Raw genomic sequence first — 50570 nt, forward strand, 5'->3', positions numbered from 1 at the left:
CTCTCGCCAAGGCATCGGCTGGTCCTCCCAGCCGACAGAGAACTGTCACCCATCCATCCGGTCTACTGTGTTACCTCTCTATCCGGTCTGGACACAGTGCACCCTCTCCCCTTGCGGGAGAGGGTGGCTTCGCGAATGCGAAGCCGGGTGAGGGGTCTCTCTCCGCGTGTCTATTTGCCTAGAGATGAGTTCGCCGAAGCGACCCCTCATCCGGCGCTTCGCGCCACCTTCTCCCGCAGGGGGAGAAGGAAGAAGAGAGACTACCCCCTCCTCACGCTCGCCCCGCCATCCACCGGCAGCGTCACACCCGTGACGAAGTTCGCCTCATCCGACGCCAGGAACAGCGCGGCGTTGGCGACGTCCCAGCCGGTGCCCATCTTCCTGCGCAGCGGCACCTTGCTGTCGCGCTCGGCTTCGACCTCGGCGCGGGTCTTGTGCCATTCGCGGGCGCGGGTATCGACCGCCATCGGTGTGTTCATCAGGCCGGGCAGGATGACGTTGGCGCGGATGCCGTATTCGGCGTTCTGGTAGGCGAGCTGCTCGGTGAAGGCGATCATCGCCGATTTCGTCGCCTTGTAGGCGACGTAAGGATACGTCGTGATCGCCGCCATCGAGGAGATGTTGATGATGGCGCCGCTCTTTTGCGCGCGCATGATCGGAATCACCTCCTTCGCCGCCAGGATGCAGCTCTTCAGATTGATGGCGACGACGCGGTCGAACGCCTCCTCGGTCAGTTGCAGCAATTCGGCATCGCCGCCGGCGAGACTCACGCCGACATTGTTGTGCAGCACGTCGATCCGGCCCCAGCGCGTTTGCGCGTCCTTGACCATCGCCTTGATGTCGGCGGACTTCGTCACGTCGGCCTTGAAGGCTGCGGCGGTGCCGCCTTTCGCGGTGATCATCGCCACCGTTTCCTGCGCCGACTCCAGATGATGGTCGACGCACAGCACCTTCGCGCCTTCGCGCGCGAAGGTCAGCGCGGTGGCGCGGCCGTTGCCCATGCCTTCGCCGGGGCTTTGCCCGGCCCCGACCACGATGGCGACCTTGTCATTCAAGCGCATGTCAGTTCACTCCCGGGATCGGATCGTTCTCATTGTTTTCGTGCAGATTAGCAATCGCCCCGGCCGGAGAGAAGGCGCGGGCCCTGCGTTCATGTCATTGACATCACATGGAATTGCATGTTGCGGCCGACTGATTGCGCATGGCTGGCCCATGCGGTTCAGGAACCGTTTTCAGTCGATCGCGTTTGTTGCGGAGCCTTTCCCGCGCTAGGCTCTGTCCCGGGGCTTCCCAACCGCCAGTGGCTTGCCGATGAATCTGCTCGACCCACAAGGGCCCGTGGCTGCGGCCAACAGCACCATCCTGGTCGATTCCGTCTTCATCATGCTCGTGATCGTGGTCCCGACCATTTTCGCGATTCTGGCCTTTGCGTTCTGGTTTCGCGCCTCGAATCCGAAAGCGCGTTACCAGCCTGACTTCGTCTACTCCGGCCGCGTCGAAATGGTGGTTTGGTCGATTCCGGCGCTCACCGTGATCTTGCTCGGCGGCGTCGCCTGGATCGGCTCGCATCAGCTCGATCCTGCCGCGCCGGTGCCCGGCACCGGCAGCTCGATGCGAATTCAGGCCGTCTCGCTCGACTGGAAGTGGCTGTTCATCTATCCGGACCAGCGCATCGCCACCGTCAACACGCTGACGGTGCCGGCCGGCGCCGAGCTGAATTTCCAGCTGACCTCGTCGAGCGTGATGAACACGTTCTTCATCCCGCAGCTCGGCAGCATGATCTACACCATGAACGGCATGGTGACGCGGCTGAACCTGCGCGCGGACAACGAGGGCAAGCTGCAGGGGATCTCGGCGCATTTCTCCGGCGACGGCTTTCCCGACATGATGTTCGACGTCAATGTGATCTCGGCGCTGGCGTTTCCCGACTGGGTGGCGAGCACGGCGAAGTCCGATGTCGTGCTGAACGAGGACAGCTACAAGAAGCTGATGCAGCAGGGTATCGAGCGGGGCCGGCCGACCTACCGCCTCGAAGACCCGCGCCTGTTCGACCTGATCGCGACCCAGCACATTCCGCCAGGGCCCGGCCCCGAGCTGATGTCGGATGCCGGCCGGCCGCACAGTGGAGGCCACGATGCTCGGTAAGCTCGACTGGTCGGCCATTCCGTTCGATCAGCCCATTCCGCTCGTCGCGGGCGCGGTGGTGCTGGTGGCGATCCTCGCCGTGCTGATCTGGGTCGTGGTGAAGGGGCATCTGCCCTATCTCTGGCATGAATGGATCACCAGCGTCGATCACAAGCGCATCGGCGTCATGTACATCCTGCTGGCCTCGGTGATGCTGCTGCGCGGCGGCAGCGATGCCATCATGATGCGGATCCAGCAGGCGGTCGCCTACCAGTCGCAAGGCTATCTACCGCCGGAGCACTACAACCAGATATTCTCGGCGCACGGCACCATCATGATCTTCTTCGTGGCGATGCCGTTCGTGATCGGGCTGATGAATCTCGTCGTGCCGCTCCAGCTCGGCGTCCGCGACGTCGCGTTTCCGACGCTCAATTCGGTCGGCTTCTGGCTGACCGCGACCGGCGCGCTGCTGGTCAACATCTCGCTGGTGGTCGGCGAGTTCGCGCGCACCGGCTGGCTCGCCTTTCCGCCACTCTCGGGACTGTCCTATTCACCCGGCGTCGGCGTCGACTATTACGCCTGGTCGCTGCAAATCTCCGGCGTCGGCACGCTGGTCGCCGGCATCAATCTCGTCACCACCGTGCTGAAGCTGCGCACCAGGGGCATGAACTATCTGCGTATGCCGATGTTCTGCTGGACCACGCTGGCTTCGAATCTCCTCATCGTCGCGGCCTTCCCGATCCTCACCGCGACGCTCGCGATGCTGTTGCTTGACCGCTATCTCGGCTTCCACTTCTTTACGAATGAGGCCGGCGGCAACGTCATGATGTTCATGAACCTGATCTGGGCCTGGGGTCATCCGGAGGTCTATATCCTCGTGCTGCCGGCCTTCGGCATTTTCTCCGAAGTCGTGTCGACCTTCTCGGGCAAGGCGCTGTTCGGCTACCGCTCGATGGTGCTTGCGACCATGGCGATCTGCGTCGTCTCCTTCATGGTCTGGCTGCACCATTTCTTCACCATGGGCGCAGGGCCGGACGTCAATGCCATCTTCGGCATCGCCAGCATGATCATCGCGATACCGACCGGCGTGAAGATCTACAACTGGCTGTTCACGATGTATGGCGGCCGCATCCGCTTCGCGACGCCGATGCTGTGGTCGGTCGGCTTCATGGTCACCTTCATCATCGGCGGCCTGACGGGCGTGCTGGTCGCGGTGCCGCCGGCGGACTTCATGCTCCACAACAGCATGTTCCTGGTCGCCCACTTCCACAACGTCATCATCGGCGGCGTGCTGTTCGGGGCCTTCGCCGGGTTCGAATACTGGTTTCCGAAGGCGTTCGGCTTCCGTCTCGACGAGCGCTGGGGCAAGGCGGCGTTCTGGTTCACCTTCACAGGCTTCTACGTCACCTTCATGCCGCTCTATATCGCCGGCATGCTCGGCATGACCAGACGCTTGCAGCACTACGACGTCGCGGCCTGGCGGCCCTGGATGATCGTTGCGGCGGTCGGCATGGCGGTGCTGACGATCGGGGTGATCTGCCAGATCATGCAGCTCGTGGTCAGCATCCGCAATCGCGAGGCATTGCGCGACCGCACCGGCGATCCCTGGGACGGCCGCTCACTGGAATGGGCGACGTCCTCGCCGCCGCCAGTGTTCAACTTCGCTTTCAATCCCGACGTGCGCGGCGAGGACGCCTATTGGGACATGAAGATCCATGCCCGGCAGCAATCGTTCGAGCATGAAGAGCCCGAATATCAGGATATCGAGATGCCCCGGAACTCGCCGACCGGGTTCGTCTGCGCGTTCTTTGCCTCGATCATGGGCTTTGCGCTGATCTGGCACATCTGGTGGATGGTGATCCTGGGCGGTATCGGCGCGTTCGCGACCTTCGTCGTGTTCGCCTGGCGCGACCATGACGAATACGTCATTCCAGCCGCGGAGGTCGCCCACATCGATCGCGTCAATCTCGAGGAGCGGCGCAGCCTCGTCAGCATGGCGGGAGCGGTCTGATGTCGATGACGGCAACCGTCGGCCATGCCCACGCCGATCCCCATCACATCGGCGTCGTCATCGAGCATCCCGGGCCGGCGTCGAAGCGGATCGTCACCGCTTACGGTTTCTGGGTCTTCCTGCTCTCCGACATCGTGATGTTCTCCTGCTTCTTTGCGGCCTATGCGGTGCTATCCGGCCAGACCGCGGATGGCCCGAAGGGCTCGGAGATCTTCGAGCAGCGAAATGTTGCCATCGAGACGGTCTGCCTGCTACTGTCGAGCTTCACCTGCGGAATGGCCAGCATTGCCGCCGACGTACGCAACCGGCTCTGGTTCTACCTCGGCATGGCCGTGACCTGCGTGCTCGGCCTGATTTTCCTGACCATCGAGTTCCGCGAGTTTGCCGATCTCGTCGCACGCGGCTATGGCCCGTCGCGCAGCGCGTTCCTGACCTCGTTCTTCTCGCTGGTCGGCTGCCACGGCCTGCACGTCTCCGCCGGCGTGCTCTGGCTGCTCACCATGATGGCCCAGGTCTTTGCGAAAGGCTTTCGCGCCGACGTGTTGCGGCGGATGATGTGCTTTGCGCTGTTCTGGCATGCGCTCGACATCATCTGGGTCGGGGTGTTCTCGGTGGTCTACCTGCTTGGGGGTGCCCCATGAGCGATCAGACGCATATTCCGGCCGGGCACGATCTTGCGCCGGGCGAGGAAGAGCAGCATAGCGTCGGTGAGCGGATCCTGGGTTACGTCGTCGGTCTTGTTCTGGCGCTGTTGCTCACGGCGACGTCGTTCTTCATCGCCGGCACCGATCTGGTCTGGCAGCCTTCGATCCCGGTCGCGCTGATCGTGCTGGCGATCGCGCAAATGGGCGTGCACCTGGTGTTCTTCCTGCACATCACCACGGGCCCTGATAACACCAACAACGTGCTGGCGCTGGCCTTCGGACTGCTGGTCGTGTTCCTGGTGGTCGGCGGCACCGTCTGGATCATGTCGCATCTGAACGGGAACATGCCGCCGATGGACCAGATCATGCGGATGCGGACGTAGAGACCCAAAAAAGAAGAGCCGCTTGTGGATGACAAGCGGCCCAAGTCTAGGGAGGAAACGCCCGAGCAAAGCCAATCCGATGAGGATCGTCTGCCAAGGAAGCGCTCGCGCAAAGCGCGTGCGCACTTTGATAAGTGCAGCAACTCCCGACGAAGTTCAATTCCGGATCAATACGGTCTCGGACTACCACTCACGCGTGCGCGAAGGAATTTTTCACTTTGGCGGGCGGCAATTATAGGCCTTGCGGAAGCCGGCGGCCTGGGCGTCGTCCTCGGAGCAGAACCAGCGGTCCGGCTTGGTGGTTGCCGGATAGCTCGGGCATCCCCGCAGATGATAGATGCCGATATTGCCGGTGACGCGGGCACGCACCGCGAGCTTGCCCTTGATGCTGCAACTCGGCGGCATCGTCAGCTCATCCGGGAACAGCACGGCACGGATCTCCTTGTCGCGATCGGAGCGGCAGGCGGCCCCCAGCAGCGCACCGTCCTTCTTGCCGCTGCGAAATTCTTGCGGCGCAACAAAGCAGCCCTTCCAGATCCCGGCCGCGGCCGTCTTCGCCTCGGACGCCGCCGGCTTGACGTTCGCCTTGATCGGCTCGCGAGCGATGGCATAGCCGAGCTTGACCAGTTGCTCGTTCAAGGTCGCCTTGTCGCCCTCGGCCGTGCAGATGGCGCGGTGGCGCTTGCCGAAGCTCTTTTCCGGCCCGACATCGTCGCAGCGCACGGAGCGCTTGTTGATCAGCTTCGTCAGCTGATCGCGGGCCTCGATGCCGCAGGTCCAGGGATCGGCGTGATCGTCGATGCAGACCTGGTCCAGCTCGGGCGCGTCGACGCCGTCGAGCCGGTAGGTGACGTCGCCGAGCTGGATGGAGTTGCCGTCGCGGGCCGTCGCGGCAGCGGTCAGCGCGGAGGCCGGCTCGGAAGAGACCAGAAATCCGGACAAGACGAAAAATAAAACGAGCGCAAAAGCGCGGGCGGCGGCAAAGAAATTTCGGAAGGACATGCGGTCTCGCTATCGATGGCTCGTGCGCCCTGTTCCTAGCATCCGGACGTGTCGATACCAATGGTCTGCGCCCTGCGAAGTGCGACATTCCGGCCTCACGGCTTTACTCGGCTGCGGCTCTGCCCCTATCGTTTGCCGGCCTCGCGGAGCGCGAAAGGCCGAATCGCCCGGTAAGCGGCGAGGGGGAGGACAAGGTTGCGATGAAAGATCCCGTGGACGTCCTGATCATCGGTGCCGGCGCTTCGGGCGCTGCGGTGGCGTGGTCGCTGGCCGAGACCAAGATGCACATTCTTTGCCTGGAGCAGGGCGGCTGGATGAACCCGGCGGAATATCCCAGCACGGGCCGGGATTGGGAAGCCAAGTTCTACGGCGAGTGGTCGTCGAGCCCCAACGTCCGCGGCCGGCCCGAGGACTATCCGATCAACGACGACAATTCGCCGATCAAGGTCGTCAACTACAATGCGGTCGGCGGCTCCACTGTGATGTACACTGCGCACTGGCCGCGGCTGCACCCTTCCGATTTCAAGGTGAAGACGCTCGACGGCGTCGCCGACGACTGGCCGATCGACTACGACGCGCTGACCCCGTTCTTCGAAGAGAACGATCGCATGATGGGCACGTCGGGGCTATCTGGCGATCCGCTCTCGCCGCTGACGCATCCGCCGATGCCGCAGCAGCCGATGGGATTGTCCGGCGCCATCATCGGCAAGGCTATGAACAAGCTCGGCTGGCACTGGTGGCCGTCGGACACCACGGTCGCGACCATGGACTATGAGGGCCGCGCGCGCTGCATCAATCTCGGCCATTGCACGCCGGCCTGCGCGCAGGGCGCGAAGTCCTCCACCGACATCACTTATTGGCCGCACGCGGTCCGCGCCGGCGTCGAGTTGCGCACCCATTGCCGGGTGCGCGAAATCACGACCGACGAGAACGGCATGGCCTCGGGCGTGGTCTATTACGACAAGGACGGCGTCGAGCAGTTTCAGCCCGCGCATGTCGTCATCATCGCCTGCAACGGCGTCGGCACGCCGCGGCTGCTCCTCAACTCGGCGTCCGGCCGCTTCCCGAACGGCCTTGCCAATTCGTCCGGCCTCGTCGGCAAGAACCTGATGTTCCACCCCTATGCGCAGATCTACGGCTATGTGAAGGAGCCGACCGACTCTAACCGCGCGCCGCCGACCTGCCTATGGAGCAAGGAGTGGTACGACACCGACCTGTCGCGCGGCTTCGTGCGCGGCTACGGCGTTCAGTTCGTGCGCGGGGCGGGGCCGGTGTTCGAGGCCGTCGTCAGCGAGCAGAAGGGCATCTTGCCCTGGGGCGAGGATCATCATCGCGTCTTCCGCAAACTCAACGGCCACCGCTTGGGTTTCTCCGCGATCTGCGAGGACCTGCCGGAGGAGCACAATCAGGTCACGCTCGATCCTGTCCTGAAGGACAGCCACGGCATTCCCGCGCCGAAGATCGACTACACGATCAGCGAGAACAGCCGGAAGATGATGGAGCATGCACTCGCCCGCGGCCGGGAGTTTCTCGAGACCGCAGGGGCGACCGATATCTGCGTCAACTCGCCGATCCCCTGGGGCGGCTGGCATCTGCTCGGCACGGCGCGGATGGGCACCGATCCCGAGCGCTCCGTCGTTAACGAATGGGGCCGCTCGCACGACGTCAAGAACCTCTTCATCGTCGACGGCAGCATCTTCGTCACCTCCGGCGGGGTAAATCCGACCTCCACCATCCAGGCCCTCGCGCTCTACATCGCCAACCAGATGAAGCAGCGCCTCGCCAATTTATTCGACTAGAGGACCGACATGTCCGGGCAGATGACCCTCACGCCGCGGCAGCGCCAGGACTTGCGCATCATTGCCGGGATGATCATTCCACCGAGCGAGGAATATCGCGTCCCCGGCGCCGATGACGAGATCATCCAGGCCGACATCCTTGCAACCCTCGGCCGGGACACCAGGCCGGTCGCGGCGGCGCTCGACCACCTGGCGCGGCTCGCGGGGATGCCGCTCGCCGACCTCGCGCCCGACACGCGCGACGGCGTTGCCCAGCAGTTCCGGTCGACCGGTGGCGTCGCTGCGGCAACCCTCGTTCGCGTCGTGTTGCAATGCTACTACCGCGACGACCGCGTGCTGCGTTCGCTCGGGCTGGAGCTGCGTGCGCCGTTCCCGAAGGGCCATGTGCTCCCGGATGGGGACTGGTCGCTGCTCGATCCGGTCAAGGCGAGGGCAGGCACGCTGCGGCGGGCGCCCTAGCCACCTGGCCAGTCCAGCCCCGCGCCCTGGTCGGGTCCCTTGCGCCGGAGGGAACAGGCCACCATCTGTGTGAGCCTCAAGGACTCTTGCCATGCTGGATTTCACATCAGATGTCGCCGATGCCGCCCCGTCATCGCGAACGACGGCGGCTGCCCCGGTCAACGACCGGGCGCTGCTGGACGCTTATTCCAACGCCGTGATCGACGTCACCGATCGCGTCGGCCCTGCGGTCGTGCGCGTCGAGACCGGTCCAAGAGTGCCGAACGGCCGCGAGCGCGGCGGGCTCGGCTCGGGCATCGTGATCTCGCCGGACGGACTCGTCCTCACCAACAGCCACGTGGTCGGCACGTCGAAGGAGATCCGGCTGCGCGACGTCGAGGGCCATGTCGGCGAGGCCCAGGTGCTCGGGGTCGACCCCGACACCGACCTTGCGCTGCTGCGCGCCAATGGCGTGCGGCACTTGCCCTATGCCGCGCTCGGCAACTCCAAGAGCCTGCGGCGTGGCCAGCTCGTGATCGCGATCGGCAACCCGCTCGGCTTCGAGTCGACCGTGACGGCGGGCGTGGTCTCGGCGCTCGGCCGCTCGATCCGCTCGGTGAGCGGGCGCACCATCGAGGACGTGATCCAGACCGATGCCGCGCTCAATCCCGGCAATTCCGGCGGGCCGCTGGTATCGTCCAACGCCGAGGTGATCGGCATCAACACCGCCATCATCAACGGCGCGCAGGGCATCTGCTTTGCGGTCGCCAGCAATACCGCGCAATTCGTGCTGTCGGAGATCATCCGCCACGGCTATGTCCGCCGCGCCTATATCGGCGTCGCCGGGCAGACCGCGCCGGTCCCGCGGCGGCACGCGGTTGTGGCCGGTGTCGAGAACAAGATGGGCGCTTTGCTTGCGCAGATCGAGCCGGACGGGCCGGCGGCGAAGGCGGGCCTGCTGCCCGGCGACGTCGTCATCAGGCTCGACGGCGTCGAGATCAACGGCGTCGACGATCTGATCCGCGTGCTCGACCGCGACCGGATCGGCCGGCGGCTTGCCATGGACGTGCTGCGGCTCGGCCGCCTGCGGGCAATCGACATCGACCCGATCGAGCGCAAGCCGCAGCGCTAGCGCGCGGACGCCCGGGCGGGGTATGACGGTGTCATGCCTCGCTTCCGGAAACCCGCCGCATGATGCCGGCGCATGAGACCTACGACGTCGTCGTCATCGGTGCCGGCGCCGGTGGCATGACGGCGGCGGCTGTCGCTGCCGCCGAAGGCCTGCGTGTGCTGGTGATCGAGAAGACCGCCTTCGTCGGTGGTACCACCGCCTGGTCCGGCGGCGTGGTCTGGATCCCCGCCAATGCCAAAATGAAAGAGGCGGGGCTTTCCGACAGCATCACCGATGCCGTCCAATATTTGTCGAGTACGGTGCCCGAGCCCGCCAATGCCGGCCTGCGCGCGGCCTTCCTTGCGCGCGGGCCGGAGGCGGTCGCCTGGCTCGAAGCCAACACCGAGGTGCGGCTCCAGCCCGTGAAGGTCTGTCCGGATTATTATCCGGAGCGGCTGGGCGCAACGTCAGGCGGTCGCGTGCTGGAGCCGGTGGCTTTCGATGGCACGCGCCTTGGCCGGGCTCTCGCGCGACTGCGGCCGCCGCTGCCGGAGTTCACGCTCTTCGGCGGGATGATGGTCAACCGGCTCGACATTCCGCATCTGCGCCGGATTGGCAAATCACTGCGGTCGACCTTGCGTGCGGCGCGGCTGGTTTCCGAATACGCGTTACAGCGGCTCCGCTCGCCGCGCGGTACGACACTGCATCTCGGCAACGCGCTCGCCGCGCGGCTATACGCGTCGCTGCTGGCGCGGCAGGTCGAGATTCTCTTCAGCGCGGATGTCGAGGATCTGTCGATGCAAGGCGATCGCGTCGCCGGCGTGGCGATCCGCCATGGCGCCCGTGATCGCCTGATCGCCGCACGCCGCGGCGTGGTGCTTGCAACCGGTGGCTTCTCGCACGACGCGACTTTGCGCAAACGCTTCTTCCCTGCAGCAGCGGGGTTTATCTCGGCGACCAACACAGCAGGCACCGGCGATGGGCTGCGGCTCGCGGTCACGGCCGGCGCCGCATTCAACACGGAGGCGACCAGCCCGGCCTATTGGGTGCCGGCCTCGCTGTTCCGCCGCGCCGACGGCAGCCGCGGCGTGTTCCCGCACACGGTGACCGACCGTGCCAAGCCCGGTGTGATCGCCGTCAACGCCGCGGGCCGCCGCTTCGTCAACGAGGCGCTGTCCTACCACGAGTTCGTGCTCGCCATGCTGCGCGATGGCAATGGCGAGCCGGACCGGCCGTTCTACCTGATCTGCGATCGTGCGTTCCTGTGGGCTTACGGCCTTGGCCGCATCAAGCCGTTCACGCGCAGTCTCCGTCGCTACCTGACGAGCGGCGAGTTGGTCGATGCCCCTGACGTCGCGCAACTGGCGGCGAAGCTCGGCATCAAACCATCCACACTCGCGGCGACGGTCGCGGCCTATAACGCGGACGCGAAGGAGGGCCGCGATCCCGAATTCGGCCGCGGCAGCACCATCTATCAGCGCCATCTCGGCGACGCCGTCCACAAGCCGAATCCCTGCGTCGCGCCGATCGTCCGCGCGCCGTTCTTCGCGATGCGGATCTATCCCGCCGACCTCGGCACCGCCATTGGCATGAAGGTCGATGCGCAGGCCCGCGTGCTGCGCGAGGACGACACGCCGATTGCGGGTCTTTACGCCTGCGGCAACGACATGGGCTCGATCATGAACGGCAATTATCCGGGGCCGGGCATCACGCTGGGACCGGCGCTGACGTTCGGGTATATCGCGGGACGGCATCTGGCGGAGGGAGGGGCGTTCGCTGCGGGCAAGGCTGCAGCCTCAGCCCACATCTAGCCACCTCCACCGCTGTCATGCCCCGCGAAGGCGGGGCATCCAGTACGCCGCGGCCTATCCGTATTTCACTGCCGTCTCGGAGTACTGGATCGCGCGGTCAAGCCGGGCGATGACAGCGAGTATGAGGCTCGCGCCCGCCTCCTCATCGTCACTGCGAGCGAAGCGAAGCAATCCAGCATCCCTCCGCGGAAAGACTCTGGATTGCTTTGTCGCAAGGGCTCCTTGCAATGACGGGGGAGAGCTTCGCGCCTGATTGCTACTCCGCCGCCGCCGCAAAGCGGCTGTTCTCCAGCTCCGCCTCAAGCCGCGCCGTCTCGGCAGCCGCCAGCTTGATGTTGGCTTCCTTGACGTGGCCGAAGCCGCGGATCGTTTCGGGCACGCGCGCCAGCCGTGCCAGCAGCGGAATCTGCTCCGCCCTCAGGCCGGCAGTCCGCTGATCGATCATGCCAAGATAATCCTCGATCAGCTTCCGCTCGGTCCGCCTCTCCCCGGTGCGGCCGAACGGGTCGAACGCGCCGCCGCGCAGGAACTTCAGTTTTGCGAGCACGCGGAAGGCGTGGATCATCCAGCTGCCGAACTCCTGCTTCTGGAGATGGCCCGTCGTTTTGTCGCGCTTTGCGAAGATCGGCGGTGCCAGATGGTATTTCAGCGTGAAGTCGCCATCGAATTTTTCCGAGACCTTCTTCGCAAAGCTCCCGTCGGTATAGAGGCGTGCGACCTCGTACTCGTCCTTGTACGACATCAGCTTGAACAGGTTCTTCGCGACCGCCTCGGTCAGCTCTGTGGAGGCGGGCGAGGCGGCCGTCTCCGCCTTGCGCACCTTGGCGACGGCCGCGAGGTAGCGCTCGGCATAGGCGCGGTCCTGATAGCCGCTGAGGAACTCGGCGCGCGTTGCAATGATGTCGTCCAGCGATTTCGCCGGCGCGGACGCCCGGGTCTTGAACTGCAGCACGCTGCGGACCCGCGACATGTCGTGGGCGGCGAGGCGCCCCCAGGTGAAGGCGAGCTTGTTCATCTCGATCGCGGCGCCGTTGATTTCGATGGCGCGAAGCAGGGCCTCCAGCGACAGCGGGATCGCGCCCTTCTGGAAGGCGAAGCCGAGCATGAAGGGATTGGTCGCGATGCTGTCGCCCATCAGCGCGGCGGCAATGCCTGTGGCGTCTATGATGTCGAGGTTCTTGTCGCCGACGGCGTCGCGCAGCACGGTCTGCATCGTTCCCATCTCGAAATCGAGATCTGGGTTTTGCACAAAGCTCGCGGTCGGCTGCAGATCGGCGTTGATGTAGGCTTTGGTCACGTCGCGCTCGGCGCGGCTCAGCGCAGTGGGACCGGCCGAGACGATCATGTCGCAGCCGAGGATGACGTCGGCGCCGCCGGTGGTGATGCGGACCGCCGAAATGTCTTCCGGCTTCGGCGCGATGCGCACATGGCTCATCACCGCGCCGTTCTTCTGCGACAGGCCGGTGAAGTCCAGCGCCGAGCAGCCGCGGCCGTCGACATGGGCAGCCATGCCGAGCAGTGCGCCGATGGTGATGACGCCGGTGCCGCCGATGCCGGTGACGAGGATATTGTAGGGGCCGTCCAGCTCACGCGCCGGCGGCAGCGGCAGATCGGCGAACAGCTGCCCGGAATCCACCGCCGAGGTCTTCATGCGCTTCGGCGAACCGCCATGCACGGTCACAAAACTCGGGCAAAAACCCTCGACGCAGGAAAAGTCCTTGTTGCAGTTCGACTGGTCGATCTGTCGCTTGCGGCCGAACTCGGTCTCCAGCGGCTGCACCGAGACGCAGTTCGAGGCCTGCGAGCAGTCACCGCAGCCTTCGCAGACGAGCTCATTGATGAAGGCGCGCTTGGCGGGATCGGGATAGAGCCCGCGCTTGCGGCGGCGGCGCTTTTCCGCGGCGCAGGTCTGGTCGTAGATGACGACGGTGAGCCCCTTGATGTCGCGCAGCTCGCGCTGCACGGCATCGAGCTCGCGGCGATGATGGATAGTCGCGCCTTGCGGGAAGTAGTTGCCTTGCGGGTACTTGCCGGGATCGTCCGAGACGATCGCGAGCCGCTTCACGCCTTCCGCCCAGACCTGATGCGCGATCTGCGCCACATTGAAGGCGCCTTCGGCCGGCTGGCCGCCCGTCATGGCGACGGCGTCGTTGTAGAGGATCTTGTAGGTGATGTTGATGCCGGCGGCGGACGCGGCGCGCAGGGCGAGAAGCCCGGAATGGGTGTAGGTGCCGTCGCCGAGATTCTGGAAAATGTGCTTCTCGGTGGTGAAGGGCGACTGGCCGATCCAGTTCACGCCCTCGGCGCCCATATGTGAGATCAGATCGGTGCGGCGGGTCGGCATGCTCAGGGCCATGCCGTGGCAGCCGATGCCCGCCATGGCGCGGCTTCCTTCGGGCACGCGCGTCGAGGAATTGTGCGGGCAGCCCGAGCAGAAGAACGGCGTGCGCGCCAGCTTGATTGGCGTGCTCGCAGTGACGGGATTGTCGAAGGCCTCGAGCCGCGCCAGGCGCTGCTCCAGCACCGGGCTGTGATGGCCGAGCTTGCGCAGCCGTGCGACGAGGGCGGAGGCAACGATCGTCGGCGTCAGCTCGCCCTCGCTCGGCAACAGCGGTGCGCCGCGCTCGTCGCGTTTGCCCGTGACGGTCGGGCGCCTGGAGGCATCGACATTGTAGAGGATGCGCATCAGCTGGTCTTCGATGAAGCCGCGCTTCTCCTCGACCACGAGCACGTCTTGAAGGCCTTCGGCGAAGCGCTTGGCGCCGCTTTCCTCCAGCGGCCAGGTCAGCGCGACCTTGTAGATGCGCAAGCCCAGCTCCTGCGCGTCCTTGTCGGTGATGCCGAGGTCGGCGAGCGCCTGGCGCAGATCGAGATAGGCCTTGCCGGTCGCGACGATACCGAGCCGCGCGGGCTTGGAATCCAGCACGATGCGGTCGAGCTGGTTGGCGCGGGCGAAGGCCTGCACCGCGACCATCTTGGGCCCGAACAGGCGCTTCTCCGCCTCCAGCGGCGGATCGGGCCAGCGGATGTTGAGGCCGCCGGGCGGCATCTCGAAATCATCGGGCAGCACTATCTTGATGCGTTCGGGGTCGCTGTCAATCGACGCCGAGCTTTCCACGGTCTCGCTGATCGCCTTGAAGCCGACCCAGCAGCCGGAGAAGCGCGACAGCGCGAAACCGTAGAGGCCGAGATCGAGATAGTCCTGGAGCGTCGCCGGGTTGATCACGGGGATCAGCGCCGCAGCGAACACCTGCTCGCTTTGATGGGCCAGGGTCGAGGACTGGCAGCCATGGTCGTCGCCGGCAAGCGCGAGCACGCCGCCATTGAGCGAGGTGCCGGCGGCGTTGGCGTGCTTGAGCGCATCGACCGAGCGATCGACGCCGGGCCCCTTGCCGTACCAGATGCCGAACACGCCATCGACCTTGGCGCCGGGAAACAGGCCGACTTGCTGGCTGCCCCAGACCGCGGTCGCAGCGAGGTCCTCGTTCAGTCCGGGGACGAAGGCGATGTCGTGCTGCTGAAGATACGACTTCGCGCGCCACAGCGCGTGGTCATACATGCCGAGCGGGGAACCGCGATAGCCCGAGATGAAGCCGCCGGTGTTGAGACCCTGGAGCCGGTCGCGTTCGCGCTGCAACATGGGCAGGCGGACCAGCGCCTGCGTGCCGGACAGGAAGATCCGCTTCGATTCGAGCCGGTATTTATCGTCCAGCTCGACCTGCATCAGCGTCATTTCAGGAGTCCTTGTCGTCGTGGCTCGGCGGGGATTTTGCGCCGCGGAAAAAGCTGCGGCTTGCGAAGCGGGAGTTGCCAGTCAAAAGCATGGACCACCGAAGTCAATATCGCTGGCCGCATCCGTGGCGGGCCTGTTAGTCATGGCTCCCTGTGGAGAAAAGCCATGACTGCAAACGCATTCGAGACCGAGATCACCGAGACCGCCGAGGTGCTGATTGGCCCCTGGCGTCAGCCGCGCCAGATGCTCCATGCGCAAACTTACGATGCGCACGCCTCCATCCATGACGATGCCACCGCGCAAAAGCTCGGCTTCAAGGGCGGCACCATCGAAGGCCCGACGCATTTCAGCCAGTTCGCTCCGCTCGGTGCGCGGCTCTGGGGGCAGGCCTGGTTCGAGAGCGGCTGTCTGTCCGCGCATTACCGCAGCGTCTGCTACGAGGGCGAGGAGGTGCAGGTGATCCTGTCGAAGCCGCTGCCCGGGACGAGCCAGTGCCAAATTCAGATGGTGAAGCGCGACGGCACGGAGGTGCTGCGCGGAACGGCCTCCGTCGGCGAGCCTCACGCAGCGACCGCGCTCGAGACCCGCCTGACCGAGCTCAAGCCGCTGGCCGATCCCGTGATCCTGCGCGATGTCAAAGTGGCGAAGACGAGCAAGCGGCAGACCGTGCGGATGGCGTTCGACCGGAACATGGGCGACCTGTATCCGTTCTCGCTCAGGCAGAAGCTCGCCGTCATCACCGAGAGCTCGCCGTACTATTCGGGCGCGGACAATCCGTGGGGAAGGCCGATCATTCCGATGGAGATGCTGAGCGTGCTGTTCCAGTACCGCTCCAAGGACGATCCGCTGCCGGCCAAGGGACCCGCCGTCGGCCTGTTTGCCGACCAGGAGATCAGGCTGGTGAAGGGCCCGCTTTTCGTCGACGAGGAGTACGAGGTCGAGCGCGAAGTGGTCGCGCTCTCCGGCAGCCGTCGCACCGAGAGCGCCTGGGTGAAGACACGCGTGTTCGACAAGGCGGGCACGATGGTTGCGACCATGCTGCTGAACATGGCGACGCTGAAGGACTCTTATGCGCCGTATGAGGAGGAGTATCGGCGGCTGTACGGGGCGGGGCGGTAGTCTCTGCTCGTCATTCCGGGGCGCGCGTAGCGCGAGCCCGGAATCCATTTCACTTCGCGTATTGCCGCCCGATGGATTCCGGGCTCGCGACTTCGTCGCGCCCCGGAATGACGGTGGAGGGCGCTCATCCTTTAAGCAAATGCACGTCGCTAAGACGTCGCACAGGGAATAAGCAGGCGATGATCGCCGACGTAACCATCTGACTAAACAGCAAATTCGTTCGACGCCCACGCTCCCCCGCAATTGTACACAATGGCACGGCGCTTGCAGAACTCCTGGCGAAGAGAGTTCTCGCGGGGGCCTGCGTCATGTTGAACTCAGCCAAGCCGACACCGGGCGTCATCAGCGCCGAGCCCGAGCCAATCAAGCTCGACTGGCCCGCCACCGCGCTTCTCATCATCGACATGCAGCGCGACTTCATGGAGCCCGGCGGCTTCGGCGAGACGCTCGGCAACGACGTCAGCCAGCTCGCGCGCGCGGTGAATCCGATCGGCGCGGTGCTGAAGGCGGCGCGCGACACCGGCATGCTGGTGATCCACACCCGCGAGGGCCATCTGCCAGACCTTTCCGATGCGCCGCCGGCAAAGGTCGAGCGCGGCGCGCCGAGCCTTCGCATCGGCGATCCTGGCCCGATGGGGCGCATCCTTATTCGCGGCGAAGCCGGCCACGACATCATCCCCGAGCTCTATCCACTCGACAGCGAGGTCGTCATCGACAAGCCCGGCAAGGGCGCGTTCTACGCCACCGAGCTCACCGACGTGCTGGAGAAATACGGCATCGAGAATTTGCTGGTGTGCGGCGTCACCACCGAGGTCTGCGTCAACACCACGGTGCGCGAGGCCAATGACCGCGGCTATCGCTGCGTCGTCATCTCGGACGGCTGCGCATCCTACTTCCCCGAGTTTCACGAGATGGGCCTGAAGATGATCAAGGCCCAGGGCGGCATCTTCGGCTGGGTCGCGGATTCAGCCGCAGTTCTGGAGGCAATGAAGGTTTCGACCACATAGGGGTATTATCATGAGCACATTGACGGGGACGGCCGGCAGTTCTGATCTGAACAAGTCCGCTTTCAAGCCGGCACTATGGACATCGGGCGACTGGAACGCGTTTTTCGGCTTCGGCACCAACATCCTCGTCAACATGCTGGTGCTCACGGGCCTGTTGCGCTTCGTCTTGAAGATGCCTGACAGCCTCGTGTTCGGCCGCATCCTGCCCGCGCTCGGGCTGATGATGTGCCTCTCCACATTCTATTATGCGTATCTCGCCTACCGCCTCGCGCAGAAGACCGGCCGCGACGACGTCTGCGCGCTGCCGTCGGGCGTCAGCGTGCCGCACATGTTCATCGTCACCTTCGTGATCATGCTGCCGATCACGCTCAAGACCGGCGATCCGCTCAAGGGCTGGTCGGCCGGCCTCGTCTGGGTGTTCTTCCAGAGTTTTATTCTGATGATTGGCGGCTTCATCGCACCTTTCATTCGAAAAATCACGCCGCGTGCGGCGCTGCTCGGCACGCTCGCCGGCGTCTCCGTCACCTTCATCTCGATGCGGCCGGCGTTGGAGATGTACATGACGCCGCAGATCGGTCTGGTCTGCTTCGCGATCATCCTGGTGAGCTGGTTTGGCGGCGTGAAATACTGGCGCGGCATTCCCGCCGGCCTCGTCGCCATCGCGGCCGGCATGATCATCGCCTGGGGCTCCAACCTGTTCGGGCTTGGCCTCGGTGGATTGAGCATTGCGGGCGTCGGCGCTGCCTTCGCAAACTTCGGCTTCTCGGTGCCGATCCCGGCCGTCGGCTACGTCTTCTCCGGTTTCGAGTTCCTCGGCATCATCCTAGTCACCGCCATTCCGTTCGGGATCTATGACCTCGTCGAGGCCATGGACAATGTCGAGAGCGCGGAAGCCGCCGGCGACGAATATCCGACCACGCGTGTCTTGACCGCCGACGGCGTCGTCAGCCTGATCGGCTGCCTGATGGGCAATCCCTTCATCAACGCCGTCTATATCGGCCACCCCGGCTGGAAGGCGATGGGCGGCCGGATCGGCTACTCGGCGGCGACCGGCATCATGGTGGTGGTGCTGGCCTGGTTTGGCATCATCTCGGTGCTGCTGGCGCTGGTGCCTGTCGTCGCGATCTCGCCGATCCTGCTCTATATCGGCATGCTGATCGGCGCGCAGGCGTTCCAGACCACGCCGGTCAAACACGCGCCGGCGATCGTGCTGGCGTTGACGCCGCATCTGGCCGCCTGGGCCAAGCTCCAGATCGACACCATGCTGGCCTCGACCATGACAGCGGCGGCAACCGTCGGCGGCATGGCGGCCGACAAGGCCGACGCGGTCAAGACGGCTGCGGTGGCCGCGCTGCCGCAGCAGGGCGTGTTCTATCACGGCCTTGAGGTGATGGGCGGCGGCTCCATCCTCGGTGGTCTCGTCCTCGGTGCGATCGGCGTCTTCATCATCGAGCGCGACTTCGAGAAGGCATCAAGCTTTGCTCTGGTCGGTGCGGTGCTCACCTACTTCGGCTTCATGCATGGCGAAGCCGTCGGCATCGGCGGCGGGTTCGGCGTCACGCCTGCGGTCGCGTTCGCTTACGCCGTGATGGCCGCGGGCCTGTTCGCGGCGAGCAGGCTCGGCGCCAGCGAGCACTATGCTGCGCATCCGGAGATGCATGCCGCGCCGGCCGAGTAGGGAAGCGAGACATCGATTGCGGCCGGGCGGCGAGGAGTTGCCCGGCCGTTTCCTTTTGGTCCTGCACGCTTCGGCGACTCAGCCGAGCCGGCCAATCCACTCCCGGGACAGCCTGCGCCGGCACGAGTCCGGGCTTTTCCGGCAAAGCCGCATCTTTGGAACCTAACGCGGCACCAGACGTTCCTTTCTGTGAATGAGCAGCGCCGTCGCCCGGCGCAGCAAGCGCTGAGGCGAGGCGCAAGGCTGTGCTGCTGGGAGGGATGTTCATGAAACTCACTCTTTCGGTCATTAAGGCTGACGTTGGCTCTGTCGGCGGGCATACGAAACCGTCCGCGCCGATGATGGCGACTGTCATGGGCGAAGCCGCGAAGGCGGTCGACAAGGGTCTCCTGATCGACAGTTTCGTCTGCCACACCGGCGACGACATAGCGATCATCATGACGCATACAAAGGGCGAAGGGAGCTCCGAGGTCCATCAATTTGCGTGGAAGGCGTTCCTCGCGGCCACTTCGGTCGCGAAAACCTCCGGGCTCTATGGCGCCGGCCAGGATCTTCTCGCCGACGCACCGTCCGGAAACGTCCGCGGCGCCGGCCCGGGCGTCGCCGAGCTCAGCTTCGACCACAGCCTCTTGGGCGCGAGGCCCGCGGAGTCCTTCATGGTGTTTGCCGCCGACAAATGCGGCCCCGGCGCCTACAACCTGCCGCTCTACCTCGCCTTCGCCGATCCCATGTATTGCGCGGGGCTGATGCTGCCCCCGATGATCAAGGGTTTCCGTTTCCATGTCATCGACATGGACCACACGGCCGGCGACAGCGTGATCGAACTCGACGCACCCGCGGATGGCTACCACATTGCCGCGCTGCTCCGCGACAACGAGCGTTTTGGCATCGATCGCATCGTGTCCCGGACCCATGGCGAGGTCGCCGTCGCTGTTTCGGCGCAGCGTCTTCACTCGATCGCAGGCAAGTACACCGGTAAGGACGATCCGGTCGCGATCGTCAGGAACCAGGGGATTTTCCCGGCGCCCGAAGAAATCGTCTCGCCGTTCGCCAAGGCGCACTTCGTAGGCGGCGATGCGCGGGGCTCGCACGTGATGCCGCTCATGCCGGTGCCACTTAACACACCGGTGACAGGCATGTACTGCCTGCCGATCGTCTCCTGCGCCGGGTTTTCGATCGACAAGGACGGCCGCTTTTCCGACGCCTTCACCGATTTCTTCGACAACCCGGCGTGGGACGAAGTCCGCCGGCGAGCCCAGAGCAAGGCAATCGAGATGCGCAGCCAGGGCTGGTCTGGCGCTGCGATGCTGCCTTATTCCGAGCTGGAGTATGGTGGCTTCCGCGACACCGTGTCTGCACTGCAGAAGCGTTTTCGGCTGCGCGAGGAACGAAAGCCGGAAGCGGCGGAGTAAGGAACGCCACGCTGTGCGACACAGCTAACGCTGGGAGGTCGGCTTGGCAAGAAAACGTATCGGCATTCTCACGGGCGGCGGCGACGTCTCCGGCCTCAACGCGGTCATCAAGAGCGTGACTTATCGCGCGAGTGAGAACGACATCGAGGTTATCGGTCTCCGCCGAGGTTGGGAGGCTCTCACGCACCTGAACCTCGAGGATACGGCCAGCAGGTCCCACTATCTCATGCCGCTGAATCGTGAAAACACGCGCACCATCGATCGACGCGGCGGCACAGTGCTGCACACGAGCCGCACCAATCCGTCCAAAATACAAAAGCTGCCCGATCATCTCGTCGGCAGCGACCTTCCGGCTTCCATGAGTGCCAAGGGCGGCGTTGCGACCAAGACGTGGGACCTCACCGGCCAGGTGCTGGCGAACCTCTCGGGGCTCGGCATCGAACACCTGATCGCCATTGGCGGCGATGACACGCTCAGTTATGCGGCCAAGCTCAACGAGCGCGGCGTCAAGATCATCGCCATTCCGAAGACGATGGACAACGACGTCCGCAACACCGAGTACTGCGTCGGCTTCTCGACCGCGATCACCCGCGCCAGCGATGCCATCCAGCGGCAGCGCACCACCGTCGGGTCGCACGAGCGAATTGGCATTTTTCGCGTCTTTGGCCGCGATGCCGGATTTACCGCGCTCTACACCGCGTACGCGACCTCGATACGTTGCGTCATCCCGGAGTACAAGATCAATCTCGACAAACTGATCGAGTTGCTGATCGAGGAGAAGCGTGCCAACCCAAGCAATTACGCGCTTATCGTGCTCAGCGAGGGCGCCGAGTGGGAGGGCTACAAGCCGCAGGAATATGGCGAGCCTGACCCCTACGGTCATCGCAAGAAGGCCAACGTGGCTGATGCGCTTGCCGATGAGATCAAGCAGCGAGCCGGCGAGCAGACGATGACCTCTGACCTCACCTACGACCTGCGGTCGGGCGATCCGGACTTCATCGATAAGCTTGTTGCCCTGACTTTCGGTAACATGGCGTTCGATGCCGTCCTGGAAGGCAAGACCGGCCTCATGTCGGCGCTGGTGGAAGGCCGCTACGACCTCGTGCCCATCCCTGACGTCAGCCTCGGGCCGCGCAAATTGGACGTCGCCAGCACGTACAACACTGAGCGCTACCGTCCCATCTATGCCAACAAGCGGGGTCTGCCGATCTTTCTCAACCACGCGTCTTAGGGTTCAGGATGAGAGGCCGAGGGCGGGCGATCACCCGCCCTTCACCGCCCCCGCCGTCAGGCCGGCGACGATCTGCCGCTGCGCCAGCACCGTTAGCAGCAGCACGGGGAACGTCACGATCAGCGCGGCGGCGGCGAGCGGTCCCCAGCTCAACTGGTCGAACGAGATCATGTTGTAGACCGCAACGGGCAGGGTGCGGGTCTCGCGCCCCGCCAGAACGATGCCGAACACAAAATTGTTCCAGGAGAAGATCACGGCGAGGATGAAGGCGACTGCGATGCCGGGCCTTGCGATCGGCAGCGCGACGTGGCGGAAGACCTGCCAGCGGCCGGCACCGTCGATGAGGGCGGCTTCCTCCAGCTCCATCGGCGTGGTCTCGAAATAGCCGATCATGATCCAGATCACGATCGGCACCGTCACGACGAGATGGATAATGATCTGCGGTACCAGCGTGCCGAGCAGACCGAGCCACTGGAACAGCAGGAACAGCGGGATCAGGTAGGACAGGCCCGGCGTGATGCGGGCGATCAGGATCACGATCGCGGATTTATGCGCGGCCATGCGCGCGATGCCGTAGCCGGCGGGAACGCCGACGATGAGCGCCAGAAACGTCGCGCTGCCGGTGACGATCAGGCTGTTGACGAAATAGGTCAGGAAGCGGTTGGAGGCGAGCACGTCGGCATAGTTCTTCCAGGCGATGCGATCCGGGATGAACACCGGCGGGTAGGCGGCATTGTCGACCTCGAACTTGAGCGACAGCGAGGCCATCCAGAGGAAGAACAGGATCGCCGGCGAGACGATGACGAACACGGAGACCCACAGGCCGATCTTGCCGATGATCTGACGGGGTGTCATGCGCCCCTCGCGATTTCGGTCCACAGCATGCGCTGGCGGGCGTAGAGCATCACCGCCGCAAGCAGGACGATCAGCAGGAAGAACACGACCGCGATGGCCGAGCCGTAGCCGAGGTCGTAATAGGTGAAGGCTACACTGTAGAGATAGATGTTGATCGTCTCCGATGCTGAACCCGGTCCGCCTTGCGTGATCGCGAAGATGATGTCGAAGCTCTTGACCGCGTCGATCATGCGGATCATGCCGGCGATGAACAGGAACGGCATGATCAGCGGCAGCGTGATGAAGCGGAATACTTGCCAGAAGCTGGCGCCGTCGATCTGCGCGCTCTCGTAAGGCTCGGTGGGGATCGCGGCGAGGCCGCCGAGCACGATCAGCATCACGAGCGGCGTCCATTGCCAGGTCTCGACCAGCACCAGCGAGGGAATGACGGTTGCGGGGTGAAAGACCCAGAGCTGCGCCGGGATACCGACCAGCGACAACAGGTAGTTCAGCACACCGAGTTGCGGGTGGAACATCATGGTCCACACCAGCGCGATCGCAACGGGCGTCGCCATCATCGGCATGATGAAGACGCCGCGCAAAAATCCGCGGCCGGCGAAGTTCTGGTGGAACACCACGGCTGAGAGCGTGCCGAGGATCAGCGGCAGCACCACCGACAGCACGGTGTAGACCAGCGTGTGGCCGACCGCCTCGAGAAATCGCGGATCGCTCGTGAGCCGGAGATAGTTGGCGAACCCGACGAAGGTGGTCGGCGAACCGACCTTCCATTCGTTCAGGCTCATCCAGATCGTGAAGACCCACGGGAAGATGATGATTGCGAGCACGACGACCAGCGCCGGCACTACGAAGGGCCAGTAGGATGGCGGCCGCAGCTCCTTCTCCGGCGCGGCATCGGACCGTGCCGCGGCCGGAGTCGATTGTGTCAACGCACTCACGCCTTTTCGCTGCGCTCCAGGATCGGCCGGAACTGATCGTGAGCCTTCTTCAACTCGGCTGCGGGATCGGCACCTGACAGTGTCGAGGTGAGCGCGGCGCCGACGAGATCGCGGAATTCGGCGACCGGAATCACGACGGGCAGGCCGAGCTTGCTGATCTTGGCGGAATCGATCACCGATTGCAGCCACTCCTTGGGCATCTTCACGCCGCTCTGGATTTCGGGATCGTTCAGGATCGAGTTGCGGAACGGCACACCGCCGCCGGCCTGCAGCAGCCGCGCGCCCTGCTTCTTCGAGACCACCCATTGGCAGAGCAGATAGGCGGCTTCCTTGTTCTTGCTCGCCGCAGCAATGCCGATACCGTCGCCGTAGGTGGCCGAATATTGCCCCTTCGGCCCGGCCGGCACAACGGTGTAGCCGACCTTGCCGACCACGCGCGAGGCCGCAGGATCCTCCAGCGGCGGCGCCCAGCCGACGCCGTCGATCCACATGGCCGAACGTCCTTGCGTGAACGAGGCCATCGACTCCATCCAGTTGAAGCCGGCGACGCCGGGCGGGGCGACCTTGGTCAGCAGCGCCTGATAGAGCTTTGTCGCCGCGATCGCTTCGGGGCCATCGGTCAGGATGTTGCCCTTGGCGTCGAGGAATTCGCCGCCATAGTTGAGGAAGAAGTTGGTCCACAACGTCATGTTGGCGTTGCGCAGGCCGCGCCCGACGAAGCCGTAGGTGCCGTCCTTGGGGTCGGTGAGCTTTTCGGCGGCCGCGACCATCTCGTCGAAGGTCTTGGGGACCGCGACACCCTTCTTCTGAAACAGCTCCTTGTTGTAGTAGAGGATGAAATAGTCCACCGACCACGGCAGTGACAGCATCTGTCCCTTGTCGTTCTTGGCGTATTGCAGGCCGGCGGCCGAGAAATCGCTCTCGACGAGATCCGGCGCGGTCAGCGTCGGATCCTTCATGAAGGGCGTCATGTCGGCGAGCCAGCCGGCTTTCTCGAACTGCCGCTTCTGCACGTGATAGCTGAGATGCACCACATCGAAGCTCGGCCGTCCCGAGGTGAGCTCGATCACGACCTTCTGGCGCTGTTGCTGCTCGGGGATCTGCTCGGACTCGACCTGGATGCCGGTGAGCTCCGTGAATTCCTTGATGTTCTTTTGCAGGTTGTCGCCGCGCGGACCCTTGGCGAGGATCACCTCCAGCTTGGTCCCGGCGTATTTCTTCCAGTTGACCTCGGCGCGGGCGGGCAGTCCGGTCAGGCTGAGCGCGCCGGCCGCTGCGGTGCCCTTAAGCAGCATGCGGCGCGAGATGTTGTGGTTGGCCAATTTAGGTCCCTCCCTTTGATTCATTTTCTTTGGGAGGGATACTAGCGGCCGTGCCACGCCTGCCTAGCCCTAATCTACCGTCAGGGACGCACGGCCGGCGTCTCCATCGGAAGGCCACGCGCCCGCGACATCAGGTAAAGTTCGAGCGCGACCAGCTCGGGTGAGCCGTAATCATAGGCCTGGGCGCGGACCCCGCTCATGCAGCTGCGCAACCGGCGCTCGATCGACCCCAGCGTCTGCCACTCCAGGCGGTAGAGCGGATAGCCCGTCGGCTGCGCTTGCGTGATCGGCGCGCCGGCGAGGCGCTTGTCGAAATTGTCGTCGTGGCAATTGGTGCAGGCAAGGTTGAGCTGGCCTTCGCGCTGCATGAAGAGGTCGCGGCCCTGGTCGACGAACGGCTTGAGTTGCGGATCGTCGCCGGCCGCGATCGAAATGCCGCGCGACTGGTGCGCGACGTAGGCGGACAGCGCCAGCAGGTCGCGGCTCTCGTAAGGTAGCGGCGTTGCCTGCTGATGATTGGCCCGGCAGAGATTGATGCGCTGGTCGAGCGTGACGGGGCGCGCAAGCGCCTTGTCGAAGGCGGGATAACGCGCCGCGACGCCCTTCATGCCGCTGCGCGCATCGCCGTGGCAATCCGCGCAGGCCTTGCCGGCGTCGCCTGTCTTCTTGCTCCAGAGCGCCTCGCCGTCGAGCACGAACAGCATGCCCGGATTGGAGGTGTCGTCGTCCTGCATGGCGCGCGTGTCGGGCCCCATGAACGAATAGCCGGAGCGGCGCGCATCGGGCGGGATCTCTCCGGCAAGCAGGGCGGGGGCCGTGACGAGCAGTATCGCCGCCGCTATCGCGCGCCAAAAAATCATTCGACCGTGATCGATGCGGAGGCGGTGGAGCAATAGCCGTTATCGCCCATCCATTCGAACTCGAACTTGCCGCTCTCCTTCGCGACGGTGAAGAACGACAGATAGGGGTTCGCCGCGATCGCGGGAAACAGGTCGGCGCGGAAGATCTCGGTGCCGTTGTAGCGGCACGTAAAACTCGTGATGATGTCACGCGGCACCAGCCTGCCGTCCGCGGTGTGGCGGAAGCCTGTCTCCATGATGTGCGAGGTCAGGGTGCGGATCTCGATGATGTCGCCGCGTTTGGCCTTTGCCGGGACGTTGATGAGCGCGGGCATCAGTTCATCTCCTCGGTGCAGGCGGCCAGCGTTACGACGATATCGGCCATGACCTGCCAGAAGGTGTCGTCGGAGAGGCGCGCGATCGCGACCACCTTCTGGGTATCGGCGAGGCGGATCCTCGTGGAGACCTGGGCTCGTCCGGAGGCGGGATTGAGATAGAAATTGCCGATGTTCGGCTGCGGGTTCTTCTCGTTGAAGACATGGATGCTCTTGACGTAGTCGGCCGCCGTCATCGGGCTGGCGACGCTCACGGTCATCGGCACGGTGTTGCCGTTCTCGACCAGCGGCGGGATGTCGAGCTTCACCCTGCCGGTGCGAATCGGTGCCTCGCCGACGACGTTGCGGATCGCGGTGGTGAGCATCGCCGGCGTCGCCTCGAGCGGCCGCAGCGTGACGATGGGGATCGTCCCGGCAACGGTGACGCCTCCGGCAAGGCTCAAAAATTGTCGTCGCGTGGTTGGCATGAGCCTAGTCCCGAAGCGTTGCAAGAAAAGCCACGATGTCCTCGATCTCTGCTGCCGACAAGATCGGCTTGCCGGCAAAATTGCGCCCGACGCGGACGAGGCCATCGTTACGATAATAGGATGGCATGATGGTCTCCGCGTTGAAGCGCGACGCGTCGACCAGACGAAGCCGCAACTGGCTCGCCGACCACCGGTTCCCGGCGCCGGTGAGATCAGGCGCGAGGTCGCCCTGGAACCGCGTTTCCGGAAACGGGCCCGAATGGCAGAGGATGCAGGTGGTCGTGCGTGCCAGCACCAGCGCGCGCCCGCGCGCGGCATCGCCGGGCGCGCCGGTGAGCGATTGTGGAATGCTGTCACCGACGATCGTGTAAGGCACGAGCTCGTCCGCATGCGCGCTGCAGGCGAGGCTGGCGGCGATCAGCGCTGCGATATGGACCGGTGATCTAACCAAAGGTGTCCGCCGTGATGGTTTGAAACCAGCGCTCGGCTTCGGCGGCTTCGCGGGCTCGCAATTCGAGCGGAGCATCGACCGGGCTGGTCGTGCCACCCTCGACCTCGGCGAAGATGTCGCCCCTGGGCTGGTAATTGCCGGCGAGCGAAAAGCCGTAACCAGGCGCGGCGGTGTTGTAGCAGACGCCAGTCAGCCTCGATGCCTCGGGCGCGCGGCCCGCGAGCAGGTTGACGATCGTTGCGGCGCAGGCCTTGCCCTGAGCGCTCGCGGCCGCCGCCGATTTGGGAATGCCGCCGCCGAGACAGGCATCGCCGATAACGTGGATGTTTGGAACGAGCTTTGACTCGAAGGTGACAGGATCGATCGGGCACCAGCCGGTATGATCCGCCGCGTCCGCGATCTCGGCAATGCGCCCGGCGCGCTGCGGCGGAATGACGTTGGCGACGTCAGGCGTGTAGTTGCCGAATTCGGTGACGATGGTCCCGGTCGCGGCATCGATGGAGGTCACGCGGCCGCCCTGCGACAGGCCAATGCGCTCGATCATGTCGCCGTAGAGCTCCTTCCACGCCTTCTCGAACAACCGCTGCTGGGAGAAACTGTCCTTGGCATCGAGGACCAGAACTTTCGAGCGCGGCTTCTTCGTCTTTAGATAATGCGCGATCAGGCTGGCGCGCTCGTAGGGCGCCGGTGGACACCGCGACGGATTGGCGGGGATTGCAATGGCAACCGTGCCGCCGTCTTCCATGGCCTCCAACTGCCGGCGCAGCAACAGCGTCTGCGCCCCGGCCTTCCAGGCGTGCGGCATTTTTTCCGAGGCGGCGTTGTCATAGCCGGGCAAGGCTTCGACATGGAAGTCGATGCCGGGAGAGAGCACGAGACGGTCGTAGGGCAGCGCGACGCCATCGGTCGTCATCACGCTGCGCCGCTCCGGCTCGATCGCAGTCACGGCCTGGCCGATCACGGTGATGCCCTCGGCGGCGAGCTTGTCGTAGCCGAACTGCTGCGCGTCGATGTCGCGCAGGCCCGCAATCACCTCGTTGCTGAAGGGACAGGAGGTGAAGACCGCGTTGGGTTCGATCAGGATGACCTGCAAGTCTCCCTGCGCGCGCTTCAGGGCGCGGGCGCATGCCGCGCCGCCGAAACCGCCGCCGACCACGACGACACGTCCCGTGGATTGCGCGCGCGAAATCGATGGCCGCACTAATGCTGCGGCCGCCATGGTGATGCCGAACACGGCATTGCGCCGTGTCACCGGGCGGGTGGTCATCAGGGGCATCTGGAAAAGGGCTGCGGCGGCAATCTCTCGCCGCCGCAGCATTTTGCTTTAAGCGAAGGTGATGTTCTGGTCGCGCAGCGGCACCGAGCGGATGCGCTTGCCGGTTGCCGCGAAGTACGCGTTCAGCACCGCCGGCGCTGCGACACCGATGGTCGGCTCACCGACGCCGCCCCAGAATCCGCCGCTCGGCACCATCACCGTCTCCACCTTCGGCATCTCGTTGATACGCATCGAGTTGTAGGTGTCAAAGTTGGTCTGCTCGATCTTGCCGTCCTTGACGGTGCAGCCGCCGTAGAACAGCGCGGAGAGGCCATAGACGAAGGAGCCGGCAACCTGCCGTTCCACCTGCGCCGGATTGACGACGTAGCCGGGATCGGTGGAGGCGACGATGCGATGCACCTTGATCTTGTTGCCCTCGGTCACCGAGATCTCGGCAGCGCCGGCGACATAGCTGCCGTAGCCCATCACCTGCGCGATGCCGCGGTAGACGCCCTGCGGTGCCGGCGTGTTCCAGCCGATCTTCTCGGCGACCGCATTGAGCACCGCCAGATGCTTGGGGTGGTTGCCCATCAGCTTGCGGCGGAACTCGAGGGGGTCCTGGCCTGCGGCCTGGGCCAGCTCGTCCATGAAGCATTCCATGTAGATCGCGTTGTGATTGACGTTGACGCCGCGCCAGAAGCCCGGCGGAACGTGCGGGTTACGCATCGCGTGCTCGACCAGCAGGTTCGGCACCGAGTAGCCGAACGCGGCCTCGCCGGATTGGGCGACGCCCTGGAATGCCGCCGGATCCATGCCGTTCTGCAGCGCTTCGGGGCGGAGCGAGAACAGGATCGATTGCCCGGACAGGCGGTAGTGCAGCGCGACCAGGTTGTTGTTGGCATCGAACGCGCCGGTCATCTTGCATTGGGTGATCGGGTGATACCTGCCGTGCGCCATGTCCTCTTCGCGCGACCACAGCAGCTTGACCGGCGTGCCCGGCATCTGCTTGGCGATCATGACCGCCTGACGGACATAGTCGGTCTGGCCGCGCCGGCCGAAGCCGCCGCCCGGCATCACCTTGTGCACGTCGCACTTCTCCGCCGGCAGGCCGGATGCCTCCAGCACCGCCGCGAAGGCGGCTTCGCCATTCTGCGTGCCGCACCAGACTTCACACTTGTCGGCCGTGTAGACCGCCGTGGCGTTCATCGGCTCCATCGTGGCGTGGTTCTGGTAGGGATAGGAGTAGACGGCCTCGACCTTCTTCGCGGCACCGGCGATGGCCGCCTTCGCGTCACCGTTCTTGTTGCCGACATAGGCGGGCTGCCCGTCGTCGAGGCCTTCGGCCAGCCACTTCGCGATCGATTCGCTGGAGACCTTGGCGTTGTCGCCTTCGTCCCAGACGATCGGCAGCGCCTCCAGTGCGGTCTTGGCGTGCCACCAGGTGTCGGCCACGACCGCAACTGCGGTATCGCCGACCTTGACGACCTTCTTGACGCCTTTCATGCCGGTGATCTTGGCCTCGTCATAGCTCTTCAGCTTGCCGCCGAACACCGGGCAGTCCTTGATCGCGGCGTTCAGCATGCCCGGCAGCTTGACGTCGATGCCGTACGTCATCGCGCCGGTGGTCTTGTCGGCAGTGTCGAGCCGTAGCAGGCCTTTGCCCACGATCGTCCAGTCCTTGGGATCCTTGAGCTTGACGTCGGCCGGCGGCGTCAGCTTGGCCGCGGCCTCGGCAACCTTGCCGTAGGTCGTGGTCCGGCCCGATGCCTTATGGGTGATGACGCCCCTGGCCACGGTGCATTCGGACGCCGGCACTTTCCATTCATTCGCGGCGGCCTCGATCAGCATCACGCGCGCGGTGGCGCCGCCCTTGCGGACATAGTCCTGCGAGGAGCGGATGCCGCGGCTGCCGCCGGTCGAGAAATCGCCCCAGACGCGCTTGCGGGCAACGCTCTGGCCCGGCGTCGGATATTCGGTCGTAACCTTCGACCAGTCGCATTCGAGCTCCTCGGCGACGAGCTGGGCAAGGCCCGTGAGCGAGCCCTGGCCCATCTCGGAACGGGCGATACGGATCACCACGGTGTCGTCGGGTCTGACCACGACCCAGGCGCCGATCTCGGGCGAGCCGTCGGCGGCGCGCACGACGGCAGGGCCACCGAAGGGGATCTCGAGGCCGATTGCGAGGCCTGTGCCGACAGCGGCGGTGCCGATGACAAACGCACGGCGGTTCATCTTGGGAGAGACGTGCTTGTTCATGGGGCGGCTCCTTACGCGCTTGCGATCGTGTGGATCGCCTCGCGCACCTGCTGGAAGGTGCCGCAGCGGCAGATGTTGGTGATGGCCTCGTCGATATCGGCATCGGTCGGTTTCGGCTTCTCGTTCAGCAGCGCCGCCACCGCCATGATCATGCCGCTTTGGCAATAGCCGCATTGCGGAACGTCCTTCGCGATCCAGGCTTCCTGCACCTTGTGCAGCGTGCCGCCTGAGGCGAGCCCCTCGATGGTGGTGATCTTCTTGCCCTCGGCCTCGGCGACCGAGACGCCGCAGGAGCGGGTGGCGACGCCGTCGATGTGAACCGTGCAGGCGCCGCATTGTGCGATGCCACAGCCATATTTGGTGCCGGTCAGGCCGGCATTCTCGCGGATCGCCCAGAGCAGCGGCGTATCCGGCTCGACGTCGAGTGTGAGGGTTTTTCCGTTGATTGTTAGGTTTGCCATCGCAGTCCCCTGATTGGCCCAATCCACCGATTGGACTCAGGGGCGCAATGTGTCCGGCAAACTGGAACTGTTCAAATCAAGAGTCTGCGGGGTGGCCCGTTGAAGAAGCTGGCATGCGCCGGGAAGAATATCGGGCGCGCGGTGTTGCGCCTCGCCCGGCTGCCGGCAGGGCGAGGCCTTTCCCAAGGCGCCAGCACCCGGCCTGGGGCGACGTCCTGCGGTTCCTGCGCAGGAAGTTGGGCGACAGTTTGTCCCTTTTGCCGGGATGCAAGACGGGAACACTTTGCTACACTGCACCCGAGTCAAAAGGAGTTCCATCGACGTGGCAAGCCCTTGCAATGTGCTAATGCTCTATCCGCTGTTTACGTCGGAGTCGTTCTGGAGTTTTGGCGAGTCCTGCAAATTGATGGGCGTGAAGCGCCCGGCTGCTCCCCTTGGCCTGATCACGGTCGCCGCGATGTTGCCCAAGGACTGGACGGTCCGGCTGATCGATTGCAACACGCAAGCCTTCGGTGACGAGGATCTCGCCTGGGCCGACGTCGTCTTCACCGGCGGCATGTTGCCGCAACAGGCCGATACACTGCGCCTGATCGAGCTCTGCCGCGCCGCCGGCAAGCCGGTGGTCGTCGGCGGTCCCGATCCCACCTCCAGCCCGCACATCTACGAGAGGGCCGACTTCCGGGTGCTCGGCGAGGCCGAAAGTGTCATCGACGACTTCATCGCGGCCTGGGAGGGCGGGGCCCGCTCCGGCGTCTTCACCGCGCCGAAATTCCAGGCCGACGTGACAAAGACGCCGGTGCCGCGCTTCGACCTCTTGAAGTTCGAGGACTATCTTTATCTTGGTGTGCAGTATTCGCGCGGCTGCCCGTTCACCTGCGAGTTCTGCGACATCATCGAGCTCTACGGCCGTGTGCCCAGGACCAAGACGACCGAGCAGATGTTCGTCGAGCTCGATACGCTCTACAAGATGGGCTACCGCGGCCATCTCGACTTCGTCGATGACAACTTCATCGGCAATAAGAAGTCGCTGCGCCAGTTCCTGCCGCAGCTCGCCGAATGGCAGCGCGCGCACGGCTATCCCTTCGAGCTGTCCACTGAGGCCTCGGTCAACCTGGCCGACGATCCCGAGCTCCTGGAGCTGATGGGGGCCGCCAATTTCTTCGGCATCTTCGTCGGCATCGAAAGCCCCGATCCCGCGACGCTGGTCGCGATGCGCAAGAAGCAGAACACGCGGCGCAACATCGCCGAGAGCATCCACAAGATCTACGCCGCCGGCATGCTCGTGACCGCGGGCTTCATCGTCGGCTTCGACAACGAGAAGGTCTCGATGGCGGAGGCGATGATCGATTTCATCGAGGAGGCGGCCATTCCGGTCGCCATGGTCGGCCTGCTCTATGCGTTGCCGAACACGCAGCTGACGCGCCGACTCGAGCGCGAAGGCCGGCTGCATCCGGGCCACGATGTGGCGCCGACCATCGGCGCCGATCAGTGCACGGCCGGCATCAACTTCGATCCGGTCCGCCCGTTGCGCGACATCCTGATGGACTACAAGCGGGTGCTGGAGCACATCTACAGCCCGGCCGCCTACGCAGGACGCGTCGACCGCCTGATGACGCTGCTCGACCGATCCAGGCAGCGCAGCGAGCTCGCCGAAGGAGACATCCGCGCCAAGCTAGGGGCGATGGAGACGGTGCACAAGGTAGTCACCGCGCTTCCGGAAGCGCGCGGGCCGCTGTGGCAGACCTTCATGAACTGCGCCAAGCGCGACACGTCATCGGCGCGCATCGCCGTGCAGATGATTGCCGGCTATGCGCATCTCGGGCCGTTCTCGCGCAAGGTCATCGAAGCCATCGACTCGCGCCTCGCTGCGCTCGATGACGAGGCGGTCATCCCCGCGGCGACGATCGACGTGACGGCGGCCCGGCACCTGGCCTGAGCGTTTACTTCACCGCGAGCCGCAGAAAGCTCATCACGCTGCCGAGCGCGGCAAAGCCTGCGCCGAGGGCCAGCGCGACGGTTGCGCCCTCGTGCCCCGCAAGCGCAAAGCAGAGCGCGGCGAGCGCCGCGCCGGTCGTCTGCCCGGTCAGGCGGGCGGTCGCGACGATGCCGGAGGCACTGCCGCTGCGGTGCGGCGGCGCGCTCGACATCACCGCCTTCATGTTCGGCGCCTGGAAGAAGCCGAAGCCCATGCCGCAGATCACCATCCGCCAGATGATGTCGGGGATGGCAGGATTGGACGGAAGCATGGCGAGCAATGCCATGCCGAGGCCGAGCAGCACGAGACCGATGCCGCCGAGCAGGCCGACCTTGTGGCGGTCGGAGAGGCGCCCCGCGATCGGCGCCATGATGGCGACCACCAGCGGCCACGGCGTCATGAAGAAGCCGGTCTCGACCTGCGAGCGCCCGAGCACGTCCTCGAAATAGAACGGCAACGAGACGAAGGCGAGGCCCTGCACGGCGAAGGAGCAGACGGCGGTCGCCGCCGACAGCGCGAACATGGGTCGGCTGAACAGGTCGATCGGCAGCATCGGCGCGGGGTGGTTGGCATGACGGCGCGTCAGGATGAAGCCGAGCGCGATGGCCGCGACCAGCTCGATGCCCACGACGATCGGCGACAGATTGTGCGCGGCGCTGCCGATGCCGGTGATGAACAGGCCGAGGCAGGCCGATGCCAGGATCGCGCCGAGGAAGTCGAAGCCGTGATCGGCGCGCGGGGTCTTCGGCAGCATCGCAAAGCCGATGCCGGTGGCGACGAGGCCGAAGGGGATGTTGACCGCGAACAGCCACGGCCACGGGCCGAGCGCGAGGATGGCGGAGGCGATCGAGGGGCCGAAGGTGAAGGCGGTCGCGACAACAAGCGCGTTGTGACCAAAACCGCGGCCGAGCATCCGGCCGGGATAGACGAAGCGCACCAGCGCGGTGTTGACGCTCATGATGCCGCTGGCGCCAAGGCCCTGCAGCGTGCGCGCCACCAGGAGGCTGTCCAGCGACCAGGCCACCGCGCAGAACAGCGAGGCGATGGTGAACAGGATCAGGCCGCCGAGATAGATGCGCTGGTGTCCGACGATCTCGCCGAGCGCGCCGAGCGGCAGCAGCGTCGCCACCAGCGCGATCTGGTAGACGTTGACCACCCAGACCGACTGCTCCGGCGTGACATGCAGATCGGCGGCAATGGCAGGCAGGGCGATGTTGGCGATCGCGGTGTCGAGCGAGGCCATCGCCAGCGCGGTGAAGATCGCAGCGATGGCCCAGCGCCGCTGCGCGGCCGGAAGGCCGTCGGCGGTGATGTGGTCGGGCTCGCGCGCTGCGGCGGGTAACGTGATTGTCATTGCGTGCGCGCGTTGCTCCGGCGGCGTGGCTAAGAGGGACTTTTCGCATGTACTACGCCGAAGGCCGCTTCCACAGGCACAGGCTTGCATGCTGTGTATGCGTGAAGGTGAGGCGATGCAGCCTCGTTCTCGCGTATGATCGTGGCGGTGCTGCAATGTTGGGGAAACGCCATGCAAATCGTCGACCGCTTCGAAGTGGTCGTCTCGACCTCGGCACGATCGCCGCGGGCGCCGCGATCGCGGAGATCCTGCAGGCGGAGTGAGGCCTTCTTCGCCTCTCCCCGTCTGCAGCGAGAGGCCGGAATGCGTGCGGAGCGCGGATTCCGGGTGAGGGGGACTCTCCGCGAGTTCAACTATCACTGTGAATGCGGAGGCAGCCCCTCACCCCAACCCTCTCCCCGTAAGAACGGGGCGAGGGAGTGCACTGCCGCGGCGGTTGCAGGCAGGCCCGAAACAAAAGTCGAAAAACAACCCCATGCACAGTAGAACGGCCCTTGATCGATAAGGGATTTTCGCGACGTGGTCGCGACGACCCTTCGCGGCCGCGATCAAGTTGACCCGTCGGGCAAAACACTGGCAGAATGCGATGCTGGCGGCGATCAGGGACTGGGCCATGCCGCGTCCTCGTCACGCGCGATGTTCGCTTCAGACCGCACGGAGGCGCACCTCTCCCCGCCACCGTTGAGCCAGATCAATACTCGCCCCGCGGGCCCGCCGGACCTTTCCATCAGCGCATCGATGGAAAGGGCGGCCGACATGCAGACTCTGCTCAGGGAAATCCGGAATACCCCTTTGCTCTGGATGCTGGCCTTCGTCCCCATCGTGCTGGTGGCCGAGGCGGTGGCCCCGCATTCCCACACGCTGCTGTTCGTGCTCTCGGTGCTTGCGATCGTGCCGCTGGCGGCGCTGCTCAGCCATGCCACCGAAGCGGTCGCCGCGAAGACCGGCGATGCCGTGGGCGGACTGCTCAATGCCACCCTCGGCAATCTGACGGAGCTGATCATCGCCATCGCGGCGCTGCGTGCAGGCCAGTACATGCTGGTGAAGGCCTCGATCGCAGGCGCGATCGTCACCAACGCGGTGTTCATGCTGGGGGCCTGCCTGCTGCTCGGCGGCCTGCGCTACCATGTGCAGGAGTACAACCGCGCCGGCGCGCGGCTCTCGTCCGGCCTGTTGCTGATGGCAACCGTCGCCCTGCTTGCGCCGTCGGCAGTCGCCGATCTCGAGTACCTGCCGCAAGGCGCAGGCATCCTGAACAAGCTCAGCCTCGGCATTTCCATCCTGCTCATTTTGGCTTACGGGCTTGGCCTGTTGTTCTCGCTTCGAACACACAAGGAATTGTTCGCAAGCGCCGATCACGGCGAGGGCGAGGAGGCGCACTGGCCGATCGGAATAGCGGTCGGCACGCTGCTGGTCGTCACCGTGCTGGTCGCGCTGGTCAGCGAAATCTTCGTGGAATCGGTGCAGAAGGCGGCGGAAACCTTCGGAATGAGCCCGGCCTTTGTCGGCTTCATCGTCGTCTCGCTGGTCGGCGCCGCCGCCGAATTTGCGGTGGCCTTCGCCGCGGCGCGCAAGGACCGGCTCGACATGGTCGTCAGCATCGCGCTCGGCAGCGCCTCGCAGATCGCGCTGTTCGTTGCACCCGCGCTGGTGCTGCTCAGCTATGTGGTGGGGCCGAAGCCGATGGACCTGCAGTTCTGGCCGGGCGCCGTCACCATGGTGATGATCGCAACGGTCACGTCGGCCTTCATCACCGCCAGCGGGCGCTCGGCATGGTTCGTCGGCGCGCTGATGATCTTCATCTATGCGGTGTTTGCGCTGACGCTCTATGTCATCCCGCCGGCGGCCCAGGGATGAAGTTTGCCGGCCCGCCGGTATGAATTGGCTCATCGGAGAATGGTGGCCCGCGGCAAGCCATCCTCCGAAGAGGCGAATACGTTTCCGTTAAAGCGCGATGAGATCTGGATGAATCGTCATCGCGCTTTAGGTTGTTGTTTACGCATGATCTTTTCGGAAAACCGCTGCGCACTTTGCGCTAACGTGGCCCTTCGGGTCCGGATCATGCTCTAGTAGGCCCAGTAGCTGCCGGACGGCGGGCAATAGTCGCCGCCATAGCCGTAATATGACGCGGCAGGGTAGCCGTAATCGTAAGCGGGATAGCCGCCATAGTAGCCGCCATAGCTTCCATAATAGGCGCTTCGCGCGATCGCGCCGCCGACGACGGCGCCGGCCACGCCGTATCCGAGGCCGCGATAACCGTAGCCGCGATAGCCCCAGCCTCCGCGATAACCGTAGCCGCCGCGGTAACCCCATCCGACGCCGCGATAGCCATAGCCGCCACGCCAGCCGCCAACCCAACGCACTTCGGTCGCGGTCTGATCGACCATCGATTTCATCGTCGAAAGATGCGTCGGGAGCGGCCCCGCCTGGACGCCGGTGCCGAGCAGCAGGGCGCCGGCTCCGGCGAGGATGAGGCTACGCAGGGAATTCGAGGAGGTCATGATCGATCATCTCCTTGGCTATGGGCGGCGCGATCTGCGCGGCCATCGGTCCCATTCCGGTGTGACGCTGCCGTGGCGGCCTTGATCTGGATCAAGCATCTGGGTCATGGCAGCTGGGCGCTCGGGCCGCCTGACGGACACAAGTCGGCTTCGAGAGGGGGACGTTTTTCGGCCCGGCAGTCGTTTCGGCTTTTGACCCTAAGCGGTCAATGTCGAGTTTGTCCCGAGCTACTATCAGCCTAGCTGATCGACCAGTGCTGACCACAAGGCCCATGGCTCGTCTCGATGTACCGGGTCCTCAATTGCAGTGTGCACCATGACAATCTTAGAGGTCGGATCAACGCAAATATACTGGCCTTTGAATCCTAACAACGCGAACTGCCGCCTCTCACCGGGAAACAGCCACAAGAGATAACCGTAACCAAATCTTTTCGTCGCCACGCCCGGTAGCAGATAGCCATCCGAAGCTCGAACGGTTGTTGCATCGATCATCCATTGCGTCGGAACGATCTGCTTGCCATTCCATGCGCCATCATGCGCCAGCAAACGCCCGAGCCGGGCGTAATCGCGCAGAACGGCATTGAAACCGAAGTGTCCCAGTTCAAATCCTTCTGCGTCTACCAACCAATTGGCATCCGCTTCCGCGCCGATCGGCTCCCATACTTTCTCGCGCAGATAGTCAGACGCTGACTTGTCAACAGCACTGTGAAGCACCATGCCAAGCACGTCGGCTTCAATGCTGGCGTAGTAAAATCTCGTTCCCGCTGGGGCGATTCGCTGATTGAATTGCACGATGCTCTTAATCGTGCCCAACTTCGTGTCCGGGAACGCGATCCCCATACCGTTCCACAGGCGATTGAGGTCGCGTCCTCCGTCTCTTGTCTCACCGAAATCCACGCCTGAGGACATGTGCAGCAGATCGCGAATCGGCGTCCTGCCGTACTCGCTGCCCATAAAGCCCGGCACATAACTTTCGGGGGTATCATTGACCGACTTAATCGCGCCCTCCGAGATGGCGATCCCGATCAACAGTCCGGTTATCGACTTGACCATCGACTGGGATACGAGCCGATCTTGATCAGTTCGCGCGTACTGATAGCGCTCGAAGATGATCTGGTCGTCCTTCGCGATCAGCAGGCCAGTGACCGGATTGCGCGACATGTAGTCGAGGGGCGAAAACTTGCTTCCCTGAAAACTGTAGTAAACCTCTGCCTTCGAGCACTTGAACTTCCAAGGCGTCACAGCTCGCTTGATGAGCCGTGTTGGATAGATGTGATCGATATGGGTGAATGCGCCGACACGGTATTTTGGCTCCCAAGGGTCGCCGTGCCTCCGCGCCTCCGTAATGTCGGGAAGAGGATAACCATCTTTGGCTCCGTACAGCTCGGCGTTTGGACCTGTAGTGGAGAAAATCGGTCCGGGGCAGTCTTGCATCTCGCCCGCGGAGGCTGGTTCTGCGGTTGCGGAGATGGGGCCGGCCAACGCACACGCGACTGTAGCTGCCAGCGATGAAACAGCCTCACGACGGGAATATTGCTGCTCCGACATATAAATCCCCAAGGATTCCCGTAAGTAGAGACTGCGCACGCGCGTTGGCAAAGGTTGCAACTCATGCTAGCCTGCAGTCTAGAATAGCAGGACGTCACTTTCTTCGGGAGAAGGCGATGAAAGCCTCAGCTTTTCTTTTGTCGAGCTTGACTATTCTGTCCATCACTTCGGCCAGCGCCGCCCCCAGAAGCGCTGTTACCCAGACCGCCGCAACGATTGGTCCCGCCGAAAGCCCTACCACCGGTCTCGGCTGCACCGTCGGAGTTTGGCCAGCTTTTGCGGCTTGCAAAAACGTGTACCACTACAAGACCTATGCCGACTGCCATACGGACGCGATAAAGATGGGTTGGCGAGGCAATGATATTTGGTGGTATTGCTCAAGTATCGGCTTGAAGAACTGACCTCTTGCGAACGTCGCCTGTTGGCCCCATAGCAGGCAAGCTCGTAGAATGGGTAGAGCACTTGCGAAAACCGTCAGCTCCATGTCGGATGCTGCCGATGGGTTTCGCTGCGCTCTACCCATCCTACGGGCCTGCTCCTCGGTAACCACCGGCGGTTTACATTCCGCGGATCGCGCGTAGTCGAATACGCCATCCGCATCTGCAAATCGGTCTCGAAGAAACGAGCCTTAAGCTTTCAGGTCCGTGATCCTCATAATTGCGACCACGTTTCCGTCGTTGTACGCCTGCTCTTTCGTGTCCTTGTTGCAGGTCCAGACAAAGTTCTTCTTGCCCGTAAAGACCTTTCCCTCCTGATCGAGCCGAAGCTCCCCTTCGGTGATGTGGCAAACCATGGCATTCATCATCGGGGGGCCCATGGTCTTCGACCCCGGCTGCATGATGATGTCGCGCATCGAGACGGTCTTGAAACCGGGGATGAGGGATGGTGACTCGCCTTCGTATTCACGCACCACCACGCCTGGCCATGGCGTCGTATCCTTGTAGCCTGCGGTTTGAGCGGAGGCGGGCTTCATCACGGCCGCGGTAGCCGCTGCCAACCCGATTCCCAATGCAGACCTTCGATTGATCTTGCTCATCGCTTTCTCCTGAAGTTACTGCAACGCGCCGCCGCAAAAGCGGCTCGCGCATTCGTTGACTGTGAATGGTCATGCGAGACCGAAAAAGGGGCGGTCTCTTAAGGATGCGTACCTGCCGACAGCATTAGTTCTGCTCGTTCGTCCCGAACGGCGACTTCGGCACATCCCGCTTCAACGGCAACTGCATTCTACGCCACCTGAGGTGCTTGAGAAACAGGTGGTTTCGTCTGAGGACCCAATTGGCATACCGTCAAGAGCCGAGGACTGCGGCTCCAAGGAATGCCCGGAGTTGACCTGATGCAGGCAGCACCGGACGGATCAACCAAAGTAGTGACCGAGCCACGGAAGTAAGTCCAACTTGGTTTGTCGTTGAGAAGTCGGCTTCACCTGGGATGAGCCGACCCGTAACGTCTGCCTGGGCCCGTATGCGAAATCGAAGCCGCCGGGCAGGTGGTCCGGTCGTAGGAGCGGTCCAGAAGCGGCTCGCAAATCGCGCGACCGGCGCGATTGACCATTCCGGACTTGCTCGTTCACCGTTCCGGAAGACCTGCCTTGCGCAAACCCTCAGCGATACGCTGAAATTCGGCAAGGAAAACGACGTTATCGGACCACGCAGACCCATCCTGCAACCAAAGGGCAACGGTGTAGTTGGGCTTGAGCCGACGAAGCTCGCCGATGGCGGCAAGAGCTTCGAGCTCATGTCCCGTCCATGCGTTGGCGGCGGCGAGATCCGCGTAGGCAATCCAAAAGGGATTCACTGTGATGGAGCGGCTGCACCAGTCTATCGCTTCATCATATTGAGCGAGATGGCTGTGCGCGTGACAGGCGTAGAAGTACCACGTGCTCAGGAGCGGATCGCGCGGGCTGAGCTGGATGGCCATTTGGAGAGGAGCAAATGCCTCCGCAGATCGGCCAACACGTATCTTGGCGGCGCCCAGCGCGCCATGCGCCGGGGCGAGGCTGGGATTTATCCCGATTGCCGCCATATACTCGCTGACAGCAGCGTCGAGGTTCCTGCCCTTGGCCCGTTGGATCTCGCCCTTTACAAAATGTGCCATTGCGTCGCTGGGAAACTGCGACAGAACCTGATCTACCGCCTGCTCAGCGCGCCGCAGCTTGTCGGCGGGTGTGTCGGTCCAACGATAATTGACTTGTATTGCCAGAGCATCTGCCAATCCCACGAGGGCCTTAGGGTAGCCAGGGTCGATCTGCAGCGCGCGCTCGAAGAGGGCGCCCGACTGGGCCACCTGTTCGCGCGAATAGGGCCGATTGAGCACGGCCAGGCCCCGCATTGTAAGATCGACCGCGTCGGGGTTGTTGGGCCGCGCAACCTCCGCGTCGCGGCTTTCGTGGTTAGTCAGCTCGAGGTCAAGCCGCCGCGCCAATCCACCCGTGATGACATCCTGAAGCTGCAACGATTTGGACCACTCACCATCGACGCCTTCGGACCAGATCTGTGCGCCGGTTCGCGTATCGATCAGCCGGGCGTTGATCCGGACAATTGACTCCGTTCTGCGCAAGCTGCCGTCGAGGATATAGCGGACGCCGAGTTCGCGGCGAACCCGCTTTGGGTCAACGTTCTTATAGGCGCGGGCCGTACTCGGTGCGATCACGAAGCTGTCCTCGATACGCGAGAGATCAGCGCTGAGATCGTCAGCAACACCTTCCGCAAAGTACTCCTGCTCGGGTTCGTTGCTCAAATTAGTGAATGGCAGCACGACAATCGATAGACGATGGTTCACCAGTTGTGGCTCATTCCAACGCATGTACCAGTAACCAACACCGCCGCCGGCCATCAACAGGAGAAGCGCCATCGTCAGGCCCAGCCGAGCCCGCCGCCGACTGTGCCAAGTCCATTGGACAAACGGAAAGCCTGGACCGTCCCGCGGCGCATCGGAGAGCTGCGAAGCATAGGCTCTGACCGGGAGAGCGATATTTTTGAGGTTCTGCTCGCCCAGATCAACGAACGCGACCCCCACCTTGCCACGGACTTGATCGTAGGCGGCGGACGATATGCAGACGCCGCCGGCCTTCGCGATGCCTTCAAGCCGCGCCGCGACATTCACGCCATCGCCAAAGATGTCATTCGGCTCGACAATCACGTCGCCGATGTTAATTCCCACACGGAAGGCTATGCGCTTGGCTTCTGGATCATCGATTGTAAGTTCCGTGACACGGGTCTGAAATTGTACGGCAGCTCGAACTGCTTCGACCGCGCTCGGAAATTCCGCCAAGAAGCCATCGCCGGTATTCTTGACGATGCGGCCACCGTGTTCGGCAACCGCTGGGGCGACTGCGTCCGTCAAAAGCGCAGTCAGTTTGGCATGCGTAGCCTCTTCGTCGTTGTGCATGAGCCGCGAATAGCCGGCCACGTCGGCGGCCAATATCGCCGACAGCCTGCGTGCGACCCGGGCTGCCCGCTCCTGCACCATGGTCGGCTCTCCAACCTGCTCATTTTTACGACGGATGCGCGACAGTGCCAACCGCGCGATGTCCACCCAGGCCGGTCCCCATTGCGAAAACGTTAGCTGCTCTGACCGATTGCTCGGTGGACGCCCCCCGCCGCCGCGGACTTCGCAGCAGTGATGGACTGGCACCTCGGACGTCAGAAGTCGAGGGCCTCATCGTAATGCTTATCGTCAGTCCGTGCGCCGCGTCAGGCGGCGCGCTGGTTGCGTCGCGAGGAGAGATCCGGGCAAAGCACGAGCTTGCCCTCGAGACCGCCGGCCTCGAGGCGACGGTGAGCATCGGCGACCTCCTCGAAGGAGATCCGCCCGGCGATGCGCGGCCGGATGGCACCAGATGCCAGAAGCGCGAACAATTGCTCCAGGTCCTCCTTGAACCAGGCGGGGTGTCGCGCCCGCATGGCATTGACCGAGTAGAAGCGGGCTCGCTTGCCGCCGGGCAACAATCTCCACAAGTACAGGCGCGCGATCTCCATCACGATAGGAAGCATTCGACGCTGTGCCTGCACGCTGGCCGAGAAGCCGATGGCACAGAGCAGGCCACCTGGCTTCAGCGCCGCATATGAGCGGCGATAGCCGTCTTCGCCAACGCCGTCGACGATGACGTCGAACCCGCCCGGCAGAATCCGCGTGAAGTCCTCGTGCTGGTAGTCGATCGGCGCTGCCCCCAGGTTTCGGACGAGCGCCATGTGCTCGCTGCGTACAGTGCCCCATAGCTCGAGGCCGGCCAGTCTCCCGAGCACGAGCAGCGCCTGGCCGACCGCGCCGGCGGCCCCGTGAACGAGAATGCGTTGGCCCTGCTGGACCTTGGCCGCGCGGTGCAGAAGTTGGTACGCGGTCGTCCAGCTCAAGATCAGCGCGGCCGCCTCGGCAGCGTCCACGCCCACCGGCACGCGGGTCAGGTCGTTGGCCCGCAGCGTGCGATACTCGGCGTTCGATCCGACCACCGTCATGTCGGCCACGCGGTCGCCGATCTGAAAGTCGTGCACGCCTTCACCGAGCTGATCGATTGCCCCGACCACGTCGTAGCCCATCACGAACGGCGGCCGGAGATGCATCGTTTGCGGGTATAGATGGCGCCTGATCAGCACCTCGGTGTAGTTGAGGCTCGACGCGAGGACGCGAACGCGCACCTCGCCCCGGCCAGCGGTCGGCAGGCGCGCATCGACAACCTCCAGCGTCTCGGGATCACCGAAGCGGCTGACCTGAACAACCCGATTGCGCTGCTCCATCATGGCGATCTCCATGCAATGCCGCAATTCAGCGCAAGCGAGGCAGGCTGCAGTCAGGCTTGAAAGGTGGATTGATCCAGATCAAGCTTGAGCGTGTACTGCCTGGAATTCTCATCGGGCCAAATGACCAGCCGGGTTGTCTGGCGCCATCATTCATTATTGGAGGGGAATATGCCTGCAGTCATTATGCAGTTCGTTTCGCATCCAAGACCCGGTAGCGATCTTGCGACCGTCCTACAGCTGGCAAAAGACGGCGCGGCACTCTGGAGGAAACACGGGGCCGATGTCAGCTATTGGTCGGTGATCGGCGGCGAGATCGGGAACTACGCCTTCGTCGCTCGCTTCGATAGCGTCGAAGCTTATGGGCGCACCCTGGCGTCGCTGGGCGCCGATCCGGCTTTCGTTGAATTTCAAGCCAGGCGGCTGAAGGCAGGGCAATCTGATTGGGTGCGCTCCAACGTTGCCATCCAGGTTGATCTCTAGGGAACGCCTTCTCTTCCGCGTGCGAGACCGCCTTCGGGCGGTCTCTTGCTGCGCGACCGATGTCGCATGTTGGCCCGACACTGAAGTCGCGGACCCCTATCGAAGTCCGGTTGGCAGCTCGTAGGATGGGTAGAGCACTTGCGAAACCCATCATGTTTCTTCTTGGATGCTGTCGATGGGTTTCGCTGCGCTCTACCCATCCTACGGGTTGCCCATCCTACGAACCAACCTTGACCTGATCCTCCCAGTCCTCCCATTCGACCTTGTTGATTTCCAGGTAGCTCGAGACGGCTGAGCCGATGGTCGGAAAGAAATGCGACTCGCCGACCTGAGCGTACAGACCAAATCGCTTCAGCTTGTCCTTCACCGGATCCTTGAGCTCGGCAAAGCAAAGTTCGATGCCCCTGGCGTGGAGCGCCTCGTCCAGTTCGGCGACGGTATCGCAGGCGGTGACGTCGACGCTCGTGACCGGTTCTGCGGCGACGACCAGCCAGCGAACAGGTGTCGGCGATTGCTCGATCGCGGCCAGAATTCGCTCCTTGAAGAACTCGGCATTGGCGAAGAACAGCGGCGCATCCCAGCGGAACAGCACCAGCCCGGGGATCAGGCGGGCATCGGGATATCTCGTGATGTCGTGATAGCCCTTGACGCCGTGCGCCCGCCCCAGGACGGCGGAGTGTGGGCGCCAGCCGTCCCACAGAAACTCCGCAATGGCCACCGCGATGGCGAGGCCGATTCCCGGGATAGCACCGAGCGCGGCGACGCCCACAAAGCACAGCACCGTCAACCAGAATTCCCAACGTTGAATCCGGTAGATTCGCTTGAGATCGCTGATCTCGATCAGGCCGATCGCGGATGCGATCACCACCGCCGCCAATGCGGCACTCGGCAGGTGCTGCAACAGATTTGGCGCAAGCATCAGAAGGAAAGCGATAGCGAGTGCGCCGACGACGCTCGTCAGCTGGGTGCGCGCGCCGGCGGCCTCGGCAACGGGCGTACGCGAGGAGCTGCTGCTGATCGGGAAGCCCTGAAAGAACCCGGTTGCCAGGTTGGCCGCGCCGAGACCCACCATCTCCTGGTTTGGATCGACCTTGTCTCCCAATCGAGCAGCATAGGTTCGCGACAACACACTGGTATCGGCGAACGAGACCAGAGCGATGGCGCAGCCGCCGGCCACGACCGAAATCAGATCGCCATAGCCGATCCAGGGAATCGAGAAGGCCGGCAGACCTTGAGGAAGTGGCCCCAAGACCTTCACGCCATAACCCGTTCCGAGATCGAATAGCGCGACGACAAGGGTCGCTCCGACGACGGCAATCAGGATTCCCGGCAGCCGTTTGCTGTCCTTGAGCAGCAGGATGACCATCAACGTGCCAAGTCCGACTGCGAATGCGACCCAATTTAGCTTGCCGTCGGCGATCCCACCGGCGATCGCCCAGAGGTCTCGCAGCGGTCCTTTGCTTTCGATCGAGAAGCCGAGCAGCTTCGGCAGTTGGCTGATCAAGACGGTCAAAGCGATCCCGTTCATATAGCCGTACCGTATCGGTTTGGAGAGAAGCTCGGTCACAAACCCCAACCGCGCGATGCCCGCCACAATGAGCACGCTCCCTGAAACGAGCGCCATCATCGCGGCAAGCGTTGCGGCTCGGGCCGGATCACCGCCGGACAGCGGAACAATCACGCCGAGGATGACGGCAGCCAGCGCCGAGTCGGGTCCGAGCACGATGATGCGGCTCGGACCGAACACCGCGTAGGCCAGAAGAGGCACGATGGTTGCGTAGAGGCCGTGGATGCCTGGCAGGCCCGACGCCACGGCATAAGCAATTCCGACCGGCACCAGCATGGTCGCCAGCACGAGACCCGCGAATACATCATGCCGGAGCCAGTCAGCTTCGTAGTGACGAAGCGTATCGATCCCGGGCACCCAACGCATCCAACCGCTCACCGCGCTCACTCCACCGCTAACGCGCGAGGATTTCGCAACCGCTCGACGGCCCCTTGACGCAAATCAACGTTGCCGATGCTTGCACTCTTCGGCGACGCAGCAATGTTTCGGACGTGCATCAAGAGCCTGCGCCCCTAGAACTGATACCTCCGCAAGCCCCCATCCACCGGGATCACCGTGCCGGTGATGTACCGCGCCACGGGCGAGGCCAGGAACACCGCGAGCGCGGCGAGGTCCTCCGGCTCGCCCCAATAGCCGACCGGGATCTCTTCTTCCGCAAAGCGCTCGCGATAATCCTGTGGGTAGTTGCGGCGGATCTGCTCGCTCATGATGCGGCCGGGCGGGATGCAGTTGATGGTGATGCCGTGCTCGCCGATCTCGCGCGACAGGCCCTTGGCCCAGGCGTGGACGGCGGCCTTCGCCGCGAAGGCGGCGTTGAGGCCCTCGGGCTCGGACTTGCCGGTGATGTTGACGATGCGGCCCCATTTGCGTTCGATCATCTGCGGCAAGAGCGCATGCGCGATGCGGCGGTAGCTGGTGAAGTTCAGCGCGATCGCCTCGTCCCATTTGCTGTCGGGCGCATCGACGGGCAGGGGACGGCTGCCGCCGGCATTGTTGACGAGGATGTCGACATGGCCGAGCTGCTTCAGCGCGAAGGCCGCGATCCTCTCGGCCGCGTCCCTGGCCATCACGTCCTGCTCGAACGGCGTGATCAACCCGGAGCCTACTTCCTTCACCAGCTCGTTCAGGAGGTCGGTGCGCCGCGCCACGCCGACGACGCGCACGCCTTCGGCAGCCAAGCCCTTGGCGATGGCGCGGCCGATGCCGATGCTTGCGCCTGTGACGACGGCGGTTTTCGATTTGAGCCCGAGGTCCATGGTCGCACGCTCTCTTGTCTGCTCTTGCTTGTTGCGTTTCCTGCCCTGTCCCCGCCGGGCTCATTTGCCCGACCGGGACGAGCAGTGGTAACCAAGAGCCACTGTGAAGGAAACACGAAAAAGAAAAGGCGCCCGCCGATGGTCTGGGATCCGCAGCAATATCTGAAATTCTCCGGCCACCGGCTCCGGCCCGCCGTCGATCTCTTGATGCGGATTCCGGATTTTGCGCCGCGCGCGATCGCCGATCTCGGGGCGGGCGCCGGCAACGTCACCAAGCTGATTAGGGAGCGCTGGCCGGATGCGACCGTCACCGGCGTCGAGGGCTCGGCGGAAATGGTTGCCGCCGGCCGCAAGGCCGCGCCTGACGTCGAGTGGTCGCATGAAGACCTCGGCCATTGGCGCCCGGCGAAGCAGTATGACTTGATCTATTCCAATGCCGCACTGCACTGGCTGCCCAATCATGCGGCACTGTTCCCGTCGGTGATGGAGAAGGTCGTGCCCGGCGGCATGCTTGCGGTGCAGATGCCGCGCAATTTTCTCGCGCCCTCGCATGTGCTGATCGGCGAGACCGCGCTTGATGGTCCCTGGCGCTCCAGGGTCGAGCATCTCGTCACCCCGCCGCCGGTCGAAGGACCGGCCTTCTATCACGATCTTCTCGCTCCGTTGTCCGCCAATATTGACATCTGGGAGACCGAATATCTGCAAGTGCTCGAAGGCGAGAATCCCGTGAAGGAATGGACCAAGGGCACGTGGCTGACGCGCTATCTCGACGTCCTCGCGGGCGAGGAGAAAGCCGCCTTCGAGGCAGCCTACGGGATGCGTGTCGCGAAGGCGTATCCGAAGAATACGGCGGGGCAGACGCTGTTTCCGTTCCGGCGTTTGTTCATGGTTGCCCAGCGCAAGGGCTGATGGCATTGCCGCAATGCGGCATAAGCGCTCGCTCCGCTGGAGCGGAGCGGGTGCCGGGTTGCGCATGCAGCTCTCGTCAAGATAGCTTGGCTGCGGAAAATTGGGCTTAGGTCTAGTTGTTCGGCTGGCGGTTTGCTGCCACTACTGACCGCGTAAAACAAAAAAGACCCGGTTTTAGAGGTTGTTGGGAGGTTCTTCATGCGCAAGCTGCTCCTTGCGGTTGCCGCCGCGGCCATTCTCATGGTGCCCGCGACCGGCCAGGCCCAGAGCCCTATCGTCATCAAGTTCAGCCACGTCGTGGCCAATGACACCCCGAAGGGCAAGGGCGCGCTGAAGTTCAAGGAACTCGCCGAGAAGTACACCGACGGCAAGGTCAAGGTCGAGGTCTACCCGAACTCCACGCTCTACAAGGACAAGGAGGAGATCGAGGCGCTCCAGCTCGGCTCGGTGCAGATGCTGGCACCTTCGACCGCGAAATTCGCGCCGCTCGGGATCAAGGAATTCGAGGCGCTCGATCTGCCCTGGCTGTTCAAGGACGATGTGACCTATTCCAATGCGATGAAGGGCACGGTCGGCAAGTGGCTGTTCCAGAAGCTGGAAGCCAAGGGCATCACCGGGCTCGCCTATTGGGACAACGGCTTTCACATGCTCTCCGCCAACCGCCCCTTGCTGAAGCCGACCGATTTCCAGGGGCTCAAATTCCGCATCTCCGGATCGAAGGTCGCCGACCAATATCTTCGCATCATGGGCTCGATCCCGCAGATCATGGCGTTCTCGGAAGTCTACCAGGCGCTGCAGACCGGTGTGGTCGACGGTTGCGAGAACACCGCGTCGAACTACCTGACGCAGAAGTTCTACGAAGTGCAGAAGGACATCACCGTGTCCTATCATGCACATCTGCAATATGCCGTGATCGTCAACGCGAAATTCTGGTCGGGCCTGCCGCCCGACATCCGCACCCAGCTTGACAAGGCCATGGCGGACGCGACCGACTACACCAACCAGATCGCACACCAGGAGAACGATGACGCGCTGGCCGAGATCAAGAAGATGGGCAAGACCAATCTGCATTACCTGACCGACGCCGACCGCAAGGCGTGGCAGGAAGCGATGCAGCCGACTTACAAATGGGCGAAGGGCCGGGTCGGGCAGGAAGTGCTCGACCTCATCGCCAGGGAACTCGACGTCAAGATGAACTGACGGTCGGGCCCCAATAAGAACAATACCAACGGTCGGGAGTGATCGCACTCCCGACCGTTTCGCTCTTGAAAGACAGGCTAATTCTGGGGGGCTGAAGTTGCTGCGCGTGCTGAATCGTTTCCTCGATCATCTCGAGGAGTGGCTGATCGCGACGATGATCGCGGCCGCGACGTCGCTCATCTTCGTCGCCGTGCTGCACCGCTACGGCGCCGGGCTGTCGATCGACATCGCCAAATGGGCGGAGGCCCGCAGCCTGAGCTTCATTGCCGTGCCCGCGCGCGCGACGTTCGTCTGGCTTGCCGCCCTCGACCTGTCCTGGGCGCAGGAGCTCTGCATCTACATGTTCATCTGGATGGCGAAGTTCGGCGCGGCCTATGGCGTGCGCACCGGCATCCATGTCGGCGTCGACGTGCTCGTCAACGTCCTTCCCGGCGGCTCGCGCCGCCGCGTCATCACCTTCGGTCTGCTGTGCGGCGCGCTGTTCACCGCGATCGTCGCCTATTTCGGCGGCGCGTTCGTCAACCAGATGTGGCAGACCGGCCAGCAGTCCAACGACCTCGAGGCACCGATGTGGATGGTGTATCTCACCATCCCGCTCGGCTCCGGATTGATGTGCTTCCGCTTCCTCCAGGTCGCATGGTCGTTCTACCGCACCGGTGAGCTGCCGCATCACGACATGGCGGGTGTCGAAGGCGTCGAGCCGGATCCGGTTCATCCGGCGCCGGTCACGCACAGCCAGGTCGTCCGGGACGAGCGCAGCCCGCTCGGCTGGATCCTGATGCTGCTGCCGGTCCTGATCGTCGCCGTGTGTTTCGCTCATGCGGGCCACGTCATCACGCTGCCGCAAGGTCTGCGCGTCGGCATCGTGTTCGCCCTCCTGCTCTCGTTGATGCTCACAGGCATGCCGATCTCGATCGCGCTGGGTCTGACCGTGCTCAGCTTCATGTTCACGCTGACCGACGTGCGAACGGAATCGGTGGCGCTGAAGCTGTTCACCGGCATCGAGAATTTCGAGATCATGGCGATCCCGTTCTTCATTCTGGCCGGCAACTTCCTGACCCATGGCGGCGTGGCGCGCCGGATGATCACGTTCGCGACCGCGCTGGTCGGCCACTGGTACGGCGGTCTGGCCTTGTCGGGCGTGGTCGCCTGCGCGCTGTTTGCCGCGATTTCCGGCTCCTCGCCCGCCACCGTGGTGGCGATCGGCTCGGTCATCCTGCCCGCCATGATCGCGCAGGGATTTCCGCGGCGGTTCGGTGCGGGCGTGATCACGACATCGGGCTCGCTCGGCATTCTCATTCCGCCGTCGATTCCGATGGTTCTCTACGCCGTCTCGACCAACAGCTCGGTCGGAAAACTGTTCATCGCCGGCATCGTCCCCGGATTCGTGCTGGCCTCGCTGCTCGGTGCCACGACGTTCTATCGCGCCTGGCGCAACGACTATCCGCGCATGCCGAAGGCGACGTTCCTCGAGCGTCTCGATGCGTTCCGCAAGTCGATCTGGGGAATCCTGCTGATCGTGATCGTGATCGGCGGCATCTACAGCGGCCTGTTCACGCCGACCGAGGCTGCCGCCGTCAGCGCGGTCTACGCCTTCATCGTCGCGGTGTTCATCTACAAGGATCTGAGGCTGCGCGACGTGCCGCGGGTGCTGCTGTCGTCGGCGAACCTCTCGGCGATGCTGCTCTACATCATCACCAACGCCGTGCTGTTCTCGTTCCTGATGACCTACGAGAACGTGCCGCAGGCGCTGGCGCAATGGATGATCGACCAGGGCCTGGGGTGGATCGGCTTCCTGCTCGTCGTCAACCTGCTGCTGCTGCTGGCCGGCAACGTGATGGAGCCGTCCTCGATCATCCTGATCATGGCGCCGATCCTGTTTCCGGTCGCGATCAAGCTCGGCATCGATCCCATCCATTTCGGCATCCTGATGACGGTCAACATGGAGGTCGGGCTGTGCCATCCGCCCGTCGGCCTCAATCTCTACGTCGCCTCAGGCATCGCCAAGATGGGAATCACCGAGCTCACGGTCGCGGTATGGCCGTGGCTGCTGACGATGCTGGCCTTCCTCGTGATGGTGACCTACTGGCCCGGCCTGTCGTTGTGGCTGCCAAGGTTGCTGGGGATGTAGCCAAGCAAGCAGCACGAACGGTGCACCCTCTCCCCTTGCGGGAGAGGGTGGCTCGCCGCGAAGCGGCGAGACGGGTGAGGGGTTCTCTCTCCTCACGAACAGTCTTGCGAGCGGAGACATACCCCTCATCCGGCGCTTCGTGTCCAGCGGATGGATGGGTAACACAATAGACCGGATCGATAGGTGACAGTCGTTCATGGTTCGGTCCGCTGCGGCGCTGCGCTAGCGCAGCGC

General features: G+C 63.9%; 41 protein-coding genes and 1 pseudogene. 21 read left to right on the forward strand and 21 right to left on the reverse strand.

The window, feature by feature from the left end; genetic code table 11:
• Positions 1-260: 260 nt before the first annotated feature.
• The gene (locus GGD63_RS37145) at positions 261-1061 is read right to left on the reverse strand and encodes an SDR family NAD(P)-dependent oxidoreductase (RefSeq protein WP_183249857.1); all 801 of its coding nucleotides are present in this window, start codon (positions 1059-1061) and stop codon (positions 261-263) included.
• Positions 1062-1311: 250 nt separating this feature from the next.
• Here GGD63_RS37145 and GGD63_RS37150 point away from each other — a divergent pair, with 250 nt between their 5' ends.
• From GGD63_RS37150 to cyoD, 4 genes are read left to right on the forward strand one after another with little or no spacing between them, the layout of a single operon-like run.
• Positions 1312-2145, forward strand: a complete 834-nt coding sequence (locus tag GGD63_RS37150) for a cytochrome ubiquinol oxidase subunit II (protein WP_183249859.1) — start codon at positions 1312-1314, stop codon at positions 2143-2145.
• Positions 2135-4135 carry a cytochrome o ubiquinol oxidase subunit I gene (cyoB, locus tag GGD63_RS37155; RefSeq protein ID WP_183249860.1) on the forward strand — a complete coding sequence of 667 codons (2001 nt, stop codon included), beginning with the start codon at positions 2135-2137 and terminating at the stop codon, positions 4133-4135. Before GGD63_RS37150 ends, cyoB begins: the two co-directional genes overlap by 11 nt.
• Complete coding sequence (locus tag GGD63_RS37160) at positions 4135-4776, forward strand: cytochrome (ubi)quinol oxidase subunit III (protein WP_183249862.1); 642 nt, start codon at positions 4135-4137, stop codon at positions 4774-4776. Before cyoB ends, GGD63_RS37160 begins: the two co-directional genes overlap by 1 nt.
• Positions 4773-5162, forward strand: a complete 390-nt coding sequence (gene cyoD / locus GGD63_RS37165) for a cytochrome o ubiquinol oxidase subunit IV (protein WP_080139007.1) — start codon at positions 4773-4775, stop codon at positions 5160-5162. Before GGD63_RS37160 ends, cyoD begins: the two co-directional genes overlap by 4 nt.
• A 213-nt stretch (positions 5163-5375) precedes the next feature.
• Here cyoD and GGD63_RS37170 read toward each other — a convergent pair whose 3' ends face one another.
• Complete coding sequence (locus tag GGD63_RS37170; RefSeq protein WP_183249864.1) at positions 5376-6164, reverse strand: thermonuclease family protein; 789 nt, start codon at positions 6162-6164, stop codon at positions 5376-5378.
• A gap of 200 nt (positions 6165-6364) precedes the next feature.
• On the opposite strand from GGD63_RS37170, the gene GGD63_RS37175 reads away from it, so the two are divergent.
• The 4 genes from GGD63_RS37175 (at position 6365) to GGD63_RS37190 (ending at position 11323) form a co-directional block, all read left to right on the forward strand.
• Entirely contained in the window at positions 6365-7963 is a 1599-nt protein-coding gene (locus tag GGD63_RS37175; RefSeq protein WP_183249866.1) for a GMC family oxidoreductase, read from the forward strand.
• Between the two features lie 9 nt (positions 7964-7972).
• A complete protein-coding gene (locus GGD63_RS37180; RefSeq protein WP_183249868.1) occupies positions 7973-8422 on the forward strand; it encodes a hypothetical protein in 450 nt (149 codons plus the stop codon).
• 91 nt (positions 8423-8513) lie between these two features.
• Complete coding sequence (locus GGD63_RS37185; protein WP_183249870.1) at positions 8514-9533, forward strand: S1C family serine protease; 1020 nt, start codon at positions 8514-8516, stop codon at positions 9531-9533.
• Between the two features lie 59 nt (positions 9534-9592).
• Entirely contained in the window at positions 9593-11323 is a 1731-nt protein-coding gene (locus tag GGD63_RS37190; RefSeq protein WP_183249872.1) for an FAD-dependent oxidoreductase, read from the forward strand.
• A gap of 256 nt (positions 11324-11579) precedes the next feature.
• Here the strand turns inward: GGD63_RS37190 and GGD63_RS37195 are convergent, their stop codons facing one another.
• Positions 11580-15056: an indolepyruvate ferredoxin oxidoreductase family protein gene (locus GGD63_RS37195; RefSeq protein ID WP_183249875.1), complete on the reverse strand. Its 3477-nt coding sequence runs from the start codon at positions 15054-15056 to the stop codon at positions 11580-11582.
• A 165-nt stretch (positions 15057-15221) separates the two neighbouring features.
• Here GGD63_RS37195 and GGD63_RS37200 point away from each other — a divergent pair, with 165 nt between their 5' ends.
• The 5 genes from GGD63_RS37200 to GGD63_RS37220 all read left to right on the forward strand — a co-directional run bounded on the left by GGD63_RS37200 (position 15222) and on the right by GGD63_RS37220 (position 21503).
• Complete coding sequence (locus GGD63_RS37200; protein ID WP_183249877.1) at positions 15222-16175, forward strand: hypothetical protein; 954 nt, start codon at positions 15222-15224, stop codon at positions 16173-16175.
• Between the two features lie 308 nt (positions 16176-16483).
• Positions 16484-17182 carry a cysteine hydrolase family protein gene (locus GGD63_RS37205; RefSeq protein ID WP_183249878.1) on the forward strand — a complete coding sequence of 233 codons (699 nt, stop codon included), beginning with the start codon at positions 16484-16486 and terminating at the stop codon, positions 17180-17182.
• A gap of 10 nt (positions 17183-17192) precedes the next feature.
• Positions 17193-18860 carry a regulator gene (locus GGD63_RS37210; protein WP_183249880.1) on the forward strand — a complete coding sequence of 556 codons (1668 nt, stop codon included), beginning with the start codon at positions 17193-17195 and terminating at the stop codon, positions 18858-18860.
• Between the two features lie 266 nt (positions 18861-19126).
• Positions 19127-20272 (forward strand): fructose-1,6-bisphosphatase, encoded by a 1146-nt coding sequence (locus GGD63_RS37215; protein WP_183249882.1) that lies wholly within the window; start codon positions 19127-19129, stop codon positions 20270-20272.
• Positions 20273-20315: 43 nt separating this feature from the next.
• Positions 20316-21503 (forward strand): 6-phosphofructokinase, encoded by a 1188-nt coding sequence (locus tag GGD63_RS37220; protein WP_183249884.1) that lies wholly within the window; start codon positions 20316-20318, stop codon positions 21501-21503.
• 30 nt (positions 21504-21533) lie between these two features.
• On the opposite strand, the gene GGD63_RS37225 is transcribed toward GGD63_RS37220, so the two are convergent.
• Genes GGD63_RS37225 through GGD63_RS37270 form a run of 10 tightly spaced genes read right to left on the reverse strand, consistent with a single transcriptional unit; the run spans position 21534 to position 30679 of the window.
• Positions 21534-22358, reverse strand: coding sequence for a carbohydrate ABC transporter permease (locus GGD63_RS37225; protein ID WP_183249886.1), 825 nt, complete (start codon positions 22356-22358; stop codon positions 21534-21536).
• Positions 22355-23293, reverse strand: a complete 939-nt coding sequence (locus tag GGD63_RS37230; protein WP_183249888.1) for a carbohydrate ABC transporter permease — start codon at positions 23291-23293, stop codon at positions 22355-22357. Before GGD63_RS37230 ends, GGD63_RS37225 begins: the two co-directional genes overlap by 4 nt.
• Positions 23290-24639, reverse strand: a complete 1350-nt coding sequence (locus GGD63_RS37235) for an ABC transporter substrate-binding protein (protein ID WP_183249889.1) — start codon at positions 24637-24639, stop codon at positions 23290-23292. The genes GGD63_RS37230 and GGD63_RS37235 overlap by 4 nt, the downstream gene beginning before the upstream one ends.
• A gap of 56 nt (positions 24640-24695) precedes the next feature.
• Entirely contained in the window at positions 24696-25475 is a 780-nt protein-coding gene (gene soxA, locus GGD63_RS37240) for a sulfur oxidation c-type cytochrome SoxA (protein WP_183249891.1), read from the reverse strand.
• Positions 25472-25789: a thiosulfate oxidation carrier complex protein SoxZ gene (gene soxZ, locus GGD63_RS37245; RefSeq protein ID WP_183249893.1), complete on the reverse strand. Its 318-nt coding sequence runs from the start codon at positions 25787-25789 to the stop codon at positions 25472-25474. The genes soxA and soxZ overlap by 4 nt, the downstream gene beginning before the upstream one ends.
• Positions 25789-26256, reverse strand: coding sequence for a SoxY-related AACIE arm protein (locus GGD63_RS37250; RefSeq protein ID WP_183249895.1), 468 nt, complete (start codon positions 26254-26256; stop codon positions 25789-25791). The genes soxZ and GGD63_RS37250 overlap by 1 nt, the downstream gene beginning before the upstream one ends.
• A 4-nt stretch (positions 26257-26260) precedes the next feature.
• Positions 26261-26707, reverse strand: coding sequence for a sulfur oxidation c-type cytochrome SoxX (gene soxX / locus GGD63_RS37255; protein ID WP_183249897.1), 447 nt, complete (start codon positions 26705-26707; stop codon positions 26261-26263).
• On the reverse strand, positions 26700-27983 hold the full coding sequence (locus tag GGD63_RS37260; RefSeq protein WP_183249899.1) for an NAD(P)/FAD-dependent oxidoreductase: 1284 nt from the start codon (positions 27981-27983) through the stop codon (positions 26700-26702). The genes soxX and GGD63_RS37260 overlap by 8 nt, the downstream gene beginning before the upstream one ends.
• 48 nt (positions 27984-28031) lie before the next feature.
• The gene (locus GGD63_RS37265; RefSeq protein ID WP_183249901.1) at positions 28032-30218 is read right to left on the reverse strand and encodes a molybdopterin cofactor-binding domain-containing protein; all 2187 of its coding nucleotides are present in this window, start codon (positions 30216-30218) and stop codon (positions 28032-28034) included.
• 11 nt (positions 30219-30229) lie between these two features.
• Positions 30230-30679, reverse strand: a complete 450-nt coding sequence (locus tag GGD63_RS37270) for a (2Fe-2S)-binding protein (protein ID WP_183249903.1) — start codon at positions 30677-30679, stop codon at positions 30230-30232.
• Between the two features lie 316 nt (positions 30680-30995).
• On the opposite strand from GGD63_RS37270, the gene GGD63_RS37275 reads away from it, so the two are divergent.
• Positions 30996-32615, forward strand: a complete 1620-nt coding sequence (locus GGD63_RS37275; RefSeq protein WP_183249931.1) for a B12-binding domain-containing radical SAM protein — start codon at positions 30996-30998, stop codon at positions 32613-32615.
• 4 nt (positions 32616-32619) lie between these two features.
• Here the strand turns inward: GGD63_RS37275 and GGD63_RS37280 are convergent, their stop codons facing one another.
• Positions 32620-34008, reverse strand: a complete 1389-nt coding sequence (locus tag GGD63_RS37280; RefSeq protein WP_183249905.1) for an MFS transporter — start codon at positions 34006-34008, stop codon at positions 32620-32622.
• 756 nt (positions 34009-34764) lie between these two features.
• Here GGD63_RS37280 and cax point away from each other — a divergent pair.
• Positions 34765-35865 (forward strand): calcium/proton exchanger, encoded by a 1101-nt coding sequence (gene cax / locus GGD63_RS37285; RefSeq protein WP_183249908.1) that lies wholly within the window; start codon positions 34765-34767, stop codon positions 35863-35865.
• A gap of 209 nt (positions 35866-36074) precedes the next feature.
• Here the strand turns inward: cax and GGD63_RS37290 are convergent, their stop codons facing one another.
• Together GGD63_RS37290 and GGD63_RS37295 are read right to left on the reverse strand one after the other, a co-directional pair.
• A complete protein-coding gene (locus GGD63_RS37290; RefSeq protein ID WP_183249910.1) occupies positions 36075-36509 on the reverse strand; it encodes a hypothetical protein in 435 nt (144 codons plus the stop codon).
• Positions 36510-36743: 234 nt separating this feature from the next.
• Complete coding sequence (locus GGD63_RS37295) at positions 36744-38057, reverse strand: serine hydrolase (protein ID WP_183249912.1); 1314 nt, start codon at positions 38055-38057, stop codon at positions 36744-36746.
• A 116-nt stretch (positions 38058-38173) separates the two neighbouring features.
• Between GGD63_RS37295 and GGD63_RS37300 the strand changes: the two genes are divergently transcribed.
• A complete protein-coding gene (locus GGD63_RS37300) occupies positions 38174-38458 on the forward strand; it encodes a hypothetical protein (RefSeq protein ID WP_183249914.1) in 285 nt (94 codons plus the stop codon).
• 227 nt (positions 38459-38685) lie between these two features.
• Here the strand turns inward: GGD63_RS37300 and GGD63_RS37305 are convergent, their stop codons facing one another.
• The 3 genes from GGD63_RS37305 to GGD63_RS37315 form a co-directional block, all read right to left on the reverse strand.
• On the reverse strand, positions 38686-39093 hold the full coding sequence (locus tag GGD63_RS37305) for a hypothetical protein (RefSeq protein WP_183249917.1): 408 nt from the start codon (positions 39091-39093) through the stop codon (positions 38686-38688).
• Between the two features lie 530 nt (positions 39094-39623).
• Entirely contained in the window at positions 39624-41591 is a 1968-nt protein-coding gene (locus GGD63_RS37310; protein WP_312013491.1) for an adenylate/guanylate cyclase domain-containing protein, read from the reverse strand.
• Positions 41592-41749: 158 nt separating this feature from the next.
• Positions 41750-42793, reverse strand: coding sequence for a medium chain dehydrogenase/reductase family protein (locus GGD63_RS37315; protein WP_183249919.1), 1044 nt, complete (start codon positions 42791-42793; stop codon positions 41750-41752).
• 168 nt (positions 42794-42961) lie between these two features.
• On the opposite strand from GGD63_RS37315, the gene GGD63_RS37320 reads away from it, so the two are divergent.
• On the forward strand, positions 42962-43273 hold the full coding sequence (locus GGD63_RS37320) for a hypothetical protein (protein WP_246785809.1): 312 nt from the start codon (positions 42962-42964) through the stop codon (positions 43271-43273).
• A gap of 217 nt (positions 43274-43490) precedes the next feature.
• Here the strand turns inward: GGD63_RS37320 and GGD63_RS37325 are convergent, their stop codons facing one another.
• Positions 43491-45206: a SulP family inorganic anion transporter gene (locus tag GGD63_RS37325; RefSeq protein WP_183249935.1), complete on the reverse strand. Its 1716-nt coding sequence runs from the start codon at positions 45204-45206 to the stop codon at positions 43491-43493.
• 146 nt (positions 45207-45352) lie between these two features.
• Positions 45353-46096: an SDR family NAD(P)-dependent oxidoreductase gene (locus GGD63_RS37330; RefSeq protein ID WP_183249923.1), complete on the reverse strand. Its 744-nt coding sequence runs from the start codon at positions 46094-46096 to the stop codon at positions 45353-45355.
• A 138-nt stretch (positions 46097-46234) separates the two neighbouring features.
• Between GGD63_RS37330 and GGD63_RS37335 the strand changes: the two genes are divergently transcribed.
• From GGD63_RS37335 to GGD63_RS40890, 4 genes and pseudogenes are all read left to right on the forward strand, one after another.
• On the forward strand, positions 46235-47005 hold the full coding sequence (locus GGD63_RS37335) for a methyltransferase domain-containing protein (RefSeq protein ID WP_183249925.1): 771 nt from the start codon (positions 46235-46237) through the stop codon (positions 47003-47005).
• A gap of 198 nt (positions 47006-47203) precedes the next feature.
• On the forward strand, positions 47204-48205 hold the full coding sequence (locus tag GGD63_RS37340; RefSeq protein WP_183249927.1) for a DctP family TRAP transporter solute-binding subunit: 1002 nt from the start codon (positions 47204-47206) through the stop codon (positions 48203-48205).
• 154 nt (positions 48206-48359) lie between these two features.
• Positions 48360-48836: pseudogene (locus GGD63_RS40885) on the forward strand (TRAP transporter small permease); the annotation flags it as partial.
• A 219-nt stretch (positions 48837-49055) separates the two neighbouring features.
• Entirely contained in the window at positions 49056-50336 is a 1281-nt protein-coding gene (locus tag GGD63_RS40890; protein ID WP_246785811.1) for a TRAP transporter large permease subunit, read from the forward strand.
• Positions 50337-50570: the final 234 nt, after the last annotated feature.

This window comes from Bradyrhizobium sp. cir1, assembly GCF_014198245.1.
Taxonomy (GTDB): Bacteria; Pseudomonadota; Alphaproteobacteria; order Rhizobiales; family Xanthobacteraceae; genus Bradyrhizobium.

Coding starts and splice junctions, on each gene's coding strand:
- GGD63_RS37330 (WP_183249923.1), bottom strand. CDS start 46,096: ATGGACCTCGGGCTCAAATCGAAAACCGCCGTCGTCACAGGCGCAAGC.
- GGD63_RS37185 (WP_183249870.1), top strand. CDS start 8,514: ATGCTGGATTTCACATCAGATGTCGCCGATGCCGCCCCGTCATCGCGA.
- GGD63_RS37290 (WP_183249910.1), bottom strand. CDS start 36,509: ATGACCTCCTCGAATTCCCTGCGTAGCCTCATCCTCGCCGGAGCCGGC.
- GGD63_RS37315 (WP_183249919.1), bottom strand. CDS start 42,793: ATGATGGAGCAGCGCAATCGGGTTGTTCAGGTCAGCCGCTTCGGTGAT.
- GGD63_RS37335 (WP_183249925.1), top strand. CDS start 46,235: ATGGTCTGGGATCCGCAGCAATATCTGAAATTCTCCGGCCACCGGCTC.
- GGD63_RS37170 (WP_183249864.1), bottom strand. CDS start 6,164: ATGTCCTTCCGAAATTTCTTTGCCGCCGCCCGCGCTTTTGCGCTCGTT.
- GGD63_RS37175 (WP_183249866.1), top strand. CDS start 6,365: ATGAAAGATCCCGTGGACGTCCTGATCATCGGTGCCGGCGCTTCGGGC.
- GGD63_RS37265 (WP_183249901.1), bottom strand. CDS start 30,218: ATGAACAAGCACGTCTCTCCCAAGATGAACCGCCGTGCGTTTGTCATC.
- GGD63_RS37210 (WP_183249880.1), top strand. CDS start 17,193: ATGAGCACATTGACGGGGACGGCCGGCAGTTCTGATCTGAACAAGTCC.
- GGD63_RS37215 (WP_183249882.1), top strand. CDS start 19,127: ATGAAACTCACTCTTTCGGTCATTAAGGCTGACGTTGGCTCTGTCGGC.
- GGD63_RS37270 (WP_183249903.1), bottom strand. CDS start 30,679: ATGGCAAACCTAACAATCAACGGAAAAACCCTCACACTCGACGTCGAG.
- GGD63_RS37320 (WP_246785809.1), top strand. CDS start 42,962: ATGCCTGCAGTCATTATGCAGTTCGTTTCGCATCCAAGACCCGGTAGC.
- GGD63_RS37205 (WP_183249878.1), top strand. CDS start 16,484: ATGTTGAACTCAGCCAAGCCGACACCGGGCGTCATCAGCGCCGAGCCC.
- GGD63_RS37200 (WP_183249877.1), top strand. CDS start 15,222: ATGACTGCAAACGCATTCGAGACCGAGATCACCGAGACCGCCGAGGTG.
- GGD63_RS37190 (WP_183249872.1), top strand. CDS start 9,593: ATGATGCCGGCGCATGAGACCTACGACGTCGTCGTCATCGGTGCCGGC.
- GGD63_RS37295 (WP_183249912.1), bottom strand. CDS start 38,057: ATGTCGGAGCAGCAATATTCCCGTCGTGAGGCTGTTTCATCGCTGGCA.
- GGD63_RS37305 (WP_183249917.1), bottom strand. CDS start 39,093: ATGAGCAAGATCAATCGAAGGTCTGCATTGGGAATCGGGTTGGCAGCG.
- GGD63_RS37150 (WP_183249859.1), top strand. CDS start 1,312: ATGAATCTGCTCGACCCACAAGGGCCCGTGGCTGCGGCCAACAGCACC.
- soxZ (WP_183249893.1), bottom strand. CDS start 25,789: ATGCCCGCGCTCATCAACGTCCCGGCAAAGGCCAAACGCGGCGACATC.
- GGD63_RS37300 (WP_183249914.1), top strand. CDS start 38,174: ATGAAAGCCTCAGCTTTTCTTTTGTCGAGCTTGACTATTCTGTCCATC.
- GGD63_RS37160 (WP_183249862.1), top strand. CDS start 4,135: ATGTCGATGACGGCAACCGTCGGCCATGCCCACGCCGATCCCCATCAC.
- GGD63_RS37325 (WP_183249935.1), bottom strand. CDS start 45,206: ATGCGTTGGGTGCCCGGGATCGATACGCTTCGTCACTACGAAGCTGAC.
- cyoD (WP_080139007.1), top strand. CDS start 4,773: ATGAGCGATCAGACGCATATTCCGGCCGGGCACGATCTTGCGCCGGGC.
- GGD63_RS37260 (WP_183249899.1), bottom strand. CDS start 27,983: ATGCCCCTGATGACCACCCGCCCGGTGACACGGCGCAATGCCGTGTTC.
- GGD63_RS37195 (WP_183249875.1), bottom strand. CDS start 15,056: ATGACGCTGATGCAGGTCGAGCTGGACGATAAATACCGGCTCGAATCG.
- GGD63_RS37180 (WP_183249868.1), top strand. CDS start 7,973: ATGTCCGGGCAGATGACCCTCACGCCGCGGCAGCGCCAGGACTTGCGC.
- cax (WP_183249908.1), top strand. CDS start 34,765: ATGCAGACTCTGCTCAGGGAAATCCGGAATACCCCTTTGCTCTGGATG.
- GGD63_RS37280 (WP_183249905.1), bottom strand. CDS start 34,008: ATGACAATCACGTTACCCGCCGCAGCGCGCGAGCCCGACCACATCACC.
- GGD63_RS37235 (WP_183249889.1), bottom strand. CDS start 24,639: ATGAATCAAAGGGAGGGACCTAAATTGGCCAACCACAACATCTCGCGC.
- GGD63_RS37250 (WP_183249895.1), bottom strand. CDS start 26,256: ATGCCAACCACGCGACGACAATTTTTGAGCCTTGCCGGAGGCGTCACC.
- GGD63_RS37340 (WP_183249927.1), top strand. CDS start 47,204: ATGCGCAAGCTGCTCCTTGCGGTTGCCGCCGCGGCCATTCTCATGGTG.
- soxA (WP_183249891.1), bottom strand. CDS start 25,475: ATGATTTTTTGGCGCGCGATAGCGGCGGCGATACTGCTCGTCACGGCC.
- cyoB (WP_183249860.1), top strand. CDS start 2,135: ATGCTCGGTAAGCTCGACTGGTCGGCCATTCCGTTCGATCAGCCCATT.
- GGD63_RS37145 (WP_183249857.1), bottom strand. CDS start 1,061: ATGCGCTTGAATGACAAGGTCGCCATCGTGGTCGGGGCCGGGCAAAGC.
- GGD63_RS37225 (WP_183249886.1), bottom strand. CDS start 22,358: ATGACACCCCGTCAGATCATCGGCAAGATCGGCCTGTGGGTCTCCGTG.